This is a genomic window from Arthrobacter sp. TMN-49 (genome assembly GCF_054511095.1).
In genome coordinates this window covers 1-55408 of the sequence record NZ_JBTNDH010000014.1, presented here as the reverse complement: position 1 = coordinate 55408, position 55408 = coordinate 1, and the positions used below count along the sequence as shown (strand labels likewise).

Below are 55408 nucleotides of genomic sequence, written 5' to 3'. Positions count from 1 at the left end.
TGATGCCAAACACGCCCAGTGCCAACACGGCAATTAATGGCGAACTGCTGCTCTTCATTCGTGCCTTTCCGCTGCCGGAATGCAGCAACCTGTTTTCAATTCGTTAAATCTAATAATGTAGATGCGTTTGGCTAAATTGCCACACTTTTCGTTGCCGCAGGCGCTTAGAGTTCTTCGCTCACAAAGTCGACAAATTCTCGGATGGCCTTTTCGTTGCGACGGTAGTACGTCCACTTGCCAATCCGTTCCGATTCCAGGAGTCCGGCCCGCTGCATGCCCTGCAGGTAGCTCGAAACGACAGACTGGGCCAGGCCAGTCTTGGCTCCAATGTCACTGACACACACGCCGGAAGAGAACTCAAGGCCCCTTCGCTGATACTCGCGCTCGTCGAAGTGCTCGCCGGGATTCTTGAGCCACCGAAGAACCTGCCGTCTCGTCGCATTCGCCAGCGCCTTGTAGACCAGTTCCGGCTCCATGGCAGATCCCTTCCACCTTCATCGGCCGCGGCACGTCCGCCCCGCAACATCCTATGAATCTATATTCATAGATTTGTAGACTCATGTCAAAGTACCACCCCTTGGTGACCCCGCACCTGGCTTTCACCGCACCGGCGTCGAACCCGGCAGAAACCACACAACGTGAAGAATCGAGACTAGAGCTGGGAGCTGACTGGGCGTAAGCTGACAGTACTTACCCAAGGAATATCCAGCGTATTCCCAGCCAATAGTCGGAGACTGTAATGGTGAAGAAGACCGGACCTGAAGCCAAGTTGCTCGTTGTTGACGACGAGCCCAATATTCGTGAACTCCTCTCCACCTCCCTGCGTTTCGCCGGGTTTGAGGTGATCGCGGCAGCAAATGGCCGCGAGGCCCTTGCTGCTGCTGAGGAGCACAACCCCGACCTTGCCGTGCTGGACGTGATGCTTCCAGACATGGACGGATTCACCGTGACGCGCCGCCTGCGGGCTGCCGGACGGCATTTCCCCGTCCTGTTTCTCACGGCCCGGGACGACACCGAGGATAAGGTCACTGGCCTGACGGTTGGCGGGGATGACTACGTCACCAAGCCGTTCAGCCTCGATGAGGTGGTGGCCCGCATCCGTGCCGTACTGCGCCGCACCCAGCCCGCGGAGGACGACGACGCGGTTTTGCGTGTTGCCGATCTGGAGCTCGACGACGACGCCCACGAGGTGCGCCGCGCCGGCAAGACGGTGGAGCTCTCCCCCACCGAGTTCAAGCTGCTGCGCTACTTGATGCTCAACCCGAACCGGGTGCTGTCCAAGGCCCAGATCCTTGACCATGTCTGGGAATACGACTTTAACGGCGATGCCTCCATTGTGGAGTCTTACATCTCTTACCTGCGCCGCAAGGTGGACACCGACGCCTCGCTGCCCGCCCTAATCCAGACCAAGCGCGGCGTGGGCTACGTGCTGCGGACGGCCGACAAGCGCTAGCGCCCCCGCCAAAACATTGATTACGTTGTGGAAGAACGCCTCCCTGCGCTCACAGCTGGTGGCCATCATCAGTGCCCTGTTGAGTGTGTCCTTGTTGGCGCTGGGAGCCACCACATTCCTCTTGCTGCACTCCTTTCTGGAAGACCAGATGGACACGCAGCTGACAACGTTTCAAAAATCCATTATTGAGAACGGCACAGTCGACTCCAAGAACGCTGGAAAAACGCCATTTAGCTTTGACTACTATGTTGGCTTCCACTTCTACAACGGCAGCCTGGCCGACCAAAACCGGTCGGGCAAGGACAAGCCCGACTACCCCGAGTACACCATGGAGCAGGCCAAGGCGATGAACGGCAAGACGTTCACCGTACCCAGCAGTGACAGCGGTGCGCCCTGGCGGATCACCGTCATTGCACCGCAACGCTTCGAGCTCACTGACCCGAGCGGAGTCAAGGACATTCACAATGGATACGTGGTGGTGGGCCTGCCCTACGAGAGCCTGAACATCACCATGGAGCGGCTGGCCGTGGTGATTGCCGGCGTTGCCATCCTGACCATCACCTTGGGCACCATGATTGCCTACTGGACTGTCACCAGATCCTTCAGACCGTTGAGCCGGGTGGAGAAGACTGCTGCAGCCATTGCCACCGGTGACCTGTCCCGGCGCGTGGAAATTGAGAATCCCGCCACGGAAGTTGGCCGGCTGTCAGGCTCCCTGAACACCATGCTGGCCCATATTGAGCATGCTTTTGCCGCCCGCACGGCGTCCGAGACGCGCATGCGGCGCTTCGTGGCCGACGCCTCCCACGAGCTGCGCACCCCGCTTGTCACCATCCGCGGATTCTCCGAGCTTTACCGTCATGGTGCCCTGCAAACTCCCGACGACGTGGGCACGGCCATGGGCCGGATTGAAAGCGAAGCTAAACGCATGGGTGAGCTGGTCGAGGACCTGCTCATGCTGGCCCGGATCGATGAGCAAAGGCCCCTGCAGCGCAAACCTGTTGACCTGCTGATCATCGGCCATGACGCCGTGCTCGACGCCCGGGCCGCAGCGCGTGAGCGGACCTTTGCCGTGGTCGGGCTCGACGGTGGCCCCGGCACTCCGGCACCCACCACCGGTGATGAGGCCAAACTGCGCCAAGTGGTGGCCAACCTCATGGGCAATGCGCTGCGGTACACCCCCGAGGGCTCCCCCGTGGAGATCATGGTGGGCACACGCGACGACGGCGCTCAGAGGTTCTCCGTCATCAAGGTTCGTGACCACGGCCCCGGCATCTCCGACGACGAGGCCCCCCGCGTCTTCGAGCGCTTCTACCGCGCCGATTCCTCCCGCGACAGGAACACCGGCGGCAGCGGCCTTGGCCTGGCAATCGTGTCAGCCATTGTGGCATCCCATGCCGGCACTGTGCGGCTGGAGCAGACCCCCGATGGTGGCGCAACCCTGGTGATAGAGCTGCCCTTCGCCAACCCTGAAGTCGAGGCTGAGGCCGCGTTCGACGACGTCGAGCTGGCAGCCGATGACGCCTTGCCCCCGGCCGCTGGTTCGCCTCCCACGCAGTTGCCGGAACGATAGCTGGCAGGTGCCTGCCGGTGGTCGTAGTCATCCACAGGCGGAGCTAGTCTCCGGATTGCCCACAGTTGCCGTGGCGCCCCTATCGCGGCCGGTTGCCGGCTTCTAATCTGGGAACTGTCAGGGATCATCGGGCAGCTTTACCTCCCAGAGAAGGCAACAGTCATGGCACAGTTCAACGTCAATAGCGACGACCTCGCGGTTAAGAGCACGGCGGTCAGGGGCTCAGTGGACAGGATTCGCATGGAAGTTGATGCCATGAAGCGCAACCTTCTGGATCTGCAGGCCACCTGGACAGGAACGGCCGCCAATAACTTTCAGTTGCTGCTCCAAGAATGGCACGCCACCGAACTCAAGGTGGAGGCCTCGTTGGAAAGCATCAACGCCGCCCTCTCCATGGCAGCCACCCAATACGCCCAGGCCGAAGACGCCAACACTCGAATGTTTACTATGCGCTAGTCCCCACGTCCTCCCTAACCTCGCTTCGCTCGGCCAGGGAACCCCCGGACGCGTGGGCCCAACCACGCCTCCAAACACCACCCCACCCAGCCAAGGAACCCCCGGACGCGTGGGCCCAACCACGCCTCCAAACACCACCCCACCCAGCCAAGGAACCCGCGGACGCGTGAGCCCAACCATTAGAAGGTTTCTCTGATATAACTATGGAAACTAAGTTCTTTCTGAGATATAATTACGATATGGGCATCTCGAATTGGCCCGGATCTTCAGAGGAATCCAACCTTTCCGGACCGTCAATTCACGGACAAAACCTCGACGCAGCATTCGAGGAGCATCTCCACGCATCCGCCGATCAACCAGAAGATCCCTTCTCCATCGACCCTGAATCCGGTGAACCGAGCATGGCCGGTCAGTCCGCACTCCCCTCCTGGGCGGAACTGCTAGCTCAGTCGGACGACGAAGCCTCACTTCGCCGCTCCGATGACGACTCCGATTCCGACGAGTCAGCACTCTTTGACCAGCTTGCCGCCGAAGCGCACCAGCAGCTCGACGAGCACACCCCCGAGGGTGCCGTCACCGCCAACTACCCTCCGGTTTCCGCCGCAGTCGAGCGGACGCAGAGAATGAGTGTCTTGCGGGCGGCTGAGCCATTGACCTTGCCCGAACCGATCCAGATCAAGGTTTACGGCGGAGTCAGGCGAGTCGAGCGGCTACTTCCGGTGATGACCGCCCGGGAACAAGCTGACTACCGGCCATGGACACCCCTACGCGGCGCGGACGCCCTGGCTAAAATCGATCCATGCACTCTCGGTGATGACGATCTCCTGAGCTACATTCAGGCCACTGAACGTCAATCGTCGTGGGCCATGGCACGGCAGGCTGTAGCAATCGCCGAGTTTTCCACCCGCCGCCCTCCGGTTCTCGGAGAGGAACCACCCGTCAATCACCCGGACAGGTCTCGCTACGCAGCAGCTGAGCTCATGGCCCTCTTCGCCATCGGCGTTGGCGCTGCCGAACGCCTCATTTGCGAGGCGGAGCTGCTGACGAAATACTTGCCGGATACCTTTGAACAGTTCGACGACGGGTCGTTGGACATGCGCCGAGTCAGGGCCATTGTGCAAGGAACGCACAACACTCCCCCGGAACTGCTGCACGAAATTGAACCACAGTTCCTGCGGTTCGCCATGAATGCCAACCCCAACGCACTGCTTCGCAAAGTCAGGGCGGCAGCGGAAAAACACAATCCGGAACCCCTCCAAGCACGGCACGAACGGGCAAGGACGGAGCGCGACGTTTGGCTGACCCCACTAGACGACGGCATGGCGTATCTGGCAGCCCGCCTACCAGCAGTGGAAGCCACACTCTTCTTCAATTCAATCGACGACTGGGCCCGGAACGCAAAAAGTTGCGGCGAGGACAGCCATGGCACCACCCCCACCGGGCGGCCCGCCCGGTCGCTTAACGAGTACCGCGCCGACGCCCTCATGGACCTCCTCCACGAAGCACTTTTCCACCTCCCGGGGTCCGAAAATTGCGGCCACGTCGAAGGCCACGTCATCCAGAACAGCGGCAGCAACGTTGGCACGCCGGACAGACCATTCTTTAGGAACCGCATACCAACGGTGCTCAACGTGAGCGTCTCCGGCCAAACACTACAGGGCCACTCCACCGACCCCGCCATTTTGGCAGGGTACGGCCCCATCCCACCTCGCCAAGCACAGGAGCTAGCAGCCACGGCCATCTTCTGGCGAAAATTCCTCACCGACCCCGAAACCGGCGGCATTGTCAGTATTGGGCGCAAGTCCCGCAAAGCACCTAAGTCCATGGCAAGGGAGGTGCGGCTACGGGACCCTGTCTGCACCGGAATAGGTTGCGACCGGCCTGCCCGATCCTGCGAACTGGACCACACCACGCCATATAACAGGCCAAGTTACCGGGCAGATGGCACTCTATTGCCCAAGGGCGAAACCAGCCTAGAGAACCTGCGGCCTCGCTGCCCGTATTGCCACCACGCCAAGGATGACCCGAACACCGGCTGGACTGTGGAGAACATGGGCCCGGGAGTCACAAAGACCACCACCCCCACGGGACGAGTTTATGTGCAGACGCAGGGTGACATTGAGGCCCCGTTCTAGCTTTCCGGGGTGCCTTGGTGGAACCGCAAACGCCACTGCCCGTCCTCGCGCTGCCACAGGGAACTGCGCAACACACTGCCGCGCTGATCGCTGCTCCTGTAGCTCAGCAACGCCGCATCAGCACCCACCGCGGCCAACGCCAGCACCTGAAGCGATGTTACCGAGGGAAGGTCACTACGCATGGAGGTAATCGTCTCATCGCGGCTCCACACTGTTCCGGATGCGCCGATCTCCTCGAAATCAGGATGAAGCAATAGTCCTAAGCGGGTAGCGTCGGCCCGAACCACAGGGTCAAGCAATTCCTTTTCGAAGCTCACTATTTGTTCCAGCCCAGCATCAGCTGCCGGGGTGTACGCGGGATCGGGCACATCCTGAGCGGTTTCGTCAGCCCAGGCATCAAAGAGGTCAAGTTGCTCGGGCTCGGGCGCTGCGACAGTGCCCCGAAGCGGCGCAGCAGGCGTCACGTCGTCGTCGGTGGCGTTGGCGGTCGCCTTGGCGCCGGGAAATCCTGGGCCAGCGTTCGGCGCACGCTTGGCTTGATATGCGGTGGCGGCGGCGCGGGCCCGGTCATCGGCCGCCTCGTTCAGGTCGTGACCGGCATGGCCCTTGACCCATTCGAAAGTGTATTTGCGTCCCACCAGCGCCGCGTCAATCTCCCTGAGCAATTCAAGGTTCAGCACCGGCTTGCCATCTGATTTCTTCCAGCCTTTGCGCTTCCATCCCGGCATCCATTTGGTCACCGAGTTGATGACGTACTGGCTGTCGCACAGAATATGCAGCGGCTCCTCTGGCATATGGGCTGTTGAAACGAACAGGTCAAGGACTGCCATGAGCTCACCCATATTGTTGGTGCCGTGGGGCCAGCCACCGGCCCGCCAGCAGTCATCGTCCACGTACCAAGCCCAGCCAGCAGGCCCCGGATTTCCTAAAGCCGAACCATCGGCTGCAGCAACAATTGTCATAACTCCATACTTTCAGACTCCGCTGACATCTAATTGCCAAAAAGGGCGGCAGCTCTGGCCACCATCTGGGCAAGCAAAAGGCGCCATTGCCTGTAGCGGGGATGGATTTCGCATGCTTTTCGCGAAATCTTACTGCCCGCGGGGCAATGGCGCCTTTTGTTAGAAGACTACGGTGGGGTTAGAAACCGCCCATGCCGCCCATGTCGTCTCCGCCGCCGCCAGCCGGTGCAGCCTTTTCGGGCTTGTCGGCTACAACAGCTTCGGTGGTGAGGAACAAGCCAGCAATGGAAGCCGCGTTCTGCAGTGCGGAACGGGTCACCTTTACCGGGTCGTTGACTCCGGCAGCCAGCAGGTCTTCGTAAACGCCGGTTGCAGCGTTCAGGCCGTGGCCAACGGGCAGGCCGCGAACCTTGTCAACAACTACGCCGGGCTCCATGCCTGCGTTGAAGGCAATCTGCTTCAACGGTGCATCGATGGCGACCTTGACGATGTTGGCGCCAGTTGCCTCGTCGCCGGTCAGCTTCAAGCCCGCGAAAGCCTTGACGCCGGCCTGGATCAGGGCAACGCCACCGCCGGGGACGATGCCCTCTTCAACAGCAGCCTTTGCGTTACGCACTGCGTCTTCGATGCGGTGCTTGCGTTCCTTGAGCTCAACTTCGGTTGCGGCACCGGCCTTGATGACTGCAACGCCGCCGGCCAGCTTGGCCAGACGTTCCTGCAGCTTCTCGCGGTCGTAGTCCGAATCGGAGTTTTCGATCTCGGCACGGATCTGAGCAACACGGCCAGCAATGGCTTCGGCGTCGCCGGCACCATCAACAATGGTTGTCTCGTCCTTGGTGACAACAACCTTGCGAGCCTTACCCAGCAGGTCAAGGGTGGTGTTTTCCAGCTTCAAACCGACTTCTTCAGCAATGACCTGGCCACCGGTGAGGATGGCGATGTCGGCGAGCTGAGCCTTGCGGCGGTCGCCGAAGCCCGGAGCCTTGACGGCAACGGACTTGAACAGGCCGCGGATCTTGTTCACGATCAACGTGGCAAGAGCTTCGCCTTCAATGTCTTCGGCGATGATCAGCAACGGCTTGTTGGAGGCCATGACCTTTTCCAGAACGGCCACAAGATCCTTGACGCTGGAGATCTTGGAGTTCACGATCAGGATGTACGGGTCTTCAAGAACCGTTTCCTGACGCTCGGTGTCGGTCACGAAGTAAGCGGAAATGTAACCCTTGTCGAAGCGCATGCCTTCGGTGAGTTCAAGTTCCAGGCCGAAGGTGTTGGACTCCTCGACGGTGATAACACCTTCCTTGCCAACCTTGTCCAGGGCCTCAGCAATGAGGGCGCCAATTTCGGGATCGCCGGCGGAGATGGACGCAGTTGCTGCGATCTCTTCCTTGGTCTCGATTTCCTTGGCGGAAGCCAACAGCTGCTCGATGACGGCTGCAACAGCCTTCTCGATGCCGCGCTTCAAGGACAGCGGGTCGGCGCCGGCAGCTACGTTGCGCAGGCCTTCCTTGACCAGAGCCTGAGCCAACACGGTTGCCGTGGTGGTGCCGTCACCGGCAATATCATCAGTCTTCTTGGCGACTTCCTTGACCAGCTCAGCGCCGATCTTCTCGTAAGGATCGTCAAGTTCGATTTCCTTGGCGATGGAGACACCATCGTTAGTGATTGTGGGTGCGCCCCACTTCTTCTCGAGAACAACGTTGCGACCGCGCGGGCCCAAGGTGACCTTGACGGCGTCGGCGAGGATGTTCAACCCACGCTCAAGACCGCGGCGTGCCTCTTCATCAAATGCAATGAGCTTGGCCATGGAGGCTTCAGTCCTTTCGGGACAGTCATTTCGGATACAAAATTCTCATTACGGTGCCCGCGACGGACGGACGCGCAGCCATTGATCTCTTTACAGCGGCCGCGAACCCTCACCCAATGAGGAAAGTTCACTACTCCGACGGCGGCTTAACAGCTAGTAATTAGCAGTCACCACCTCAGAGTGCTAACTCAACAATTAGCACTCGGCACCCCAGAGTGCAAGCGGAGCATGCCCTCTGTGCTTCGGGCGAACGGGAACGGGTGCTTACCCGCGGGCAATCCGGCCCGACAAAAAAGCGACACAATCGCCACCACACACGGGCGGCTCTTCCAGCCTCGGCGGCAACAGACTAGCGTGGAGCCTGTAAGTATTCCGATTCGCGCATCCGCAGGGGTCATCTACCGCCTCCCGGCAGGGCCTAACGCCGCAGCACTAGCACCAGGAGACATCATGAGTGAAAATTCAAAGCCCGAACAACCCGGAACCCCGACTAACGTTCCCGCCGGCTATGACAAGCCCGCCACGCCCACCTATCAGACACCCGAAGCCCCGATCGAGCAGCAGCCCGAGGCCCCTACCTACCCGCAAGCCGCACAGGCGCCAACATACCCGCAGCCCGGCGCACCGACATACCCGCAGCCCGGCGCTCAGCAGGGTTACGATCAGCAGAACGTTCAGGCGGGCTACCCGCAGCCGGGCATGCAGCAGGGCTACGGCCAGCAGCCTGCCTATGGCATGGCTTACGGCACCGAGCAGAAGTCCAAGATTGTTGCCGGCATCTTGGGCATCCTGCTCGGATCCTTGGGTATCCACAACTTCTACTTGGGCAAGACCAAGATTGCCTTGATTCAGCTCCTGGTTTCCGTCTTGAGTCTCGGCTTTTTGGCCCCGTTTATGGGAATTTGGGGCTTGGTCGAAGGCATCCTGATCTTGGTCGGCAATGAAGGCTACCGTACCGACGCCAAGGGCATTCCCCTGAAAGACTAGTCCTTCCCACCCGGAAGGCCTGGGCGCAACAGGCTCCGGCAATAGTATGCGGCGCCACCTGCTGGCGCTGAGCAGATAGTTATGGCGAGCAAACCACTTAGGTTTGCTCGCCATAACTGTTTTTGTTGCTGTCTTGCGTGTCGTTAGTTGAGCAACGAGCCCGGGGAGCTTGTTGGCTAGGCGCCGGGCCCCAGCACCACGGCCAACGGGATGCCCAGCTCGGCGGTATCCACCATGCCGGGAATGTTCAGGGCCTTTGACAAGGATTCGGCGTTGGCTTTTTGCTCAATGCCACTGTAGAAAATGACTGACGTCGCCTGCGGCTGCCCAGCCCAGTTGGCCGACTGCGACACCGTCCAGCCCTCGGCTACGACCAGGCCGGAATACCTGCTGGCCAGACCGGAAACACCTGCAGAGTTGAAAATCGCCACCGGAACACTCTTGTCAACCACGGAGTCAGGCTTTGGGGTCGGCTTTGGGGTGGGCGACGGCGATGGCACGGGCGCTTTGGTGGGCGCCTTGGTGGTGGGGGCCGAAGTGGCCGAAGTGGGCGCCGTGGTTGCCGGCGCGCTGCTGCTCTTGACCACTGCGGGCTGGTTCGGCGTGGTGTTGTTGAGCATCTTGGGCATGATGAAAAACGCCAACAACCCTATGCACAACGCCACCACACCAAAAATCATCAAGGGCATCAGCGAACGCCTCTGGAATTCCATGGACGTGCGGTGAACGCCGTGGCGCGCCGATTTCTCATCGATCGCGTCGAATTCATCCCGCGGGTAATTGCTCATAGTGCAGTGGTGTCCTTGTGGGTATTCGTGGTGGACGGGCGCGTCAATTGCCGAGCCGACGTGCGGATCGGGCCTGTTGGCGTGACAACCGTAGTCTACGCAACCGTTTGACCAGCATCGGGTCATGCGCCAACGCAGCCTCCGTGTCGATCAGCGCGTTGAGCACCTGATAGTAGTGGGTTGCTGAAAGCTCAAACATGTCGCGAATGGCCTGTTCCTTGGCACCGGCGTACTTCCACCACTGCCGTTCCAGGCCCAGCATTTGTTCTTCACGTTCGGTGAGCGCGTGCTCGCCCACGCCGTTCCGGGGCGCTGCGGCGTCTTCGGCGGGGGGCTGCCCGTGCTGGCCTGCTTCGACCACAACAGCCCTCCGTTTCCTTTTCTTGCGTTCTCAAGCATGATCCATGCTCTGCTCTGTCCATAATAGGGGCCAATGACAGCCCTGTCATTTGGAAAACTGTGAAAAACTCCCCCGCCGGGCGCTCCTGTGCACTCAAGAGGCGATTGCCCACCATGGCTCACAATGGAGACTATGGACAGCACACCGAGCCTCTTTGACCTGCCGGCACCGGCACCGTGGGACCAGCAGCAATTGCAGGCCTTGGACACCCTGCAAACGGCACCGCTAAGCCAAATGGCTCCCGATTGGGCCGCCGCACTGGCGCCCCAAGACGCCACGCTGCGCGCGTTGGGGGCCATGTTGGCCAAGGAGTACGACGCCGGAACCCGCTTCCTGCCTCATCCCACTTTGGTTTTGCGCGCCTTGGGCACACCCATGGCCGAGGTCAAGGTCCTGATCGTTGGCCAAGACCCGTACCCCACGCCCGGGCATTCGGTGGGTCTGGCGTTCTCAGTGGATAAGAGAACACGGCCACTGCCGCGCAGCTTGAACAACATCTACAAGGAATTGGCTGCCGATCTGGGGATTCCTGCGGCCTTCCACGGGGACCTGAGCGCCTGGGCCAGCCAGGGCGTCCTCCTGCTCAACCGGGTACTTACCGTGGCCCCGGGGGCGGCAGGCTCGCACCGGCGTCGTGGTTGGGAGGAAGTGACTGAAGCCATCATCACGGCATTGGCGGCCCGGAAGCGGCCACTGGTCAGCGTGTTGTGGGGCAACGACGCCCAGCGCGCGGCGCCCCTGCTGGCCGGCACAGCCGTGATCGAGTCGGCCCACCCCAGCCCCTTGTCAGCATCCAGGGGCTTCTTCGGCTCCAAACCGTTTAGCCGCGTCAATGAGCTGTTGATTGCCCAGGGGGCCAACTCAATCGACTGGGCGCTGCCGGTGACCTAGACTAGTTAGGAGAACCTAACTAGGGAATTTTTAGCCCCACCCCTGCGGGTCTGCGCCCGCAACGAGGAGATTATTGTGACATCAGCGCCCGCCTCAGCCGCCACAGTCGTGGCCCCGGCCGTCAAACCGCGCGCCCAGTTCACCTTGCGGGTGCTCCGGCGCGAACAGCTCAGCCCGCACATGGTGCGGATTGTTGCCGGCGGCCCGGGGCTGGCCGATTTCACGGCCAAGGACGCCACCGACATGTACGTGAAGATTCATTTTCTGGCGCCCGGGGTTGACTACGCCGAACCCGTGGACGTCTTTGCGCTGCGCGAGTCCATGCCGCGGGAACACTGGCCCGTGACACGCACCTACACGCTGCGTTGGGTCGATCTGGCCGCCCAGGAAGTGGCGATCGACTTTGTCATCCACGGCGATTCCGGTGTGGCAGGGCCCTGGGCGAATGCCGCAGTGCCCGGGGACCGGATCATCTTCTCCGGCCCCGGCGGCGCCTACAAGCCCAACGCCGACGCCGACTGGTACCTCTTCGCCGGTGACGAGTCGGCCTTGCCGGCCATTGCCGCAGCGATGGCTTCCCTGCCGGCACATGCGCACGGTCACGCCTACGTTGAGGTGGATACGGCCGCCGACATCCAGCCGGTCACCAAGCCCGACGGCGTTGACCTCACCTGGGTTTTCCGCGAAGGCGCCACCCCCGATCGCTGCACAGCACTGTTGGACGCTGTGGTCGCCGGCCCATGGCCGGCCGGCACTGTTGACGCCTTTGTGCACGGTGAACGCGAATACATGAAGGCACTGCGCGACCTGCTGTTCAAGCAGCGCGGCCTGGAACGCTCACAGGTGTCCCTTTCGGGGTACTGGGCCTACGGCCGCACCGAGGACTACTTCCAGGCCGAGAAGAAGCAGCCCATCGGCAAAATCGTGTAACTGCCGCGCTCAACGATCAGCGGCGACGGTTTCGTCGTCGGTCCTTTTGGCCGTTGCTTCGGGTGAAGGGTCGGGCGGCGTTGTCGCCCAGCACCACGCCCGCGGCAACGGCAAGGATGATCACCAGGGCGTTAAAGATGCCCACCGCCCCTGTCACCGAGTCCTCCGGGGTGAGTGTCATGACGATCATTGCCCGGAAGATGGAAAGACCCACCAGCAAGAAAATGATGGACGGGACGGCAACCACCAGCTGCGGCGCCCCCAACCTCAGGGCAATAACGCGCGCCAGCATGCCAACAATCACGGCGGCCACGGCCGGGGAAAAACGCGCGCCCAGGCCAAACTCGATGCCGTAGTAGTAGACAAGGTAACCGATCACGGCAACAGCCATGGTGGGTAGCAGCAGCTTGACAGTTGTTTGCTCGGCAATGCAGATGGCGATGGTGGCCACTGCCACCAGCCCCAGCGCCCCATACAGGGGTACGGCCCCGGTGAGGGTCTCGGCAACGTTGAGCCTGTCGGCGCCAAATGCGGTGCTGATCACCAGGGCCACGGCAATGCCTGCAACTATGGCGCCAAACGTCAAAAAGGCCGAAAGGAACCGGCCGGAGGCGGTTACGGGGAAGCCGTTGATCGCATCCTGCACGGCCGAGACCAGCCTGCCCGAGGGCAGCATGAGCAAGATCCCGCCTGCCACCACCACTGACGGGCTGAGTGGCACGTGCATCATGAAACACACCACAGCCACCATGGTGACAATGAAGGAGCTGATGGCTGTGACGAAGAAGTCCGGCACACGCCACCTGCCCAAGACCCGGGCAACCTGGCTGGCCAGCAGAATGGTCACAAACGACACCAGCATGCCAAAGCCCGTGCCCCCAATGACCCCAACAACCGCCGCGGCAAACACTGCCTCGGCCATCGAAACCATCCAGCGCGGGAAAGGCTTGGGCTTTTTGATGATGACGTCCAGGCGCCTGTGGGCCTCGTCTCGGGTGACTCCCCCGCTGGCAATCTCAGTGACCAGTGCGTGAACCTCAACCAGGCCCGCGTAGTTATTGGTCCAGGACCGCACCACGCGCAGCAGCGTGATGGGCACGGCATCGCGCGTGGCGTAGTTGATGATGACCGACTGGTTGGTGATGTCGACCTCAATGTTGCGCAAACCAAGTGCCGCCGTAACGGCGATGATGCTGGTTTCCACCTCGAGAGCGCCTGCGCCGTACCTGAACATGGTCTCGGCCAGGCGCAAGGCAAAGTCAATGGTCTTGCGGGCTGACTCCTCCGCCTTGCCCACCTGGATGGTGAAATTGGCGTACGGGGTGCCCGCCAGCCTGTCAACAATGTTCATGGGGGCCGTGGGCGGAGATTCACCCTGCACCAGCTTGCGCAGCACAGTTCGCGCGGCCTTGTTGGGCCGTGCGGGCGACACGACAGGGATCATGCCCGCCGTCGGTGCCGGGCCGCTGCTGCCCCTGGGTGCCTGAACGCTTTTGGAGCTTCTGGCCGGCACTTTTATCGGCAGAACTCTCCTGCCCGGAGCATTTACCGGCGGAGCCTTCTCGGCAGGCGCTTGTACCGGCAGAGCTCTCCTGGCCGGCGCATTGACCGGCGGAATTTTCTCGGCCGGCGCCCGTACCGGCGGAATTCTCTCGGCCGGCGCCCGGACCGGCAGAACTTTCGCGGTCGGAGCTTTTACCGGCGGAGCTTTCTCGGCCGGCGCATTCTCAGGCTGAGCCCTGTCAGCCTTGTCCTGGTCCCGGCTGTTGGGATTGGTGGTCATGCTTACTCCCTATGGCCGTGGCCCTCCCAGCGGCAGGTTCCGCCCCCGCTGTGAGGTCATAAAGACGATTTAGTAGAACTGTTTTCCGGTGCGGCGGGTGTAGAGCTGCCTGAACACTCTTTCACCGGCCACTGACCATAATTTATATCGCAACGGGCTGAGTACCAGGTCATAGCAACCTACGAAATCGGTGACAGTCTTGGAAAAGCTGGTCTTGAACAAACCCAGGCCGTGGTGCGGGTGGGTGGGGTCCTTGAGCCTGTCCGACGGCGGTGTGCCGCAGAAATCGTACTGCACGGCACCCAATTTCTTCATGTCATTGATGGCCACCCACTGGACCAGATGCGAGTCACCGTACTGGGTGCGTTTTTGCAGCGAGCCACCATCCTTGTAGGTGGCCTTGGTGCCGTAGTTGATCACGAAAGCCCCCACCGAGGCAACGCCGTCTTCAAACACGAAGTAGAAACGGCCCTGGCCGCGCTGACAGAATTCGCTCCAGAACTGCTTGTAGTAGTCAAAGTCACGGGCCTGGCTGTTGGATTTGGCCGTGATGGTGCCCACCATGAGCTCGTACATGGTGCGCATGGTCGCTTCGGTGGGTTCCATGGGCACCACCTGGACCTCTTCACGGATGGCCCGGCGGACAGCGTTTCGGCCGCGTGAATGCAGCTTGCGCAGCAGTTCATTGGGTTCCGGGGAGATATCCAACAAGGCTGTGCTGTCATTGGGTTGCAGATTCGCGACCTTCACCAGACCCGCGCCGCTGAGAACTGCGTGAGCCTGTTCCGAGGCAATCACGTCGGGCTCGATTTTGGCGGCGAAGACGTTCAGCTTGGCGCGTTTCACAAACGCTCGCAAGGCATCCAGCATGGGCGGGATCGCGGAAACGTCAGGCACATCGGGTCCCTTGATGAGGTACCAGAGCTTGCCCAGAAGGGGGAACGACTTTTGCAGCACCAGGTTGTAGCTGGTGTAGCCGGGCCCTTCAAAGGCTATGAATTGGGTGTCCCAGCCGTAGTTCTTCTTGACAGCGGCAAACGCTTGCGACTGCAGTAAATTACCACCGTTGGGGTTCGCTGTGACCAGCGAATCCCACTGTGCAATCTCGGCGGCGGTGGCAAAGCGGGCGGTGAATTCTGGCAAGTGTCCCTCAATTACGTTGGCAGGTGTTTGCTGTATTTAGTCTAGCGGGGAAGAATCTCACAACCCATTCACAGCACCCACAGCTGCGCGCCCCGCACCCAGTGGTTAGCGATGTCTGCGCAGCGGCGGTGCTTACTTGCGCCGCGCGGAAGCCTCCGCCGACGCCGCGCCGGAAGGAACGGCGTCGTGCTTCACATCGGCCTCAAAATCGGCCATCGTCCCGGCGCTGATGTCCACCACAATCTCGCGGTCAGCCTTGGTTTCCAAAGGGACTTCCTTCACAAAGCACAGCACAAATGCCGCGAGCACGGCCAGCGGCACCATCCACAGGAAAACCGGGATCAGGGCCTCGTTGTAGGACTCAATCACCAGCACCTTGATCTGCGGCGGCAGGCTGTTGACCAGGTGCGGAGTGAACGAGTTGGCCCCGCCACCGCCGGTACCGACCGGGAGTTTCTCCGCAACCAGTTCGTGGAGCCGGGTGGCGAAAACTGAACCAACCACGGCCGAGCCCAGGGTGGCACCGACCTGGCGGAAGTAGTTCTGCCCGGCAGTTGCCGTGCCCACAAGCTTCAGCGGGAACGAGTTTTGCGCCACAAGCGTCAGGATCTGCATGCTGGCACCCAGGCCAATACCCATGATGCCCAGGTAGATGCAGATTACATAGATGGGGGTGCCCACGGTGATGGTGGCCATCAACGCCAGCGCAACGGCCAGGATGAGCGAGCCAACAATGGGCGAGATCTTGTACCGGCCTGAGTTGGAGACGCGGCGCCCAACAACCACTGAGACAACCAGGAGGCAGGCCATCATGGGGATCATCAGCAGCCCGGCTTCGGTGGCCGAGTAACCGGTGGCCATTTGCAGGTAGGTGGGCATGTAGCCGATGGCCCCGAACATGGCGACACCTGTGAGCAACCCGGCGATGGTGGTCAGGTTGAAGTTGCGGTTCTTGAACAAGCTCATGGGCATCACGGGCTCGGAAACGCGTAGTTCCACGATGACAAAGAGCACGCCCGTGACAACTGCCGCGATGGCCAGGCCGATGATTTCCGGGGAATTCCAGTCGTACTGCGAGCCACCCCAGGTGCCCACCAGCACAATTGCCGTGGTGGTCAGGGCAATGAGCATCATGCCCGGGTAATCAATCTTGGGGCGGCTTGCGTGGACCTTGCGCGGCACATGAAGCAGGAAGACCGTGGCAAGAATGGCCAACACGGCCAGCGGAACGTTCATCCAGAACGTCCAGCGCCAGCCGGGTCCCTCTGTGAGCCCGCCACCGATGAGCGGTCCGGCCACGGAGGAGAACGCGAAGACGCCGCCCATGATGCCCATGTATTTGCCGCGTTCGCGGGCCGGGACAACGTCGGCAATGGTGGCCTGGGAGAGGATCATCAAGCCACCCCCACCCAGACCTTGGACCACGCGGGCCACAATCAAGGTGGTCATGTCCGGAGCCAGCGCACCAATCACCGAGCCCACCATGAAGATGGAAATCGCGAACAGCAGCATGGGCTTGCGGCCCAACAGGTCGCCCAGCTTGCCGTAGACGGGCATCATGATGGTGGAGGCCAGAATGAAGGCCGTAATGATCCATGCCATATGTTCGACGCCGGAGAGCTCACCAACAATGGTGGGCAAAGCGCTGGAGAGCACTGTCTGGTTCAGGGAGGCCAGCAACATGGTGACCATCAGGCCGGCAAAGAGCAACACTATCCTGCGCTGCGCATGTGGATCACCGGGCTCGGCGGCTGCTGGAGCGGCGGCGTGAGCGGCTGCCTGGGTGGTGGAAAGTGGTTTCTTGGAACTCATAGGGTTGCCTTGATGGTCTCTCTGAAGGTTTCAATGGCCTCACCAATGGCCGGGCTTTGTGCGTTGGTGGTGGCGCCGGGGTCCTTGGAGAAGGCGAACCTGATTACGGTTCCGGCCATCATCAACAAGGCCAGTGCCGAGTCACGCCCGGGCGGCAGTCCGGACCACGAATTCTCCGGCAGGCCGTCCTGGTACCTCTCCAACAAGGCAGCTTCCACCAGTTCCTCCGAGACCCGCATGTGGGCAAAAATGCGTTTCCCCAGCTCCGGGTACTCGGCCTTGAGCTGTTTGCGGCGCTCACTCAGCGAGGCTTCGGGGAACATGGAGCGAATCACCGTGGCCATCAGGTGCACCGTTCGGCCAAACAAATCCTGATCCCCACCCTCACGGAAGGCCGCAATGGTCTCCTCGGACAGCGTGGGGGCCTGGATGCCAAGAATGGCGTCTTCCTTGGAGGCGAAATAGTTGAAGAACGTGCGCTTGGAAACACCCGCAGCATCGGCGATGGCTTCCACGGTGGTCTTGGTCAGACCGTCTTGGCAGGCCATGAGCGATGCCTTGTCATGGATCAACGCCCACGTCTCAAGACGATTGCGCTCACGCAACGGCACAGTGTTTTTTTCCATACTCTAAGAATATGCACCTGCGCATATATTGCACAAGTGCAAAGTTTACATCTGTGCATGTTTTGACTCACAGTGGCGAGGCTTAGCCCGCGTTCCGCCTCCGCCTTAACCTGTTCCACAACCTCACAGCCCTGGAAATGGTCGGCATGACGATGATCGTGGTCACGCATGAGATGGGTTTTGCCCGCAGGGTGGCCGATCGGGTCGTGTTTGTTGACGACAATGCCAGCCCGTGTGTCAGGGACTTCCGCAACAAGGTGCTCTAGGCTCTGGCCTATCCTGACCCGGTTCGACGGCGTGCCAGCCTGGCACGCCGTCGGCGGGCGGCCCGCTAAACCGGGCGCACCCACGTGAAACGCGGTGTTTCCTTGGCCAGAAACGCTGCGATCCCAATTTCGGCGTCGGCACTGCGCACCATTTCCTGTTGCCAGCGTTCATACAGTCCGGACACTTCAGCTGCGCTGGCGCCGAGAACGTTGACCAACTCCTTGTGTGCCTGGTGGGAGAACTGCGAGCGCGCAGCAAGATGGTGCGCAAAATCGCTGATCTCATCCCAAAACGCCGTCCCCGCGAGAACCTTGGTCACCAGCCCTAGGCGCAGCGCCTCCGGTGCCGAAACAAAATCGCCACTCAGCAATAAGTACTTGGCGGTTGCCGGACCGGCCAAATCCACCAGCCGCTGAATCCCCGACAAGGGGTACACGATGCCGATTTTGGCTGGCGTGACACCAAAAACGGCCTCCGTGCTGGCCAGCCGCAGATCGCACGCACCGGCAATTTGCCAGCCACCACCCACACAGTAGCCATCGATGGCGGCGATGGTCGGCTTGGGGAATGCCGCGAGCGCGTCCTCGGCAGCCGTGATGTCCAGGCCGCCGTGATGGCCGGTGGCCGGATCGTGCAGGATGGCCTTGAGCGAAGCAATGTCAGCGCCTGCCGAGAAGTGCTCCCCCGCCCCGCGCACCACCAGCACCTTCACGCCGTCGTCCGCAGCCAAGTCCTGCAGCAGGGCCATGAATTGTTGCCACATGGCGTGGGTGACGGCGTTGCGCATGGCGGGGTTGTCGATGATCAGCACGGCCACCTCGCCGTGGCGTTCCACGCGCAACTCAGCCATGGGCGGTCACCGGCGGCGCGGTGGCCACCACCCCGGCTGCCACCAGGCCGGCGATCTGTTCGGCGCTGAGCCCCAGCCCGTTCAGAATGGCCACCGTGTCCTCGCCTAGGGCGGGGGGCGCCTTGCGTACGGCGGGCGCTTGCCCGTTGACTGACACCGGGCCACGCAACAACGGCAGCTCGGAGCCGTCGCTGCGGGTCACTGTCTGCACCATGTTCAGGTACTGGACTTGCGGGTCGGCAAAAGCTTGGGCGTAGTTGTAGATGGGCCCGGCCGGGATGCCGGCGGCCCGCAGCTCGCGCAGCCAATCGGCGGCATTTTGGCGCGCCAGCAGGCCGTCGATAAGTTCCTTGAGTTCGTCCCGGTGGGCAGTCCGCAGGCGGCTGGAGGCGTAGTCCGGGTGCCCGGCCAGCTCCGGCTGCCCCAGCAACTCACACAGCTGAACCCACTGTTTCTCGCTACCCACGGCAATGATGAGGGGAATGTCCGCACTCTTGAACACCCCATACGGGGAAAGGACCGGGTGGTTGTTGCCGCGCGGCACAGGCACCTCGCCGGTGCTCAGATACTGCTGGCCCTGAAACGCGGAGAGCGAAAGTCCCGTTTCCAACAACGACGCCGACACTGAGCTCCCAGCCCCACCCTCCTTGCGCCCGGCCAGGGCTGCGGCAATGCCAAACGCCGTGTAGATCCCGGTGACAAGATCCACTATGGGCACGCCCACCCGGTACATGTGGTCAACGTCCAGGCCAGTCACCGACATCAGCCCGGACATGCCCTGCGCCACCTGATCCAGGCCGGCCGCCTGGCTCAGGGGCCCGCTGGGCCCAAACCCTGTTACCGAGGCAATGATCAGCTTCGGGCTTGCTTCCCGCAACAGCTCCGGAGCCAGGCCTGTGGCCGCCAGCACGCCGGGACGGAAGTTTTCAATGAGCACATCACTGGCCAACGCCAAATCCCACAACAAGGATTTGCCGGCGTCGGAGTAAAAGTCCACGGCGACTGATTGTTTGTTCCGGTTGGCGGAGTCAAAGTACAGCGAATGCGCGCCGTCAAAGGGCGCCCAGGCGCGGGACGAATCGCCGCCCTGGACGCTTTCGACCTTGATGACCTCGGCCCCCATGTCGCTGAGCAGTGCTGCGCAGTAGGGCCCGGCGAGCGCACGGGAAATGTCCATGATCTTCACCCCGGCCAGCGGCAGTGTGGCAGCGGCTGCGCTACTGTCCGGCGTCGGGGCTCCCACGGTTGCGGTTTCCTCAGCCACGGGCACCGCCCCCGCGCAACTTCACGTTGATTTGTTTAGTCTGGGTGAATCCTTCGAGCATGCCTTCGAGGGAGACTTCCCTGCCCGTGCCGCTTTGTTTGTACCCGCCGTACGACTGCCCCACCATTTGCCCGCCACCCTGATTGACTTGCACCCAGCCGGCATCAATCCTGTGCGCCGTGTTCAGGGCGTCGTCAAGGTTGTGGCTCCACACGTAGGCGGCCAGGCCGTAGTGGGTGTCGTTGGCCATGCGCACCACGTCGTCCACATCACGCCAGGGAATCGCCACCAGCACCGGGCCGAAGATCTCCTCCCGCGCAATGTGGAACTCATTCTTTCCACCGGTAAACAAGGTGGGCACGTGGTAGTAGCCATCCATCAGCGGACCGGACTGCGGCGCCTCCCCGCCCAGAACGGCCTGCATGCCCGCAGTGGACCTGCCCTCCGCCAGGAATTCGCTGATGTGGGCGTGTTGTTTGGCGTTGATGATGGCACCCATGTCGGTGGCCTCGTCCAGCGGGTCGCCAACCGTCAACGCATCCAGCTTGGCAGCCAGCCCCGACACCACCTCCTCAAAAATGTCTTCATGCAGGTACAGCCTGGAACCGGCCGTGCAGCTTTGCCCTTGGCGGGTGAAGCGGGAGGCCAGGAGCAGGCCGTCCATAAGTTCGACGTCGGACTGCCCGCCGCCGTCGAGAGCGTCCGGGAACACGATGGAGGGGTTTTTGCCGCCCAGTTCCAGCGACATGTGTGCCAGCCGGCCACCGGCCTGCGCCCCCACCTGGCGCCCCACCTCTGTTGAGCCGGTGAAGGAGACCTTGTCCACGCCGGGGTGGGTGGCCAGTGCCTCCCCCACCACGGAGCCGCGGCCGGTGAGCGCGTTGAGCACACCTGCGGGCAAGTGCTTGTTGCACACCTCGGCCAGCAGCAAGATGGTCAGCGGAGCGTCGTCGGCGGCTTTGAGGATCACCGTGTTGCCCGCGGCGAGCGCGGCAGGCACCTTGAACGCGGCAATCAGGAGCGGGGAATTCCACGGCAGGATGGCGGCCACCACGCCCAGGGGTTCCAGTCGAGTGTATTGCAGCTGGTCGTCCCCGGCGGGCAGGGTGGTGCCCTTGACCTCGCCGGCGATGCCGGCAAAGTAGCGGAACATGGCCACCATGCTGGTGGATTCGGGCCGCGCCTGGGTGCGCAGGGCGTTGCCGGTATCCAGTGCCGTCAGCCGGGAAAACTCCTCGGCCCGCCGTTCAAGTTCATCGGCGATGGCCCACAGCGCCTTGGCCCGTGCGGTGAAATGCTGCGCACGCCAGGCGGGAAACGCGGCACGGGCTGCCGTCACCGCGCGGTTGGCATCGTCCACCGTGCCGGCCGGGACACGGGCAATGACAGTTTCGCGGCGAGCCGGGTTGTGAACATCACGCCATGCCCCGCTGCCGGAGGGAACGGGCGCGCCGTCAATCCACATGGGGTGATCCAGTACGGTCCACACGGTGCTCGAACTGATGGGTATGTCAGTTGTCATGTCTAAAGCCCCTTTGCTTTATCAATGTTGGCGGCTATTGGTGTGTGCCGCCCATGACCACTGTCACACTTGGGCATCGCTGGTGCAAGCAACGCGCCCTATCCCAGCGTTTTGCTTGTCCCCGCGCCCTGGCTAAAGCTGTCAGCCAAACAGCCCCTTCAGCCAGGCTACCCACGCCGCCGCTTCGGCGCCGGCGTCGGCACCGGCGTCGGCACCCTCGGCAAAGAGGTGAATGGTCATGCCCACCACTGAGCCGAAGGCGTTGCGGCCAAAGAACCTGTACATGGCGTCCTGCGTGCGCAGTCCCACGAAGTTCTCGGCAAGGTAGTCCACCTCGGCGTCAACCTGCCCAACACCATCGATGGCGACGCTGACGCTGTGCCCGGCTTCGACATCGAAAATCCCCAATGCGTTCTTGACCCGCCGGAAGGCATCAGCTGCACCCGAACCCTCCGGGCCCTGGACCTCCGCGAAACTGGCCTGCCGGCCCGGGAAGTACTTCACCACCTGGGCCAAGGTGTGCTGGTAGAAGGCCGTGTGCTGTTGGGCGGCTTCGTACTGGTTTTCTTCGTCCTCAAAGATGACACCGCTGTGCACGTAACGCAGCCATGATTTCCCGTCCGGACGCCCGGAGATCTCAAACTCTAGGGTGTTGTAAAAACCGTTCTCGCCGTCCATGTGGTTCGCGTAGCGATGCGGCGGATCCCACGCCGTAACGCTGCTGCCAAAGGGGCCCGCGCCGCCAAGCTTCAACTCGATGTCCACCGGCCACAACCAACCCGCACTGCCCACTGTGGCTGCGGCAAACACCTGCTCGGGTGAGCCATCAATCTGTTGCTCATGGACGATCTTGAATTCCTTGGTCATCTGCTGCTCCTCATCATGACTCTCCGGCGTTGGGCGGTTTGCGCGCCGCTTCACCTAACAGCAATTATGCTCCCGTGGTGTGACATTGTCGCTCGGAGTACGGCGGCGGTTGGGGTACAGCGGCGGTTGGGGTACAGCGGCGGTTGTCCAGACCGGTGATCGCCACGGTCTTGCCGTGGCGGCGGTATTTGGAGGCCACGGCGTCGAGCGTTGCAACAGAGGAGGCGTCCCACAGGTGCGACGCGCTGAGGCTATTTGCACATTCCTTGCTGAGCGACGCCAGCGATACCGTAACTTCCGCACTCCCCTTTCGCTGGCGGCGTTTACCGGGTGTCTTGTGGCCGCGCATTGAACGCACTGCTGATCCCCCACCGGCCCTCTCTACCGAGAGGAGTTGGTGGCACGGTTTGGAAAGTATTTGGTGGTTGAACGGTCCTCGCGCCCGACCACGGTGGTGAATTATTTGAACCAGGTACGGCCTTTCCCGCGCTGGTGGGCCGAGAAGACCGGGAATGTCTGGCGAACAGTCTCGAGCTCTGAGGCCATGGATTTTTTGGTGTTTCGAGGTGCTGAGGAATCAGCGGGCTCGATCCGGGTCGCAGCGAAGGCACTCCGGGTATTTCTCCGGTGGCTGTTATTGGACGGTGTGATTAGTAGGCCTGCCGCCGAGGGCATCGGACCGGTAGCTTATTTACCGTACGCGGGTCTTCCTAAATTCTTGACGACCGGCCAAGTCGCAGGGTGCTCTCCAACGAGGACCTCGACGCACTGCGGATGCTCGGCAATGTGTCAATGGATACGGAGTCACATTTCGCGTTGCTGCACATCGGCCAACCCACCCTGCACAGACGGTTGAAGCTGGCGGCCCTGGACCAGCGCGTTGGGACCCGGTTCACCATCGGAAGGGTCGCACCTAGAAGAAATCACCAACTACATCAAGGGACATCTCGGATTCGCCGGCCGATGAGACCCGATCTTCGCCGGGGACGCAACACAGGTCATCCACCAAGCATCCCGCGGCTACTCGCGCACCGTGAACAACCTCGCCCTCGCCGCACTCATGGCCACCTGCCTGGCCAAAAGTGCGATCGTGGACCAAACCGCAACACAATCAGCGGTGACCGAATTCGGCGAATAACCCGCCCGGCACCGCTGACGATCACGCCACCACCTTGACAACCAACACCCCGCCAGGAACATCCCGGCGGGGCGTTTCCATACCCGGCTCGTCGACAAACCAGGTGGCGGATTCATCGTCAAATAATGCGACGGTCAACAACAGCAGGCGAATCAAAGTCCCGCTGAGTACACGGCTAGCAACCGTCCTGCCTGGTGCTAGAGCTCTGTGTTGTCGGTATTGGTCGTCCGTCTGACTACGCCACCGTCTTCCTGACCGACCACCGTGCGGCGACTGGACATCGAACGCCGTCTGCGGAACGTGAAAATCAGACCCAGTACGAAGACGACGATGCCCGCGCCCATGAGGATGTTCCCGACGAGCAGCAAATCGATCCAGTCCACTTGAACTGTGAGTGCAAATCTAAGAATTGCACCAACAACAAACAGCAGAACTCCAGCACCAATACTCATGACCCTTTCCTTTCCTCGGCAGCCGCCTCATTGCGGACTGAATGACTCAGACTGGTTATGCGTTGTCCGGCCCTTGGCTGTGCCGGCCGCGCCCACCCGCGTTTGGTTCGTCGTCGGGAGTGGAGTTTGAGCCGTCACTTACGCCCTCCATGGGCGTTCCTTCCTGGTCCGATGCCCGCCCCGCGGAAGTAGCACGGGATGTCCCGGCGCCCCCATCCTCTGGCGTGCCTGTATTTCCTGACACATCGACGTCCGGATCAATGACCGCTGCTTCATGGAGCTGCTCCTTCGAACGGGAATCATTTTCGGCGGCGGCCGAGTGCTGTCGTTCCGCCTCGATCCTCAACCGGTCGGCAGCCACCGCAGCTTGTTCCGCGTCAGCCGCTGTCCGTGCCGCCGCTGCCTGATTCTCCCGGGCTGTCAGGCCAGATTCGGTTGCGTCCTCGCGCAATCTGGTCGCCTGTTGGCGGGCCTTTTCCTTCAGTTCCTCAGACTGACGTATTCGCCGCTCCCGACTAAGTCTCAACAGAATAACTACAACCAGCAACACCACGATGATGGCAATGACAATCCAAATCCAAATCCACGCCGTTGCGTCCATGGCGAATCATCTCCGTCCTATACTGCCGCGGTAGCGTCGCCACCTGCCCCTAGACTATGCAGAGCAAATCACGTGCACCCTCATGGCATCATCATGCACCTTCAGACCGGTTTTGCCCACCCCCAGGAGCAAAATCCACAGTTCCGGGCCAACGCCGTCGCGTTCACTGGTCAACGTCAATACGCCTGTGACAGTCTTGACGACATGACCCTGTTTCATCAGAGAAGGCCGGGCCGCACCGCCATTTCAGGCGCTTCATTCGCTTACCTAGGACGAACAGTGACCTGCAACCCCTTTGCGTGATGTACTGCTAGTAGGCCGGTGTTTCTTCCTAGGAAACGGCCGGGCCGCAAGCCACATGCCACCTGCAAACGACGCAGAAGATTGGTTCTGATCAGCAGGCGCGTGTAGCCATTCAGTTTCTCCGAGATCTTGAAAGGAACACACACCAATGACCGACCTATCAGCTATCGCCATCGTCTGTAGTCTCACCCCGTCTCCGGAACCTTCAAGTAGTGAACTCTTGGCACGCCATGTTTTGGACGAACTGGAAAAACACGGCGTCACCACAGCTTCGCTGCGCGTCGTCGACCACGAGATAATACCCGGGGTAAAGATCGACATGGGGGACGGCGATGAATGGCCCGCCATCCGGGCAAGAATCCTCGCCGCTGACATCATTGTCCTTGCCACCCCCATCTGGATGGGGCATGCCTGCAGTCTCGCTCAGCAGGTTCTGGAAAGGCTCGACGCAGACTTGTCCGAGACTGATGATCAGGGCCGACCCATCATGTTCGGCAAGGTAGCCACCGTCGCCGTTGTAGGAAATGAGGACGGCGCCCACAAAGTTATTGCCGACATGATGCAGGGGATGAACGACGTCGGTTTCACCTTTCCAGCTCAGGGGGCGACGTATTGGGTGGGTGAAGCCATGCATACGGTGGACTACAAGGACCTCGACACTATTCCCGAGGTAGTGGCCTCTGCCACGGCGGTACTTTCCCGCAATGCCGCTCACCTAGCACGCGTCCTTCGAAACGAAAACTACCCACCCGCGTAGACCAACATTGTGTAACGGCACAAAGACTCGCGTCCACCCCACAGCAGCTTCGGAGCGATTTCACCGAACCACTCTGTCAGCTTCAGGGCACTGCTCAACGCCGATTCTGGTGGCCCGGATAGCTGTAAAGTCGACAACTAATCCTCGGCCGAGAAAGCCTGACTTGTCCTTGTCAGTGAAGGAACAATGCAAGTAAGGTTGCGAGATGTCCGGGGCTTGCTCTGCCAGATCGACGGCGCAGCGTGACGGCAAAGAAGTCATGGCTGTCCTGTAGTGCGTGAAAGTCGGCTGTTTGGGAGGGGTACTCGGTCCCTATACCTTGATCAACACTCCCGGCTTAGGTGCTCAACAGAACTGGCTCATCCATCTGATGAAGGAGCCGCCCGAACCCAGCAGCACCACGGACACAGCCGACGGCGATTTTGGCACGGACGCCGCCGTCCCCCAGGCTGGGGCGTCGCTTACTGGCGGGGGCCGGGCCATCCCGGCGGCATGGGATGGCAACTGTGAGCAATTGCCCGCCCCGATGCAGTGTGGGTCACGCCAAAGCTCGTAGCTGAAGTCCGGTACACCGAGATCACGAAGGACGGCCGACTCCGCCATGCAAGGCGACGTGAAGCAACCCAATAGTCATAGGCAGATCATCCATAACAACCTTCAACATGAATACCTCTGAGACTGCGCAGGAGGACTGCACCCTGGGAAATTCTTATCTTTGGCTACATCCGGTGGGCACGTCGGCCGTTACACGGGGTTCCTTACGTGCCAGTCGGTGGAGGTCCCTGACGGCGCAGCGAGGAGGGGAGGCTGCCAGCTTCCCCTCCTCGCTGCGCCTTGGCGTGGGCCTCACTCGGCGCGCGTGGTTGACGCCCCACCCTCAGTGTCGTCCGTGTGGAGGTCAGCTGCGTCCTCCTTCAAATGGGCCTTGATGTCCGCCACCTTGTCCTTCGCGGTGCCCTTGGCGTGTTCGATCTTGCCTTCCACGACCATGGAGTTGTCATCGGTGGCCTTGCCAACGCTTTCTTTGATCTTCCCTGTGACCTTGTCCTTAGCTGCATCAAACTTGTCGCCGATACCCATTGCATTCCTCCTGGTGTGATTGCTTGTTCTTCTTCACCGGGAGCAGTCCACTGACTGCTCCCAGACGATGTGTCATTCCTTGGCAGGGCCCGTGTCTTCGACGTAAGTCTTTCCCTCGTCATTAGTAAAAACTACGAGATCGGGGTCGGGTTGGTTCTCTAGAGCTTCCATTGCGCGGCGGGTGGGTGGCTCGTCAATGGCTGACCGCTCCGCATCGCCGAACACGGCACCGAGTCCCTTGGAATCATCAGTTGCTTCACCGCGGGGAATGGCTTCGCCATGGCCCCGCGAATTATCCGCCTCCTCCACGGTGCCCTGGCCCATGTCGGCGAAAGTGTGCACGCCGGCGTGCCGCCAGCTGACCTTGACATTCGCGGAGCCGTCTTCCGGAGTTTCGACGGATGTCTCGATTTCGTTCTCGGAGGCGCCCATCTCGCGCAGTTTCTGTTGATAGGAGGCCAGCAATTCGGCAAGTGTCTCCTGAGTCCATTCCCCTGGACGCATTCGTGTGGATATCTCCACCGGTTCATTGGTGCTGTCGTTCATGTCATCCTCCTGATTGACCGCAAATGGCGGCTGCGTACGGGTGGTGGTTGGATCAGCTCGTCCTTGCGCTTGCGTGAATATCCACTGAGCACAATTTCCTTGGCCTTTTCCTTAAGTTCCGGAACAGTCCAGTCCTCATAGTCTTTGGACGTGCCACCTTTCCGTCCCACAGCGGAACGGCCCCTTTTCGCGGCTGCGTTGGAAATCCTGGCCGCCTTTTGCTCAGACGCACCGTCGTCCCGAAGCGCCTGATACTCCTCTGGAGCCTTCAAGCCGGGATTTTGTTTCGTAGGCATGTTCCCGTCCTTCCATGTTGAGCAGCGACAAATCTGGCGGCTAAATGCTTCCCGGGGGAAGATAGGGCGGCGCACTAACGGAAGGCTCCGGCGCTGTGCCTGGATCCTCTTGGGACGTGGCATCCGCGCGGGAGATTGCATCGGACGCCACCATGATCTTCTCTATGGCAGCCTTTTCCTGCATCAGGTTTTGATTCAGCAGTTCAGCGATCCCGGCAGCACCCCTGGCCTTGGCTTGAAAGATGAGGGCTTCATAGACGGCCATCTCATAGTGTTCAGTCTCCAACGCCCCTGCAAGCACGACGGCGTCCACGAGCGAGTTGTCAGTCTTGGCCATGAGGGCTTTAGATTCTTTGGCCAATCCCTTGGTAGCGGGAGATGGCCCCTGATGAGCTTCAGCCCCCAACAGGGCAAAGCACTGCTGCAGGTTTTCAATTTGCTGGCGTGTTTCATGCGCGTGCTCGTGAAACAGTTCCCTGAGATCGCTGCGCATGGCGCCCTTTTCCATGTCCCCAAGCATTTCCAAGGAATCGTATTCCATGGTCAGAGCCGAACCCAGTTTGTAATGGAAGATTTCATCAACAGTAGTGAAGTGTTCAAACATGGTTTGTCCTCCGCATTCGCGTTGGTAAACGTAGTAAAACATTCGGTCGCTTCGATGAAGCCCCTTGACATCTCCAACACCAGCACTCAAAGTGCAACTCGCGGCGATGCCTGCTTCATCCACCACTTCGACTGTAGCGAGGACCCGCGAAAATATCCATGCCCCGTGAAGTGTCCGACGTGCCCAAAGCTGTAGACGAGCATTGGACGGCTCGCTAGCATGGAAATCGTCCACTCATCAACACGATGGTGGTCAGCACACCGAGTTCTTTCCATATCTGGCCGCGAATATGAGACATCGACGAGAGGCAACAGAGATGAATGAGCACCAGCCCACCGAGCCGCAACCCTTGGCTCAGGAACCGTTCCCGGGCAATCCCCATCCCGATTCCCCGACGGATCCCACCGAACCCTCTGACCCTCACCAGCCGGATGATCCAAAGGAACCTGTTCCCCCGGTTCCCGAACCTACCTCACCCACACATCCTGACCCGTTCTTCCCTGCAGCACCGCCGGTGATCTAACCCGTCCGGGACCCTTTGCTACCTCCGGGCGACGCCGCCCGGCAGATAGTGGAGCGGCAGCCGTCATTCCTGCGGCCGCGCCAAGCTTGGTGCTGAGCGGCGTCCGAGCGGGGTCGAATATTCTATACTTCGCCGGGGTACTGCTCCAGGCGGAGCGTGGCCTTCCGTCCCAAGCGTTGGGTCACCACGTGGATGACGGCACCTGACGCGGCGGTGATCAGTGCAAACACTAGGACACCCGGCAAGGAATTTTGTAGGTCCCCCGCATCTTTCGGCGGTTCATTCCCGGTGCTCTTTCTCCATCCTGCCCCTAGTGCCTTGCGCGCTGCCGCGCCGGCGGCCAAGCTTGCGACGATACCCAAAAGTTTAATCAGGACTTTCATTGCATTGTCTCCAGATTCTCGTGGAAAATGAATTGCTTCTCCTCACACTGTTCCCAACTCCGTGGGGTTTCGCAAGTAACGGCTTGTAGTTACAGTGAGAGAGACAGGCCCAACACCTGGTCTTTCGCACTGACAGTTCCGCAGGTCAGGACCAGACACGCTGTCCTGTGGCGTCGTCCATCGTGGAATGGCCCTCTGGAAATACGTCCATCGCAGTAGCTACTAAGGGAGAGCGCCATGAACAGCAACGACTCCGCCAACACAGAACGCAGCCAGGAACCGGTCGAAGCCGGCTACGGTTCTCCAACCCCTGAAGATGAAATGCCAGAGGGAGCGGCCACAAATCCGGGCTCCCCTGATCCCACGCTGCGCGGTCAGGAAAGCGATGAGCAATCGCTCGACGACGACGCAAGCTTGGGCGCACCGGATCGAAACTTTTTTGAAAACGAAGACTCCGGCAGCGACGGTGAACCAGGAGCAGGGAGGCTCGGTGGCACGGACGACCAGCTCCGCGAGGAGCTTTCCCGTTCAGATGCGGATGCGGGTGCAGTGAGTGTGAACCCGGATGACGCGGCAGGCGGTGCATAGTTCAACCCACGGCCGGTTCTGCTAACGCACCCCAGACCTCGATGGTCGTTTGCACCCGACGACCGGGAACCCGTATTCACGATCTTCTTCAGGCTCCATGTGGGGCACCTAGACCGTTCCGGCAATAGCACGTGGTCGCAACCACGAGTGCCAGTCACTGACAGCCCGCACAACTAAAGTGCCCACGGACGCGGGGAAACTAGTGGTTTCACGTCTGATGGCCGGCAGCGGAGTCATCGGAAATAGGGTTTAGGATGAAACGCTGGTTGAGTTTTCTCGGATTGGCGGAGCAAGAAGGCACGCGGAAGGCGCCGTTTTTAGGAACCTTCGGCTCGATACCGATAGCTCTCGCACCGGTGGAAGCCATCGCAGAAGCTCCTGAGTTAGCTCCCCGTCTCAGCCCTTCAGCCGCGATCCCGGATTGTGGAAGCTGATTGCCGCGAGGAGCTCGGCGGGATGCAGTGCTTGGGCGATTGGGTGTCAGGGACCGCGAATGACGCAACCGGACCGTTCGCGTCCGCCGGGGTCGCTGCTGAAGGCTTGCAAGACCGGTTAGCACCATGGCGCTTATCGGGGCCATGGATGCGTCTGAGGCAACACACGGTCCAGGACAGGAGAACGAATTCTCATGCGACATCATTTCTGGCGGGCGTCGCGCAAGGTGCGCGGAAGCGACGAAAAAATGTTGGAAATGACGCTGCTATTCCCGTTTCCCGGACTTTACGCATGGCGCACCCCAACTGCTAGCATATCGAACAGCAAGCAGTGAGACTTTCCGTGACCGAAATGAAGAGTTTTCGTTGGGTAATTCGATAATTCTGGCTCGAACGCCGGTTACCCGCTCCGGGTTCTTGGCACCCTCGGCTTTCCCGGGCGCAATTGAATGTCCACAGCAAAGCAAGCGAACTGACACACTAAAACGTATGACAGCCAAGGACAGCACGTACAGCCCCGGCCTGGTTCCGGAACTACTGGTGAATTCCCTCGAAGACAGCCTGAACTTCTGGTGCCGTTTGTGCGGCTTCGAGACGTTGTTCGATCGCCCTGAGGAAGGGTTCGCCTACATCACGCGCGGCAACGTGCACGTCATGATCGAGCAAGCCGGCGTCGGCCGAAACTGGACTCCTGCAGCATTGGACCGGCCACTGGGCCGAGGCGTCAATTTCCAGATTTCCGTTGATTCAATTGACCCGCTGATTACTGCGCTTCAAGTCGCTGACTGGCCGCTTTTCATGGAGCCGGAAACAAAATGGTACAGAACCGGGATAGTCGAGGCAGGAGTGGCCCAGTTTCTTGTTCAGGACCCGGACGGGTATTTGCTTCGCTTCCAATCCTCGCTGGGCCGGAGAGTTGCAGATCCTATAAATCCGGGATCAAACAATCATCCGTCAACGGTTCCGAAAGCGGGGCAATTGCACTCATGACAGCCATGGAGAGTCGCCAAACTACCCCTCGCTAACTTCCTCGGCGTCTGGTAGTTGCCGATGTCCCACGGCGCAAAGATGTCTCCGGCGATGCCGGCTTCCTCCTCAAATTTCCGCACGGCCGCCTCGGCGCGGACTGTACAGGGTGGAGGTGGTGTCTGGTGGAGCCGCCACAGGGGTGCACAGTGGCGGCGGAAGCGGGGCAGGGGAAAAAGTCTGGCATCCTTGAGGGACTATGGAAATGGTGCCTGTTACCTCGAACTTAGACCCGGTAGTCCTTGAATGGGGGCAACTATTTGTTGGCTCCGGTTTTGAGCTGTCCCCGGCGGGCCTGCCCGCGCGCCGCCACTACCTCTGGAAGGTTCCCCCTGGCCTTGCCTTCACCACCAACAGGATCTTGGCGGCCCATGGGCACCTCCTGCGCAGCGTGAGCTCACGCTGGCTGGGTCCGGATGCCGGTCAGGGACGTCACCTACTAGGAACGCCAAAGGTTTGCATGCTCGGCTGGGACAAGAAGACACCGGCGGTTGCGCCGTGAGGGCTGTAAACGGGGCCGTGTACTCCACACCTACCCGCTTGCTGGCTGTCATCGCATGGGCGTTTTGCCTCTTCTTCGCCGTAAACTTGATACTCACAGGAACCGGGACATCCATTTGGCACTTCCTGCCATGGCTGCTGATCGTTGCTTGGGGCCTATTCCTGTTTTTGTGGCGCCCGCGGCTGGAGATTGGCCCCGAAGGGCTCACCGTGGTGAACATCCTGCGCGAGCACACCATCCCTTTCGCAGCACTCACGGCCTTCCGGGTGGCCCAAAACGTCAGCTTTGACACGACGGCGGGGCGGATCGCCAGCTGGGGCGCGCCAGGGGCCGGTAAGTTGGGCCCGCGCATTGGGTCGGCTCCCCGCAAAAGTTCAGAAAGTCCCGGCGGAAGGACCAGCATTACCATCCCTGTAGCCCAGGAACAGATACAAAGCACGTGGGATGTGTGGGAGCGGACTCAGGAAGATCAGGTCAGGGAAGGTCTCTCTGTTAGTCCCCCCGTGCCCCCGCGTGAGGTGACAAGCCGGTGGAACCGCAGGGCCGTCGTCGTCAGTGTGGTGCTTTCGATAGTGGCTGTGGCAAGCGCCTTGAGCTGAGAGCTGCATCTGTGGTTCACGCACAAGGCTCTGGCCCCGCTCATATAGAGCGGGGCCAGAGCCTTGTGCGTGAATCGGTTAGGACGTGAAGCCCACAGTGGTCCAGTCAATGGACTGGAATTGTGCCGCGCCGTAGTTGACCAGACCCGTCTTCACACCAAGCGTGTTCGGGGTCGGGGTTAGCGGGATGACAGGCGAGTAGGCAAAGATCGTCTTGTCGATTTCGTTGGCAAGCTCAACGCGCTTCTCGGGATCGAGCTCCGCATTGGCCGCGGCCCACATGTCCCCGAGCTTGTCGTTGGTGAGCCCGGTGAAGTTCTGACCGGCATCCGCGGGGTAGAAGATCGACTCCGACGAGGCAACCGGGTACGCGGTGCCGGACCAGGCGAATCCGGTCATGTCGAAGTTGGACTTGAGCACGTAGTCGGAGAAGAACTTGTCGGCCGGAACGGTGTCGTTCTTGAGGGTGATGCCAACAACTTTCAGATTTGCCTGGAGCTGCTTGAAGATCTGCTCTGCCACTGGGTTGTTGGCATCGAGGGTGTACGTGATTTCAAGCTTTGCGCCGTCCTTTTCCTGGGTGCCGTCGGCGGCCTTGGTGTAACCGGCTTCCTTGAGCAGTTCCTCGGACTTGGCGGTGTCAAAGCCGATAACTGACGTGGCGTTGTCTGTGTAGCCCTTCTGGCCGGGCATGTAGATGTAGCTATTCTGGCTGGACACCGGCGCACCGATGGGGCTCAAGCGGCTGGCGGAAATGGTGTCGCGGTCAATGGCGCGGGCCACCGCCTGGCGGATCTTCGGATCGGCCAGCGGACCCTTGGAGCCGTTGATGGTGACGTGGTTCCAGGTCAGGCCGCCGGACTGCTGGATGGCACCGTCGGCGCGCTTCTTGGCGGTGTCGTAGTTGTTCTTGTTGGTGCCGATGCTAAACGCGTCGAGTTCCTTGTTGGCGTAAGCCTGGGCAAGGGCGTCACGGGAAACCACCTTCATGATGATCTTGTCCAGCTTCGGCTTCTGGCCCCACCACTTGTCGTTGGGGACAAGGGTGATGACCTGTCCGGCGGTGTCAACCTTGGAGACCTTGAACGCACCGCTGGAGGGAAGCGGCTTGGACTTATGGCCCTCATTGAAGGCCTTAACATCAGCAGCAACGGCTGCAGGCAGGATGGCCGTTTGGACCGCGCCGGCCGTGCTGCCGCCGAGGATGGAGGGCCAATCCGCGTTCTTGTTTTTGAAGGTCATCTTGAAGTTGTAGTCAGTGTCCGAGCGGGTGACCGATTCGATGTCCTTGTAGACGTTGTCCCCCACAATCTGGTAATCCTTGTTGCTGCCGTTGTTCGCCTTGATCGTGGCGTCGTAGTCCTTGTAGGTGATGGGAGTGCCATCCTCCCAGACGGCTTTGGGGTTGAGCTTAATCTCAACAACCTGCGGATCTTCGCTGACGAGTTTCACATCTGTCGCATAGTCGGGGTTGAGTTCCCAACCACCGTCGACGGTGTTGCGGACAGGTCCACCCGTGGTGGGATCGAGGATTTCACTACCTGCCTTGACATTCCCGTCAACCTGCATCGTATTCCAGTTGTCAGGCATCTGGTCAACGGCAAGGGTTAACGTCCCCCCTTGAGTTACCTTGTCATAGCTGGCGACTTCCCAGGCTGTTGTGGGTAGCGTTGCCGAGTTAGCAGCTCCCTTGCTTTTTTCCACGGCGGAATTGCCGCCGCCGCCAGCACTGCAGCTGGTGACCGTGAGGGCCAGAGCTAAGACTCCGGCTCCGACCATCTTGTTAATGTGTTTCATTATTTCCTCCCATTGAGTGTTCCCGGCGGGCCATCGCTCGCGTCCCGACGGGTTGGTGGTCGCGGTGGGTCTTGTGCGGTGGTTACTAGGTGGCCATAAGGTCAATGTGCTCGGCGTGATGGCAGGCCACGAGGCTGCCATTGACCGGGCGTCCTTGCGGGTCATCGCTGCGGCACAGTTGCTGACCGGGCTCATCCATCAACCGGTAGAGCGGGCAGCGAGTACGGAAGTTGCAGCCGCTGATGTCTTCGGTAGGACTGGGCAGGTCCCCGTCAAGGATGATCCGCATCCTGGTGCGTTCCACCACCGGGTCCGGCACGGGGACCGCGGAGAGCAGTGCCAGGGTGTAGGGATGCTGCGGGTTGTCGAAGATCTGTTCCGTGAGTCCGCTTTCCACAATCCTGCCCAGGTACATGACGGCAACGGTGTCGGCAATCTGCCGCACCACGGCCAAGTCATGGGCCACGAACAAGTAGGACAACCCCAGTTTTTCCTGCAGGTCCTGCAACAGGTTGATGACGCCGGCTTGGATGGAAACGTCCAACGCGGAAACGGGCTCGTCCAACACCACGATCTTGGGATCGGTGACAAGTGCCCGAGCAATGCCGATGCGCTGGCGCTGCCCGCCCGAGAATTCGTGCGGATACCGTGACGCCATCGACGGATCCAGGCCCACGACCTCCAGAACATCCGCAACCTTTTTTAGCCTCTGCTTGGGCGCAATGCCGTGGACCGTCAGCGGCTCCGCCACAATGTCCTGAACGGGAAGCCGCGGATCCAGGGACGCCATGGGGTCCTGGAACACCACTTGGATGTCCCGGCGCAGCGCTCGGCGTTCCTTGGCGGACAGCGTTGCCACGTCCCGCCCGTTGATGATGACCTGGCCGGCCTGGGGTTTGGTCAATTCCAGAATCTCCATGATGGTGGTGGACTTGCCACAGCCGGATTCGCCCACCAAGCCCAGCGTCTGGCCAGCCCTAATTTCAAAACTGACACCATCCACGGCCCGCACCTTGCCGATGGTGTGTTTGAATACCGAGCCTTTGGTCAGCGGGAAGTGCCGCTTGAGTGCGGCAACTTCCAACACGCTTTCCGGGGCAACCACTGCGCGCTCGGCCGCTGCAAGGGGCGCCGGTACGGGGTATAGTCCAGCGCGCTTGAGCCCGCCACTGGCGATTTCGGAAACCCGCAGGCAGGCCGAGGAATTCAGCGGGTCATCGCCAATCATTGTCAGCGGCGGTTCGCTGGTCCGGCAGGCGTCGATCGCCACGGGGCAGCGCGGCGCAAAAGGACAACCAGGTGCCAGATTGCTCAGCTGCGGCGGTCGTCCTTCCAGCGGCACCAACCGGGTATGGCCGGCGGTGGCCAGATTCGGCATGGAACGCAAAAGACCAATGGTGTACGGCATCGAAGGCGCACTGAACACCTGGTCGACTGTTCCGGTCTCCACGATCCGCCCCGCATACATGACGGCGAGCCTGTCAGCATTGCCGGCCACCACACCCAAATCGTGAGTGATCAGTACCACCGCGGCGCCTGTCAGCTCCTTCGCCTTCTGCAACACCTCCAGGATCTGCGCCTGGATGGTGACGTCCAACGCCGTCGTGGGTTCATCGGCGATAATCAGGCGAGGGTTGTTGGCAATGGCGATGGCAATCATGGCGCGCTGGCGCATGCCGCCGGAGAATTCATGCGGGAAGGCCTGGGCGCGGCGTTCCGGGTTGGGGATCCCCACCACCTTCAGCAATTCCACGGCGCGCACGTTGGCCGCCAGCTTGGACAGCTTGCTGTCGTGCAGTCGCAGCGCTTCGGCGATCTGGGCACCGATCGTATACACGGGGGTCAGCGCGGACAGCGGGTCCTGGAAAATGATCGAAATACCGTCGCCGCGCAGCTTGGACATGTCCCTGTCGCTTCGGCCCAACAGCGATTTGCCTTCAAAGAGGATGTCGCCGGTGACCTTCGCCGAGGAGGGTAGCAACCCCATCACCGCCAGCGAGGTGACAGACTTTCCCGAGCCTGACTCGCCCACAATGCCCAGGAACTCGCCCTGGTCCACGTGGTAGTTGACGCCGCGCACAGCTGTGACGGCACCGCCTGGCTGAGGGAAGGTGACGGTGAGGTCACGTACTTCCAGCAGGTGCTGTGCGGGGTTCGACGGCGTGTTCAGCTTGGGTGCCTCGGTGGCTTCTATGCTCAGGTTCTCAATCACGGTTTACTCCGGAGGTTGGATCGACGGCGTCGCGCAGGGCATCGCCGACAAGACTGGCGGAGAGCACAGTAAATACGAGGATGGCGGCGGGGAAGATGAAGAGCCAGGGGCGGGTTGCGGCGGCACCCTGGCCTGCGGACAGCAGCGTGCCGAGGGAGACGTCCGGCGCCTGGATGCCGAAGCCGAAGAAGCTCAGCGTGGTCTCGCTCAGGATGGCACCGCCCACGCCTAACGTTGCGTCGATGATCAGCAAGGAGGACACATTGGGCAGCACGTGCCGGCGAATGATGGTCCAGGTGTCCACGCCCATAAAGCGGGCCGCCTTGATGAAGTCACGATCCCGCAGCGACTTGGTCTGTGCGCGGATCACGCGGGCCATGATCATCCAGCCAAAGCCTGATAGCAGGAAGATCAACGCCACCCAGGACAACGATTTGAAGATGGGGCTGAGCAGGATGAACAGGAACAGGCTCGGAAGTACTAGCAACAGATCGATGACCCAGACGATGGCTCGATCCCACCAGCCGCCGAGGTAACCGGCAATGGCGCCCACAATGCCTGCAATGATGGCAGCTAGGGGGCCCACGAGGAGGCCGATGATCAGGGATTTGCGCAGGCCAACAATTGTTTGGGCGTAAATGTCCTCGCCGATGTCGCTGGTGCCAAACCAGTGTAGGGCCGTAGGGCTTGAGCCCATGTTGTACACGTCAAGATCGGTGGCGTTCCACGCATTCGGGATAAGGCCAAAAATAGCCCACAGACAGATGCTGCCCAGGCCAATGATGCCCACCCAGAAGCGCGGTGTGCTGCGCAAACGGGAGAGGATAAGACGGGAGCGGGAGACCGGCTTCTTGGACTGAATAATTTCGGTGTCACTGGCGGTGACGTCGGCGATGGTAACTTCTTCAAGAATCGACATGCTTATACCCTCACTCTCGGGTCAAGGGCTGCGTACACAATGTCCGCCAGGGTTCCGGCGATGAGGATCAAGATGGCGTTGAACAAGATGGCCCCGGTAAAGGCGTTGATGTCACTTTGGCTGATCGCCTGGACCAGCATCTCGCCCATGCCATGCCAACTGAAGACAAGTTCGGTGACGGCCGCACCAGCCAGGACGGTGGCGAAGGAGTAGGCAAAATACGTTGACATGGGAATGAGGGCCACCCGGACTCCGTGCCGCACAAGGGCTGATTGGCGGGTGCGGCCCTTGGAACGCGCGGTGCGGATGTAGTCCGCCGCCAACACGTCAAGCATGGCGCTGCGCTGGTACCGGGAGTATCCGGCGGCTCCCATGAGTGCCAGCGAAATGGTCGGGAGCAACAAGTGAGCGGCACGGTCCCAGAAATGTGTCCACCAGCCTCCCTCAAGCCCGGCCGTGTATTCACCGGTGAAGTTGATCAACTGCAGGCCCAGGAAGTCATTGAGCGAAGTTGCCAAGATCATCAACAGGATGCCGATCACAAAGGCCGGCATGGCCAGGACGGTAAAGGATGCATAGGAAATGACTTGGTCGCTGGCCTTGTACTGCCGCACAGCGCCCCAGACGCCCAAGGCAACGCCGACGAATGCGGCGATAAAGGTGCCCAAGATGAGCAGGCGAAGGCTGGTGCCAGCTCGGGCCATCATTTCGGTGATGACGCTGGTGTTGTGGATGGTGTCGCCGAGGGAACCCTCCGTCACCAACCTCATAATCCATGCCCACAACCGCTCAATCACCGGGGTGGTGGGGTTGACGCCCAAGCCGTCGAGGATCGCGTTGATGGTTTCATCGGAGGGCCGAGGATTGCGGCCAAGATACCGGCTGGCGGGATTCAGAATCACACTCGCCAAGACGTAAGCGCTGAGGGTCGCAATGGCTGAAAGAATCGCGTAATTGATGAACCTCTTGACGATGAAGCCGATCATCGGATCAACATCTGTCGAGCACTACCCGAGGGCTTCGTGAATCGACGGGCTACGCGCTGACGTGGAAAGTGCAGTGGCAAGAAATCATCCTCATAGCTTGTCTGTGGAAAGGGGCCATGGTTGACGGCCTGAATGCCACGGATGGGTTGTTAACCCAGGGACAGCAGAAGAAAGGTGATTCCCCCATTGCCTTTACCTGTATGTGGCAAATGTACTCTGGGTCACAGTCAGCCCAGCACCCATTTACCTCCGGGACCCCCCGTTACTGACCGATCGGTAGTTTATTTGCCCGTCACCCAAGACGAAAGTACCGAGAACATGCGGCGGACCGGTGACAGCCCGGCACAGGAACGTAATGAAAGCGTTACCTCCACTTTCCGCATTTAGGTGTTTTGGATAACATCTGGCGGTAATTAAAGGCCATTCGACCCGAGGTGCCGGGCCCGTGGCCGGAACTGATGTGTCTCCGTCGGCGAGGTGAGGGGACCCGTGTGTTTCGTCAAGTTAAAGTAGGCCATTTCAGCGCTAAGAATCAGGCCACCGCGGCACGTTTTGTGCCATTTCAGCGGTCTGCTTACTTCATCGACGCATTTCTGACTCGGTAGGACTCACCACGGAACTTCAAGAGTCGCCCGTGGTGTACCAGCCGGTCGATGACGGCTGCGGCCATATAGTCGGCGCCGATGACTTGGAATAACAGCCTGGTCCCTTCCATTTCATTCGGAGGGTAGCCCAGTTCATCAACCTATGCCGATATCGACATACATTGATGGCGGTGGACTTTTGCCCATGGGAACCGACGCTGCAGGGGTATTCTTCCGGATCGTGCATGCCGCCTGCGAGAAATGCTCCATTGCGATTTCCCGTTATCTCCAATGGATCTAGGCAGGTCTCACTAATGATCCGGGGGTGTTGCCACCGAGATTGGGATGAAAGCGAGGTGATTGCTGATTAGGGGCGTGAGCTCAAACTGTCGGCGTCGCTAGCCTTGCGGAGGGCCACATGTTGGGGTCTCCACCACGCTACGCATCAGTCGAATTGTTTTGCAACGAGTTCAGCATTTGCCTGATCCCAATGCTCGACCATGGTGGAGCCGCCATGGCCGTCACCCTCGTCGATTATGAGGCTTGACCCTGGCCAGTGACGGTGCAGTTCCCAGGCGGTGATCGCGGGCCCGGAAATGTCACGTCTTCCCTGGATGAGCGTTCCCGGTATGTGTTGTATAGGTTCCATGTTCTCGATTAGAGGTTGGTCATTAAAGCCGACGTGGGTCCAATAGTGTGTGGTGAGCCGGGCAAAGGCCACGCGAAAGGTTTTGTTCTCCCACCGGGGATCTCGAACGAAGTCACCTGCACCGATGGAAACGTGAGTATCTTCCCATAACGCCCACTCGCGAGACGCTGCGTCGCGGGTAGCCGGGTCCGTTGAGTTCAAGAGCTGTGCATATGCCGCGACTAACCGGCTCTCCCCACGCCTGTATCCGATTCCGCTTCGTTCAGCGTGTGAGGCAAATCGGTCCCAGGCTTCCGGAAAGATCGCGCCGACTCCTTCAGTGATCCAGTCAACTTCTTGCCTGTTCGTGGTTGTGACGGCAAAGAGGACAATGCCGCTAACACGGCCCGGGTGAGCTTGGGCGTACGCGAGGGCAAGGGTCGATCCCCAAGAGACACCGTTGATGATCCAGGCTTCTACACCCCGTGCTTTGCGAAGTGCCTCTATATCGCCAATGAGATGTGCAGTGGTGTTGGCATGTAGCGAATTTCCTGGGTCTGACGCATGAGGGAGGGAACGCCCGCAGCCTCGTTGCTCGAATCCGATGACGCGGGTTCGTGCCAAGTCAAAGCGTCGACGATACCCGCTTGAGCCGAGTGTGCCGCCGGGGCCGCCGTGCAGGTAGAGCGCTGGTACACCATCAGGTGATCCCCACTCCTCCCAGTAGATGCTCTGACCATCCTCGACATTGAGCATGCCCTGCAATCGTGGAGCCTCATTCATTCTTGTCACGCTGCTTTCAATCGATTGGGACCGGTACACATTTTCGTCCTATCCGGGCCTGTTCTATCCGGTCTGTCCTATCCGTGCCTTAGCTGCCCATCCCAGCTCACCCAGTCAGTCAGGTCAAGGCTCCCCGAGTACATCGAAGGGATGCACGGAGTAGTACTTAAATTTGCCGAGCGACTTCTCCTCCTGTTCTACGTGAACATCACTTGCGCCATCCGAGATACGATACCGAAGAGCGGGATCCAAGACGACGGTGAATCAGATGTGTTCGATCTCGTCGTCCCCGTCATCATCGGCAATTTCGGGCCGGCCCTGAAGCATCGTGTACATGATGGTTCTCTTGCTACCGGCCGGTGGCACCTGGTGCGGTTGGCAGATGGATCTCAAGGCGGAGCCCGCCAGAGGGGCGCGGGGCAATAGTGAGCGTTCCGTCGTGTGCGTGGGCAATACTTTCGACGATTGTCAGGCCGAGGCCGACGCCGGGATGGTCGCTGGTACGGGCGCGTTCAGTGCCGCGCTGAAATCGTTCGGTGAGTGTGGAAGCCAGTTCCTCGGTGAGTTGCTCACCAGTGTTCTCGACGATGAGCGTGACGGATTCGGGGCTGGCCATCGTTCTCATCCAGACTGTCCCCTGCTGCGGGAGGTTGTGGACAATCGCATTGTGCAGGAGGTTCGTAACCATCTGTAGCAGGAGTGAATATGAACCAATTGTTGGGGCGAAGTCGTTGGAAGTGTCAATGGTGACTCCGCGCTTTTCTGCAAGAGCGAGCAGCGTTTCGGTGGCTTCTTCCACGAACAGGGAAAGGTCCACTTGTTCTCGCGTGAAGGTTCTTTGGTCGGCCCGTGTGAGCAACAGTAGCGCTTCGGTGAGGTCGATGGCGCGAGTGTTGACGGTGCCCAGGCGAGCGAGGAGTTCATTCGTGTCACGGTTTGGGTCGTTTCGTGCCACGTTGAGAAGTGTCTGTGTTATTGCCAGCGGGGTGCGAAGTTCGTGGGAGGCGTTGGCGGCGAATCTCTGTTGTTCGGCAACCTGCACTTCGAGCCGTTCTAGCATCGTGTCGAAGGAATCGGCGAGTTCGCGGAACTCGTCTTTGCGGCCCTCCAAGCGGATTCGGTGGGAAAGGGATCCTGTCGCTGCGATGCGGGTTGCCTCGGTGATTCGGGACAGTGGCGAGAGCATGCGACCGGCGAGGAGCCAGCCGCCGAGCAGCCCGAATATCAGCAGGAACGCCAGCACTGTGGCGGCCGCTGGTCCGAAGGCGCGCTGGAGGTCGGAGCGGTTGGGAACGAAGCCACTGCTGCTGGCGATCGCACCGTCAGGGACATATCGCAAGAGGAAGACCCACACGACGGCGAGTAGCAAGGCTCCCGCGATCATGAGGAACCCGACGTAACTGAGGGTGAGTTTGAGCCGTACGCTCATCCCTGGCGCTCTATGCACGTCCATGTCCTTCGCTCCCGGCGACGAGTTCTGTTTCGATGCGGTATCCAACGCCTGGCACAGTAGCGATGACCCAAGGTTCGCCGAGGCGTTTGCGCAGTGCTGAGACGGTGATCCGTACGGCGTTGGTGAAGGGGTCGGCATTCTCGTCCCAGGCACGTTCTAAGAGTTCTTCGGCGCTGACAACACCACCTTCGGCGGCGACGAGTACTTCCAGGACAGCGAACTGCTTCCTGGTTAGCCCAACGTAACGGCCCTCTCTGTAGACTTCGCGGCGGAACGGGTCCAGTCGGAGTCCGGCAATTTCTCGCACGGGCGGTCTGTGGTGTGCTCGACGGCGGTCGAGGGCACGGAGCCTGAGCACCAGTTCTTGGAGTTCGAAAGGTTTCGTGAGGTAGTCATCGGCTCCGAGTCCGAACCCGGATGCCTTTTCATCGAGACGGTCCGCGGCGGTAAGCATGAGAATTGGCGTACCGCTGCCTGAAGCCACAATCCCTCTGGCGACCTCGTCACCTGATGGCCCGGGGATATCGCGGTCAAGGATGGCGATGTCGTAGGTGTTGACGCTCAGCAGTTCCAGGGCAGTATCTCCATCGCCGGCGATGTCTGCTGCGATCGCTTCCAGGCGTAGACCATCGCGGATAGCTTCTGCCATATAGGGCTCGTCTTCGACGATCAACACGCGCATACTCCCCATGCTACGAGGTGAGACATATCGTTGGCGTATCGAAAACCTCATACGTGCTGGCAACACCGCGCGGTCTTGACTGGAAGCATGACCTACAACGAACCAGTACGAACGCCCCGCCGACGGAAGTCATCGACAATCGTCATCGTTCTGACGGCCGTCTTGGCATTGGTGGCCATCCTCTCTGTCGTCATCGCGGGAGTGTTTCTCGGTGCTCGCGACACCTATCCAGTGTCATCCTCGGGTGATTCGCCCGCCTCCGTCGCCGAGAAACCTCACGGGGAACACCGTGGGAAGCAATCCGGCGGGACTGGTGTAGCTGGCGGTGAGGTCCCGAAAGACACGACAGTCGTCTCTGATGTTCCGGCGGTTGTTAACCTGGACCCGGCTCTGCGCGCCGCCTTGGGCCGGGCCTCCAGCGACGCATCCAAGACGGGGATCAAGCTTTACGTCAATAGCGGGTGGCGTTCGGCAGAATTCCAGCAACAACTTCTCCAGGAAGCTGTCACTACCTACGGTTCGAAAGAGGAAGCCTCCCGCTGGGTGGCAACAGCAAAGACGTCAGCTCATGTGTCCGGGGACGCGGTAGACATTGGGTCCTGGGACGCCAGCACGTGGCTGGCCACGAATGGCGCGAAATGCGGAATGTGCCAAATCTACGACAACGAAGCGTGGCACTTCGAGCTGCGGCCCGAGGCTATAGACAACGGGTGCCCCGCCAAGTATTTCGATCCAACCTTCGACCCGAGGATGAAGCAGTGACCAGCGTTCTCGGCAGCGCCCAGTCCACAGCCATTGAGCTCTGTCCCCCTACACTGCAGACGATCCCCGAGTCGATTGCGAGGAACATCGCCGTCGTACGAACCCGATCTCGCGCACAGATCATGGCGGTGGTAAAAGCAGACGGGTACGGGCATGGAGCCCTTACCGTGGCTCGTGCCGCGGTCGCCGCCGGAGCGCAGTCTCTTGGCACCACAGACTTCAACGAAGCCATTTACCTGCGTGAGGAGGGCTTGCGGGTGCCGATTCTGGCTTGGTTGAACCCCTCAGGTTTCGATGCTGCGGCCGCTGCGGCAAGCAAGATCGACATCTCGGTCGGCTCGGTCGAGGAATTGCAGACAATTCTCCGGCAATCTTCCTCTCCAGCTGTCCGTGTTCACTTGCACATGGACACTGGCATGTCTCGCGAAGGCGCACCCAGCTCTGAGTGGGACATCCTTCTCCTTCTCGCCCTCGACGGACAACGCCGAGGCAAGATCCTCGTCGTCGGTCTCATGGGGCACCTACCGCTAGCTGACCAGGCAGACCCAAAAGCAAACGAAGAAGCCGTTTCACTGATGCGTGCAGCCCAAACCAAGATCGCGGCTGCGGGGTTCAATGCTCCGCTCACCCACTTGGCGGCTACAGCAGGGGCACTGACGGACCCTGCCACCCATTTCGGAATGATCCGTCTCGGGGCTGGTCTTGTCGGCATCGACCCGAGCGGAACCACCGAACTGGCCGGCGCGTCCCGCCTGACCGCGCCTATCGTGCACAACGCCATCGTGAGGACAGGAACAGCTGTCGGCTACGGCGGTACGTACATCACCGACCGGACAACTCGGCTGAGCACACTGCCAGTGGGCTACGCCGACGGAATCCCTCGCGAGATCTCCCCGGACGCCTCGGTGGAGATTCACGGCTGCCGATACCCGGTGGTTGGACGCGTCTCGATGGATCAGATCGTTATCGACACCGGATCTACCTACTACCCGCGTGGCACAACGGCGACCCTGTTTGGCCCACGGGGCGGGGTCACACCAACCATCCAGGACTGGGCCCGGTGGGCCGGGACCATTCCCCACACCATCGTCACCAACATCGGATCACGAGTAAGAAGGACTACTGCATGACACAGCACATCCTAGTTATCGGCGGCGGCCAGAACGCCGAACACGACGTCTCGCTGGCAACCGCCGAAGCCATCAGCAAGGCACTTCGCAGAAACAGATTCGTGGTCACCGAGGTCACCATTGGCCGTGACGGTATATGGACGCACGCCCGGCGACCACTAGGAACGAGCGCCACCACCTCACTGGCAGGGGCACTGTTCTTCTTCAGGCAGGCAGACGTGGTTTTCCCCGCCCTGCACGGCCCCTTGGGCGAGGACGGGACGCTAGCAGCGTTGTGCGCACTTGCCCAGAAACCTGTAGTCGGCTCAGGGCTGCGGGCCGGGGCGCTCGGTATGGACAAATGGGCAACCAAACTTGTTGCCGAAGCCACCGGGATACGCACCGCACCAGGAAGGCTGGTCCACACAAGTGACATGGAATATATCAACTTCGAGACAGCCGTTGTTGTGAAACCAGCCTCCTCCGGTTCCAGCTACGGCGTCGGCTTGGCACAGGACGCGAACCAACTGCGTGAGGCGCTGCGCACGGCAGCCCGCTACGACGACCGGATCCTCATCGAGCACCTCGTTCACGGACGGGAGATCGACGTTGCCGTCATCCGCGAGGCCGACGGAAGTTGCTGGGCTCCGCCGCCGCTTGAGATCCACACCAACGGCTTGTTCGACACAACCACGAAGTACGACGGCTCGGCGCGGTTTAGCGTTCCTGCGGACCTCTGCAGCGCCGAGCGCGACTCAATCACCCTGGCGGCACTGGAAATGTTCAACGCGCTCGGTTGTGCCGGTGTAGCGCGCATGGATTTCTTCCTCACCGACGAAGGGCCCATCCTCAACGAGGTCAACACAATGCCCGGAATGACAGCCGAATCTCAAGTGCCCAGGATGTTTGCGGCTGGAGGACTCCCGTATGAAGAACTAGTCGTCCGGTTGGTGAAAGCTGCGACAGCGCCAACAACCAGCTCCCCTGCGGCGGGACAACCGGAAACATTGGGCCTAGGTCACGCGCTACCGCGATAAGCCTGAATAGTCAGCCGGCCCGGTATCAACAACGCGGTGATCGCGCCACCCTACGCCTCGTCAACCTACAGCTTTTAGGGCCTTGGACTTCGTGTCTTGATCGATCGAGTGATGCTGGGGCTGTGGGGTTGCGTCTCCCCTGGTGCGTTCTTCACGGAGCTTTCGCTGTCTCCTGGCATTGACTGGCTTTAGAGCCCGTATCAACACATCGATTCCTTACATGCCTGTCTCTTCGGGCCCCTTCCGCTACCTCGAAACTGGTGAAATTCGTGCGCTCAATATCTGTGGTTCTCCTTTGGTGTCTGCTGGGCACGCTCTTTGGTGCAGCGTGTGTGTTTGCCCGTGCCAGTGAATCTGTTTTTTGGGTGAATGCAGCAGATTCTTGGGTGCTCTGGGCGCTGCTGCTCACCGCAGCCGCGCTTGCGACTCGGAGCATGTGGACTAACGTCTTGACAATCGCAACAGCCGGGCTCAGTGCGTTGGGTGTCTACTACGTCCTAAAAGCTCATCTGGCGCTTGGCTTCTCGCGTCAGGTGGACCGGGGCTTTGAGGTCTACCTGCAGCAGGACAATTTGCTCAATTGGTTCATGGTGGTGCTGGCCGCAGCTGTGCCGGCAGGGCTAGTAGGGGCAAAGATACACCGCCTGCTTCATTCTTGCGGACCACGGCGACAACGTCGCGGTGGGACTCGGCAGGGAAAGGCTTCGGCACGATCAACATCCTTGCAGCAAAGAGTAAATCCTCATATGTCAGGAGTTAGCCAAACCGGAGGCAGACCCACGCGAGGAGCTCTCTAAACTAACCCGTACCGTTGAGAGCTGCAGAAGTACCTGCCCGCGTTTTCATATCCATATTCGGCGGAGGTGGACTGCTGGACTGTCATGGGGTCAGCGTCACTTGCGGTTGTCGAGTTGTTCACGGACTGTCTCGGCCATGCGGGAGAGCGCAATTCCGAGGTTGCGTTGCTGCGTGGTGCTCAGCGGGTCGAACACGAGCTCGCGCACGCGGTTCACATGACCAGGGGCACTCGTGACGACTTTCTTCATTCCGGTTTCGGTCAGCGTGGCGCGCGTGTATCGCCCGTTGTCCGGATCAGGGCTACGGGTAACCCAGCCGCGTTGCTCGAAGCGGACCATGACCTTTGATAGTCGGGGCTGGCTGCTGTCGCATTGAGTAGCCAGGTCGCTGAGGCGCAGGGTGAGGTCTGGGGCCATGGACAGGCGGGCGAGAACGCTGTATTCGTAGTTCGTCGTCTCGGCGTCGCGTTCCAGCTGCCGATCGAGCAGGGTCGGCAGTGCGATCACGACGGTGAGCAGGTCCTGCCACACAGCCTGCTGGTGCTCGTCGAGCCATCCGGGCGAAACAGTCATGACACGAAACTATACCCGAAACTGGGCGCGCTTGACTTGCCTAGGCAAGTCAGGCAGAGTCTCCCTTAGTTGCCCAGGCAAGTTCCGGCGCGGCGTCCGGTCCTCGTCACCGTAGGACCGCTAACCACAATCACAGCCACAATCAGGAGAGTCCAGTGAAAGCAATTCGCTACCACCAGTTCGGAGGCACAGAGGTTCTGCGTGTAGAGGAGGTGGAACTCCCCGTGCCCGGCCCCGGCCAAGTGCTGATGAGAGTTGCCGCGACATCGTTCAACCCGGTGGACGACCACATCCGTCAGGGCGTGCTCGCGGAAGCCATCCCGACCCCGCTGCCGATCACGCCGGGCCTAGATGTTGCCGGCACGATCGTCGAACTGGGTGAGGGCGTCACCGGGCTACGGATCGATGACTTAGTCATCGGGATGTTCCCGTTGAACGAGCACGGCGGCGCCGCGGAGTACGCGGTCATCGCAGCCGAGTTCGTCGCCATTGCTCCCCGCACTCTGCCACTTACCGATGCTGCGGCGCTGCCGCTGACCGGGCTGGCAGCCCGGCAGGCCGCCATCGAACTGGCCGATATCAAGGCCGGACAGAGCGTGCTGGTCAACGGCGCGGGTGGGGCAGTAGGCAGCATCGTCGTGCAACTCGCCGCCGACGCCGGCGCGGCGGTGACCGCCGTCGACGGGCCTCAGCATGCCGATCGTCTCCTCGAGCACGGCGCCTCCAAGGTCGTCGGCCCGCTGGATCTCGACGCGGGCCCATTGGCCGTGGGTGGGCCATTCGACGTCGTGATCAATCATGTCCGCCTCGCCCCGGAGGGTCTGGCAAAACTGACGGCCTACGTCGCTGACGGCGGAATTGCTGTCAGCTCCGCTGGAGCTGTGCCAGCCGACGGCGAGCGCACAGTGCGGACAGCGAGCGTATGGGTGACGCCAAACGGTGCACACTTGGCCGACTTGGTGTCGCGACTGGATCAGGGCCGGATCAAACTCAACATCGTAGACCGCCGGCCGCTGCAGGAACTGCGCGCCGTTCACGAAGACGCGGAAAATGGCAAGCTACTCGGCAAGACCGTCCTGACGGTCAGCTAACGGCTGCGGAGGATGACCTTGCGGAACACGCAGCGTCATCCTCCGATTCAGTAGGCTCCAGCGTTCGACGTCGACGGGACCAATAGCCTAGACATGCTTACATGGACCTGAAAATCACGAAGAGCCATACGATCCCGAAAATAGTGTCAATGACACCTAGGATTTTCCCTCCGGGCGCAGGGACGCCGTGAGCTTCGGCCTTGCCAGCAGCTGAAATAGCTAGGGGCCCTAGGATGATTCCAAAAACGAACAATCCGATAATGCCCATGGCAAACGCCGACGAGCGATGACTACGCCCAGTCCGCAACAAAAAGTCCTGGTAAATGGCACCTTGCATATCGTTCGGGCTGGCTCCAGATACTCCCGCCGAAAATTGTCCAGCTGGCAGCAGGACCTTAGCCCTACTGCCACGCCCGGCCATCACCACAGCCAGTATGATCCCGACAAGTACCAACAGGATGATCATTATCGCCCAGGGGCTTTCCAAAAGTCGTCCCACAGATACGTCACTTTCGCTCAAGCGCATGTCCCGAAGAATCATGCGCACTGGAACGGTGATATCCACCATTCATATCGAGCGTCACTTTAACGCGAGGGGTCTGACATTCTTCTATCAAGTCAACACCACAGCCCGCTGGACTTCATGGGAGCTCGAGCCTATCTTTGGTCGCAGAAGTTGAACCGTTTTACGATGGAAAGGGTCTAGCTACTACGCACCACCAATGACAATCGAACGACTCGGATCAGCATCGACGGGAGCTCTCCAATGCGCATGAACCGCAGCCTTGCCGAGTCCACCCGCCGCCAAACGGAGGCGGAACCTGAAGACTGGGAAGCCACCTACGAGCTCATCGCCAGCGGGCTGAACAGCGACCGCGGCCGCCACACGATCCGCCTGCTCAACGATGTCTCTCTGGCCGCAACAAATGAGGACGTCAGGAACCTATTTGTAAGGATCGCTGGTGGATTCTTACAAATAGGCGTATAAATGTAATAAAGGTCGTCCGATTCTGACAGTTAGGTCCCCATGCAGCAACCTCCGCACGCGGACGACAATCTCGACCCAAATGCCCTACGAAAATCCGCACTCGCTCACGAACCAACACATGTCTTTCCTGAAGGGTGTTACGAGACACTGACGTGGGAAGGGAAAGCCGATGCCTTTCGCCAGAGCATGGCGCTGGGGAGCCTCTCCGGCGAGCACTATGATGCCTTCGTCCCGCCGATGATCGCCGACATCAGGTTCCAGCCTTCAGGACATGCTCTCGCCTTGGCAGAAGAATCGGCCATAGCTATCGCCCGGTTCGACGAGCGCTACGGCCAGCACGTGGCACCTTTTGCCACACTGCTCCTCCGTAGCGAATCTGCCGCATCGTCGCGAATCGAAAACCTTACGTCCAGTGCCCGCAGTCTCGGGGAAGCGGAGCTGGGATCCACCGAAAAGGTCAACGCAACGCTCGTCGTTCGCAATGTGCGGGCCATGGAGGCGGCTCTTGCCACTGCAGATGAAATGGACACGGCCAGTGTCCTGCGCATGCACGAAACACTCATGGCAGGAACCCCCGATCAGGACGTAGCGGGCCAATGGCGGAAGCAGCAGGTCTGGATCGGCACCAGTGTAGTTTCCCCAGTCGGAGCAACCTTCGTCCCGGCGAAGTTCGAACGCGTCCCCGAACTCATGGACGACGTCATGTCCTATGCACGCCGACCCGACCTCCCTGTCATGGTCCAGGCCGCTATCGCCCACGCCCAATTCGAGACCATCCACCCGTTCACCGATGGAAACGGCCGAACGGGACGGGCGCTCTTTCACTCGATGCTCAAGCACCGTCGCATAGCTTCGCGCGTCACCGTCCCTGTGTCCGCCGGTCTGTTGGCCAACGTCACGGGTTATCATCAGGCACTGACGCTCTACCGGGAAGGTGATCCGGATACGATCATCGAACAATGCGCAGAAGCCGCTTTTCTTGCCATCGACAACGGCACCACCTTGGCTAGCGAAGTTTCGCAGATCACCAGTTCCTGGCGCGAGAAGATCACTGCCCGCAGTGATGCAGCCGTATGGAAAGTCTTGGACTTGTTGGCCAGACAACCAGTGGTCAATGCAGCCACGGTCCAGGGCCGGCTGGGGTTGGACTACATGCGCAGCAAGCGCGCCATGGACTCGCTGGAAGCCGCCGGGATCGTCGTCGGCGTCGACAAATTCAAGCAGGGCCGGTTCTGGCGGGCCCCGGAGATGATCGATGCGCTGGACGCCTTCGCAGAACGGGCCGGACGCAGGACTAAACCCTAGGCGCCAGCACACCGATGAACGTTGGGCAAAGACAAGGACAGAGAACCGAGGGCGTCTTCAAAGTCGTTTAGCTGGTAGATAGGCCGGCGATTTTGAGGGCGCGGCATGGATAGTTGCGTGCGCCGCGGGTGGCTTTGGCAAGGTTGGTTTCTCCATCGAGGCGCAGGATCGTGTGGCGATATTCCGCAGGGAGACCATAACACGGGGTGCGTTGCCCCCGCCGTACCTGGCTGGCATCTTCGCACCAGGTCACGTCCCGGCGCCAGCGGAGGCCGTTTTCAATGCCACAGTGTCCACAGATCAAGGAGCCTATGAGTTCCGGTTTCCCTTGTGCCAGCGTCAGTGATGTGATGATGTAGACGTTCTCGGTTGACCACTCCAGGGTCCCGAGGTGCCGGGATTTGCGGGTGATCTGGGCGGCGTCAGGGAATTTGATCCCAGCCGCCACACTGACGTACTTGACGGTCCGTTCAATCTCGCGGCCGTTGGCAGTTTCGCGGGTCTTGTTCCTGGCACGGACCCGCTTCCACGGCAGGGCGCGGACCTAGTCATGAAGTTTGGGCTGATTTGTCTAACGGTGAGCACGTAGTGGGCTCCCCGAGAGTGTAGATACTCGTCATACTCCCGCTGCGTATGCAGTGCATCGGCGGATATAACAGCGTCCTTGAGATCCTTGACACCTTCCAGCAGGAGCTTGAAGTAGGTGATCTCATCGTGTTTCTGGGAAACGTTCGCCTGCACGAGCACGGGTGCCATTCCGCGCTCTCAAGGGCCATGCTGACGAAGCGTGGAAATCGTCTGGTGCTTACGTCGTACTCCGGGAATGGCCAACAGACATCCAGCTCACGGAGTTCAACCCCGCGTACGAGTACAAGGACCGCAGTTCTATGCTCCCGCTCGAAGAGTTGCAGGCTGCCTGGGACCTCGCTAAGCCTGTCCTCTACATCGGCAAGGCCGGCAGCCTGAATCGAGGAGTAAACCTCAAGAAACGGCGCAGCCTGTACAAGCGGTACGGAGTCGGGACGACACCCAACCACGCCGGCGGAAGGGCCATCTGGCAGGTGCCCAACGCAGCCGACGACCTTCTCGTTAGTTGGACGGCGACGCCGAATGTTTGCCCTGTCTGCATCGACGAGAAATTGCTGCGGCGATTCATAGCCGACTTCGGCATGCTGCCGATGGCTAACAGAAAAAACGAGCCCCCTGCAAACACCCAGCGCCTTGCCGTTGGGAGCCGGCAGGCTACTAAAGACCATCTCCGCGCGCCAACGCGATCTGCAGAGATGCTTCTGCTGGTCACTACCCCTCCTACACGCGCCTTCTCAATCTCCTCTTTCACCTGCGCTACAACATCATCGATTCGATAGCCTGGGTGGACCGCGATGAGGACGCACCCAGCAGCCCATCTGCGCCGGCGTGCTGGCGCTTAGGCAGCTGCCGGCCGCCTAGTCGCCGGTCATAGTGGTGGCTTTTCCGCCGATTTTTCCCTTGATGTCTTTGATGCTGGCTTCATTGCCGCCGACGACGTACCAGTCCTTGCCGTCCAAGATGTGGGTCACTATGACTCCAGCCTGCATTTCGCCATAGAAGTCGATGGCTTTCTGCTTATCCTCGGGCGAATCAAACATGTACATGACGTAGGAGTCGTTGCAGGTCTTTCCCTGGCCGCCACCAGTGATCGCCTCCGAACCTGTGTCGTCTGAGCTGCAATCGACCCCGGCGGATTCAATCGCAGCCTGCAGCTCGTCAAGAGAGCTATAGTTGCCGCCGGATGATGAGCAACCGCTCAAGACCCCGGCGAGCAAAAATGTGAGTGCGATTGCTCGGAATGACTTCTTCATGATGGTCCCCATTTTGATCGTGACGTGGCTGTTCGCCATCGAAATTCTAAGGTATCGGGGAGGACCGACATTCCGGATTCGACGATGTCTACCGCCGCTCCCCTCTCCGCACACATGAGCGTCACGTAACTGACAACGACCGGGTTTGCGTGACAGAGATAGAGCGACGCCTTTTGGAACACACTTCGCCCATTTCAGCCCATCCGGCGCCCCTGTCATATTAACGAACGTATAAATGACAAGAGGTTCAATCCATGCTAATTGGCTACATGCGGGTATCAAAAGCCGACAGATCACAAAGCACCGATCTTCAACGCGACGCTCTTCTCTCCGCCGTGGTCGACGCCTCGAACCTCTTCGAGGACCATGCCTCGGGCAAGAAGAATGACCGTCCCCAATTGGCCGCCTGAATGAAACGGATGCGCACTGGGGACACCTTGCTGGTGTGGAAGTTGGACCGGCTCGGCCGGGACCTGCGCCACCTAGTCAACACCGTCCACAACCTCACCGACCGTGGCATCGGATTGAAAGTGCTCACCGGCGAGGGCGCTGCCATCGACACAACCACAGCCTCCGGCAAACTCGTCTTCGGGATCTTCGCTGCTCTGGCCGAATTCGAACGAGCCCTCATCTCCGAACGTACCATCGCCGGACTCGCTGCCGCACGGGCCAGCGGACGAAAAGGCGGACGCCCCTATATGATGACGGCGGCAAAGGTCCGCCTGGCAATGGCCGCTATGGGTCAACCCGAAACCAAGACTAGTGATCTCAGCTCAGAACTTGGCATCACCCGCCAAACCCCCTACCGCCATGTCTCACCCACGGGCGAACTCGGCCCTGATGGGACAAAGCTCCTGAACCTAGAATAATGGCCGCGCAGCTGACTTCTGATATTCGGCGCAGCCTCCTTCAGAAAATTACAGTTGCAAATGGCGGGGTCTCCCCAGCGGTAGATGTCACCCGTCCCCCAGCGCGCGGTAAGCGGGGTAAGCGCGGTATTAGTTATAGTCAGCGGTGATGGTGCGGGCTATGCCGTCAAGGCGGATGATACTGCCGTGAGGGATGATCCACTGTGGTCGAGTGTGGCCAAACGGGACTCCAACGCAGACCACGACATCGGAGCTATACCGAGCGATCTGCTCGACGACGGCCTCGCGCTGAGCGGCCCGCAGTTGCGCACGCTCACCCGCACCGGGGAGAGGCGAGTGCATTTCGCTGACTGGTGGACGGGCGACGATCACGCCGGCGACGACTTCCAGAACTCCTCGCTCGCCGAGGGCGCGCACCCACCGTCTCACGTCGGCTGCGGAGGGAGTCTCTTCACTGGTCTCGAGTAGGAGAATTGCACCAGTAAGATCTTCCGTGGACGGCATCCGATCAGCCAGCGCTATCTGATCGATGACCTCGATGCACCCGCCCCACGTTCGACCTTCGGCGATCGCTTCCGGGCCAGCCCAGGTCCACGGCTCGCTCGGTTCGCGTATACCGAATTCGCTCAGCGCGCGGGGGTCTGCCCAAGGGACACCGAAATCTTCCGACTCACCGGGTTCTGTTAGCTCGAGAACGCCACCTTCCAGGAGAGCTGCGCACAGCGAAATCCGATGTACCTCGTCTAGGTGCGGGCCAGGGCCGATGTGAACCTGTGTAGATCCCCCGTAAAAGCTGGGGACTCCGAGGTTCCAGAGCATGTTGTGCAGATTGGTGTTGTCGCTGTAGCCAAGGAAAGGCTTCGGGTTCGCTGCAAGTACCGTGCTGTCGATGTGCCGGACGACTGTGATTTGGTCGTCGCCGCCGATGGTCGCCAAGACCGCCCGAATCGTCGGGTCGGCAAAAGCCGCGGTGATGTCCTTCGCGCGCGCCTCGGCACTGGCTCCCAGCAGTCGTGTCGTCGGATACTCAACGGGTATGAGTCCCGTCAACTCCGTCAGGCGTTGCATTGCTTGTTCATGCACCGCCTCCGACACGGCAGGCGCCGCGAAAGCCGGTGATAGAACTGCTACGCGATCGCCCGGTCTGGCCTTCGGGACTTTGATGAATGGCTGCGACGTCATTAGACCATTGAACCAGACAACCGCTTCGCCGCTGGAGCCTGCGGTAGAAGCCTCTATATCGGCCAACAGGGCAGGTTGTTTGCAGCTTTCGTAACGAGTAGGGCAGTCGAATCCATCAGAATCCGTGATCGTCTAGGTCGCAGCTGAGGTTCGTCATACGGGGTGCGAAATCGTCGACACCCCTTTCATTCTTGTTGTGCCAGTCGAGGCTTTTTAGTTACCAGGGAGACAATCTTGTTGCCGCATCTAGTGGCCCACGGCCGGCAAACCACGCCATGAGTGACCGACGGTCGCCGGATGATTCAAGCCTTTCCGGGACAGTAGCGAGTAGTACTGGGAGATCCCAAGCCACGTACTCTTCTGGCCAGTCCAGCGGGGTGTAGCCAAGTCCTAGATCGACATGGTGCATTTCCACTTCGCGGAGTCTGTGCGCAGGACAGCCAGCTACTCCGTAGCGTCCCCCACCCAGAAAATGGCCATTGGGCCACCCATCAACGGTGCATCGGGTGAAGATCTCCTCGAGACGCGACATGCTGACGTTGAGGTCGGCGATGATCTCGGCTGCCGAGCGTGTGGAACCGTCCTCTATCTCGTTTTGGCGCTGCTCTTGGCCGCTCTCGTATTTCGGCACGTCTCGCCCCTCTAGGGACCCTAGCAGGCGGCGTGCATGGGCATCGGCGTTACGGGCCAAGTGAGTCAGTACATGGCCAACGTTCCAGCCGGGAAGGTTACTTGCCGATTCGATGTCCTTGTCGGCCAACTGAGCCACACGTTGCGCCAAACGCGCCTGCGCTTCGCGGCACAATCGGGACGCGTGCTCGGGCTCATTCTCAAGATTCACGCGCAATCCAACCTCTTCGTAGTCTTTCGTTCCATGAACAATCCTAGCCAAGCAGCAGAGTCGATGTTCCTGTCGGGACCATATCCTGAGCTGGAGTCATCAGCACCTAAGAAGGCGGAAGAATCGCGAACAGCCCTAGAAATGATTCAACAAGCGCGGCGTATTGCCCAGCGAAGGTTTCTCAAACGGATCTGCCGGTAAGGCCCCGGTCCCCTCATGCCTAGTGTCAGTTGGGGTTCCCCGCAAGTTGTGGACACGTGTTCTGCATCACGCGGCTTGCGTGAGTGCTTCTTCTTTCATTGCATGCGGCTCTTTTTGAGCGCGTAGGCCCTGCTCATGCTCCACTGGCGGCACCATCCCAAGCTTCGAGTGAAGGCGTTGACGGTTGTAGAACTCTTCAATCCAGCACGCGACTGCGGTCTTTGCCTCGGCCCGTGTCAGCCAGGTCTTACGGTCATAGAATTCAGTTTTCAACGTGGACCAGAATGACTCCTGCATCGCGTTATCCCAGCACACCCCCGTGCGTCCGACAGATTGCAGGATCCCTAATTCCTTTGAGGCTTCCCATAGCTGTGTCGAGGTGAATTGCGCGCCGCGGTCTGCGTGGAACACCACGTCTGC

58 protein-coding genes and 2 pseudogenes (1 of these 60 cut by a window edge) are annotated in these 55408 nt (G+C 60.4%); 24 read left to right on the top strand and 36 right to left on the bottom strand.

Features of this window, described 5'->3' with window-relative positions; genetic code table 11:
- A protein-coding gene (locus ACX80E_RS08385; RefSeq protein ID WP_459301469.1) for an MFS transporter crosses the window boundary here: on the bottom strand, positions 1-58 show its beginning. The gene continues 1118 nt to the left of window position 1, outside the view; 58 of the gene's 1176 nt are visible here — the first part of the coding sequence; its start codon is at positions 56-58; the stop codon falls past the left edge of the window.
- 106 nt (positions 59-164) lie between these two features.
- Positions 165-476 (bottom strand): ArsR/SmtB family transcription factor, encoded by a 312-nt coding sequence (locus tag ACX80E_RS08380; RefSeq protein ID WP_459301468.1) that lies wholly within the window; start codon positions 474-476, stop codon positions 165-167.
- Between the two features lie 266 nt (positions 477-742).
- On the opposite strand from ACX80E_RS08380, the gene ACX80E_RS08375 reads away from it, so the two are divergent.
- The 4 genes from ACX80E_RS08375 (at position 743) to ACX80E_RS08360 (ending at position 5617) form a co-directional block, all read left to right on the top strand.
- The gene (locus ACX80E_RS08375) at positions 743-1453 is read left to right on the top strand and encodes a response regulator transcription factor (RefSeq protein ID WP_459301512.1); all 711 of its coding nucleotides are present in this window, start codon (positions 743-745) and stop codon (positions 1451-1453) included.
- A gap of 16 nt (positions 1454-1469) precedes the next feature.
- Positions 1470-3026 (top strand): sensor histidine kinase, encoded by a 1557-nt coding sequence (locus ACX80E_RS08370; protein WP_459301467.1) that lies wholly within the window; start codon positions 1470-1472, stop codon positions 3024-3026.
- 162 nt (positions 3027-3188) lie between these two features.
- On the top strand, positions 3189-3482 hold the full coding sequence (locus tag ACX80E_RS08365; protein ID WP_459301466.1) for a WXG100 family type VII secretion target: 294 nt from the start codon (positions 3189-3191) through the stop codon (positions 3480-3482).
- 239 nt (positions 3483-3721) lie between these two features.
- Positions 3722-5617 (top strand): HNH endonuclease, encoded by a 1896-nt coding sequence (locus ACX80E_RS08360; protein ID WP_459301465.1) that lies wholly within the window; start codon positions 3722-3724, stop codon positions 5615-5617.
- Here ACX80E_RS08360 and ACX80E_RS08355 read toward each other — a convergent pair.
- Positions 5614-6579: an RNase H family protein gene (locus tag ACX80E_RS08355; RefSeq protein ID WP_459301464.1), complete on the bottom strand. Its 966-nt coding sequence runs from the start codon at positions 6577-6579 to the stop codon at positions 5614-5616. The genes ACX80E_RS08360 and ACX80E_RS08355 overlap by 4 nt on opposite strands.
- 178 nt (positions 6580-6757) lie before the next feature.
- Positions 6758-8386 carry a chaperonin GroEL gene (groL, locus tag ACX80E_RS08350; RefSeq protein WP_459301463.1) on the bottom strand — a complete coding sequence of 543 codons (1629 nt, stop codon included), beginning with the start codon at positions 8384-8386 and terminating at the stop codon, positions 6758-6760.
- A 450-nt stretch (positions 8387-8836) separates the two neighbouring features.
- Here groL and ACX80E_RS08345 point away from each other — a divergent pair, with 450 nt between their 5' ends.
- Positions 8837-9373 (top strand): TM2 domain-containing protein, encoded by a 537-nt coding sequence (locus tag ACX80E_RS08345; RefSeq protein WP_459301462.1) that lies wholly within the window; start codon positions 8837-8839, stop codon positions 9371-9373.
- Between the two features lie 176 nt (positions 9374-9549).
- Here ACX80E_RS08345 and ACX80E_RS08340 read toward each other — a convergent pair whose 3' ends face one another.
- Positions 9550-9825, bottom strand: a complete 276-nt coding sequence (locus ACX80E_RS08340) for a LytR C-terminal domain-containing protein (RefSeq protein ID WP_459301461.1) — start codon at positions 9823-9825, stop codon at positions 9550-9552.
- Between ACX80E_RS08340 and ACX80E_RS08335 the strand changes: the two genes are divergently transcribed.
- Positions 9815-10099, top strand: a complete 285-nt coding sequence (locus tag ACX80E_RS08335) for a hypothetical protein (RefSeq protein ID WP_459301460.1) — start codon at positions 9815-9817, stop codon at positions 10097-10099. The genes ACX80E_RS08340 and ACX80E_RS08335 overlap by 11 nt on opposite strands.
- 105 nt (positions 10100-10204) lie before the next feature.
- Here ACX80E_RS08335 and ACX80E_RS08330 read toward each other — a convergent pair whose 3' ends face one another.
- Positions 10205-10459: a DUF3263 domain-containing protein gene (locus ACX80E_RS08330; protein WP_459301511.1), complete on the bottom strand. Its 255-nt coding sequence runs from the start codon at positions 10457-10459 to the stop codon at positions 10205-10207.
- 234 nt (positions 10460-10693) lie between these two features.
- Here ACX80E_RS08330 and ACX80E_RS08325 point away from each other — a divergent pair, with 234 nt between their 5' ends.
- Together ACX80E_RS08325 and ACX80E_RS08320 are read left to right on the top strand one after the other, a co-directional pair.
- A complete protein-coding gene (locus ACX80E_RS08325; protein WP_459301459.1) occupies positions 10694-11452 on the top strand; it encodes a uracil-DNA glycosylase in 759 nt (252 codons plus the stop codon).
- Between the two features lie 75 nt (positions 11453-11527).
- The gene (locus ACX80E_RS08320; protein ID WP_459301458.1) at positions 11528-12382 is read left to right on the top strand and encodes a siderophore-interacting protein; all 855 of its coding nucleotides are present in this window, start codon (positions 11528-11530) and stop codon (positions 12380-12382) included.
- 16 nt (positions 12383-12398) lie between these two features.
- Here ACX80E_RS08320 and ACX80E_RS08315 read toward each other — a convergent pair whose 3' ends face one another.
- The 4 genes from ACX80E_RS08315 to ACX80E_RS08300 all read right to left on the bottom strand — a co-directional run bounded on the left by ACX80E_RS08315 (position 12399) and on the right by ACX80E_RS08300 (position 17746).
- Complete coding sequence (locus ACX80E_RS08315) at positions 12399-13826, bottom strand: threonine/serine exporter family protein (protein WP_459301510.1); 1428 nt, start codon at positions 13824-13826, stop codon at positions 12399-12401.
- Between the two features lie 408 nt (positions 13827-14234).
- Positions 14235-15308 (bottom strand): lipid II:glycine glycyltransferase FemX, encoded by a 1074-nt coding sequence (locus ACX80E_RS08310; protein ID WP_459301457.1) that lies wholly within the window; start codon positions 15306-15308, stop codon positions 14235-14237.
- A 132-nt stretch (positions 15309-15440) separates the two neighbouring features.
- On the bottom strand, positions 15441-17120 hold the full coding sequence (locus tag ACX80E_RS08305) for an MDR family MFS transporter (RefSeq protein WP_459301456.1): 1680 nt from the start codon (positions 17118-17120) through the stop codon (positions 15441-15443).
- Positions 17117-17746 (bottom strand): TetR/AcrR family transcriptional regulator, encoded by a 630-nt coding sequence (locus ACX80E_RS08300; protein WP_459301455.1) that lies wholly within the window; start codon positions 17744-17746, stop codon positions 17117-17119. Before ACX80E_RS08300 ends, ACX80E_RS08305 begins: the two co-directional genes overlap by 4 nt.
- 131 nt (positions 17747-17877) lie before the next feature.
- Here ACX80E_RS08300 and ACX80E_RS08295 point away from each other — a divergent pair.
- A pseudogene (locus ACX80E_RS08295) lies at positions 17878-18012 on the top strand (amino acid ABC transporter ATP-binding protein); the annotation flags it as partial.
- Between the two features lie 65 nt (positions 18013-18077).
- On the opposite strand, the gene ACX80E_RS08290 reads toward ACX80E_RS08295, so the two are convergent.
- From ACX80E_RS08290 to ACX80E_RS08275, 4 genes are all read right to left on the bottom strand, one after another.
- The gene (locus ACX80E_RS08290; protein ID WP_459301454.1) at positions 18078-18863 is read right to left on the bottom strand and encodes an enoyl-CoA hydratase/isomerase family protein; all 786 of its coding nucleotides are present in this window, start codon (positions 18861-18863) and stop codon (positions 18078-18080) included.
- The gene (locus tag ACX80E_RS08285) at positions 18856-20127 is read right to left on the bottom strand and encodes a CaiB/BaiF CoA transferase family protein (RefSeq protein ID WP_459301453.1); all 1272 of its coding nucleotides are present in this window, start codon (positions 20125-20127) and stop codon (positions 18856-18858) included. The genes ACX80E_RS08290 and ACX80E_RS08285 overlap by 8 nt, the downstream gene beginning before the upstream one ends.
- On the bottom strand, positions 20120-21649 hold the full coding sequence (locus ACX80E_RS08280) for an aldehyde dehydrogenase family protein (RefSeq protein ID WP_459301452.1): 1530 nt from the start codon (positions 21647-21649) through the stop codon (positions 20120-20122). The genes ACX80E_RS08285 and ACX80E_RS08280 overlap by 8 nt, the downstream gene beginning before the upstream one ends.
- A gap of 141 nt (positions 21650-21790) precedes the next feature.
- Positions 21791-22516, bottom strand: coding sequence for an SRPBCC family protein (locus ACX80E_RS08275; RefSeq protein ID WP_459301451.1), 726 nt, complete (start codon positions 22514-22516; stop codon positions 21791-21793).
- Positions 22517-22913: 397 nt separating this feature from the next.
- Here ACX80E_RS08275 and ACX80E_RS08270 point away from each other — a divergent pair, with 397 nt between their 5' ends.
- Positions 22914-23372, top strand: coding sequence for a site-specific integrase (locus ACX80E_RS08270; protein WP_459301450.1), 459 nt, complete (start codon positions 22914-22916; stop codon positions 23370-23372).
- Positions 23373-23851: 479 nt separating this feature from the next.
- Here ACX80E_RS08270 and ACX80E_RS08265 read toward each other — a convergent pair whose 3' ends face one another.
- The 3 genes from ACX80E_RS08265 to ACX80E_RS08255 are packed head-to-tail and all read right to left on the bottom strand — an operon-like array spanning position 23852 to position 24926.
- Entirely contained in the window at positions 23852-24106 is a 255-nt protein-coding gene (locus ACX80E_RS08265; protein ID WP_459301449.1) for a DUF6458 family protein, read from the bottom strand.
- A gap of 55 nt (positions 24107-24161) precedes the next feature.
- Positions 24162-24707 carry a hypothetical protein gene (locus ACX80E_RS08260; RefSeq protein ID WP_459301448.1) on the bottom strand — a complete coding sequence of 182 codons (546 nt, stop codon included), beginning with the start codon at positions 24705-24707 and terminating at the stop codon, positions 24162-24164.
- A 54-nt stretch (positions 24708-24761) separates the two neighbouring features.
- Positions 24762-24926: a hypothetical protein gene (locus ACX80E_RS08255; RefSeq protein WP_459301447.1), complete on the bottom strand. Its 165-nt coding sequence runs from the start codon at positions 24924-24926 to the stop codon at positions 24762-24764.
- 232 nt (positions 24927-25158) lie between these two features.
- Here ACX80E_RS08255 and ACX80E_RS08250 point away from each other — a divergent pair, with 232 nt between their 5' ends.
- The gene (locus ACX80E_RS08250; protein WP_459301446.1) at positions 25159-25767 is read left to right on the top strand and encodes a flavodoxin family protein; all 609 of its coding nucleotides are present in this window, start codon (positions 25159-25161) and stop codon (positions 25765-25767) included.
- Positions 25768-26298: 531 nt separating this feature from the next.
- A complete protein-coding gene (locus ACX80E_RS08245) occupies positions 26299-26397 on the top strand; it encodes an ATP dependent DNA ligase (RefSeq protein WP_459301445.1) in 99 nt (32 codons plus the stop codon).
- A gap of 216 nt (positions 26398-26613) precedes the next feature.
- On the opposite strand, the gene ACX80E_RS08240 is transcribed toward ACX80E_RS08245, so the two are convergent.
- From ACX80E_RS08240 to ACX80E_RS08225, 4 genes are all read right to left on the bottom strand, one after another.
- The gene (locus tag ACX80E_RS08240) at positions 26614-26847 is read right to left on the bottom strand and encodes a CsbD family protein (protein ID WP_459301444.1); all 234 of its coding nucleotides are present in this window, start codon (positions 26845-26847) and stop codon (positions 26614-26616) included.
- A 72-nt stretch (positions 26848-26919) separates the two neighbouring features.
- Positions 26920-27393: a hypothetical protein gene (locus ACX80E_RS08235; protein WP_459301443.1), complete on the bottom strand. Its 474-nt coding sequence runs from the start codon at positions 27391-27393 to the stop codon at positions 26920-26922.
- The gene (locus tag ACX80E_RS08230) at positions 27390-27689 is read right to left on the bottom strand and encodes a DUF7218 family protein (RefSeq protein ID WP_459301442.1); all 300 of its coding nucleotides are present in this window, start codon (positions 27687-27689) and stop codon (positions 27390-27392) included. Before ACX80E_RS08230 ends, ACX80E_RS08235 begins: the two co-directional genes overlap by 4 nt.
- Positions 27690-27729: 40 nt before the next feature.
- The gene (locus ACX80E_RS08225) at positions 27730-28416 is read right to left on the bottom strand and encodes a YciE/YciF ferroxidase family protein (RefSeq protein ID WP_459301441.1); all 687 of its coding nucleotides are present in this window, start codon (positions 28414-28416) and stop codon (positions 27730-27732) included.
- A 193-nt stretch (positions 28417-28609) separates the two neighbouring features.
- Here ACX80E_RS08225 and ACX80E_RS08220 point away from each other — a divergent pair, with 193 nt between their 5' ends.
- Positions 28610-28816, top strand: a complete 207-nt coding sequence (locus ACX80E_RS08220) for a hypothetical protein (RefSeq protein WP_459301440.1) — start codon at positions 28610-28612, stop codon at positions 28814-28816.
- 122 nt (positions 28817-28938) lie between these two features.
- On the opposite strand, the gene ACX80E_RS08215 is transcribed toward ACX80E_RS08220, so the two are convergent.
- Positions 28939-29199 carry a DUF4235 domain-containing protein gene (locus ACX80E_RS08215; RefSeq protein WP_459301439.1) on the bottom strand — a complete coding sequence of 87 codons (261 nt, stop codon included), beginning with the start codon at positions 29197-29199 and terminating at the stop codon, positions 28939-28941.
- Between the two features lie 237 nt (positions 29200-29436).
- Here ACX80E_RS08215 and ACX80E_RS08210 point away from each other — a divergent pair, with 237 nt between their 5' ends.
- From ACX80E_RS08210 to ACX80E_RS08195, 4 genes are all read left to right on the top strand, one after another.
- Positions 29437-29787, top strand: a complete 351-nt coding sequence (locus ACX80E_RS08210) for a hypothetical protein (protein ID WP_459301438.1) — start codon at positions 29437-29439, stop codon at positions 29785-29787.
- A 923-nt stretch (positions 29788-30710) separates the two neighbouring features.
- Complete coding sequence (locus tag ACX80E_RS08205) at positions 30711-31211, top strand: bleomycin resistance protein (protein WP_459301437.1); 501 nt, start codon at positions 30711-30713, stop codon at positions 31209-31211.
- Between the two features lie 241 nt (positions 31212-31452).
- Positions 31453-31749, top strand: coding sequence for a hypothetical protein (locus tag ACX80E_RS08200; protein WP_459301436.1), 297 nt, complete (start codon positions 31453-31455; stop codon positions 31747-31749).
- A gap of 17 nt (positions 31750-31766) precedes the next feature.
- Positions 31767-32348 carry a PH domain-containing protein gene (locus tag ACX80E_RS08195; RefSeq protein ID WP_459301435.1) on the top strand — a complete coding sequence of 194 codons (582 nt, stop codon included), beginning with the start codon at positions 31767-31769 and terminating at the stop codon, positions 32346-32348.
- A 78-nt stretch (positions 32349-32426) separates the two neighbouring features.
- Here the strand turns inward: ACX80E_RS08195 and ACX80E_RS08190 are convergent, their stop codons facing one another.
- The 8 genes from ACX80E_RS08190 to ACX80E_RS08155 all read right to left on the bottom strand — a co-directional run bounded on the left by ACX80E_RS08190 (position 32427) and on the right by ACX80E_RS08155 (position 42392).
- Complete coding sequence (locus ACX80E_RS08190; RefSeq protein WP_459301434.1) at positions 32427-34145, bottom strand: ABC transporter family substrate-binding protein; 1719 nt, start codon at positions 34143-34145, stop codon at positions 32427-32429.
- Between the two features lie 85 nt (positions 34146-34230).
- Positions 34231-36357, bottom strand: coding sequence for an ABC transporter ATP-binding protein (locus ACX80E_RS08185; RefSeq protein ID WP_459301433.1), 2127 nt, complete (start codon positions 36355-36357; stop codon positions 34231-34233).
- Positions 36350-37276 carry an ABC transporter permease gene (locus ACX80E_RS08180; protein WP_459301432.1) on the bottom strand — a complete coding sequence of 309 codons (927 nt, stop codon included), beginning with the start codon at positions 37274-37276 and terminating at the stop codon, positions 36350-36352. Before ACX80E_RS08180 ends, ACX80E_RS08185 begins: the two co-directional genes overlap by 8 nt.
- A gap of 2 nt (positions 37277-37278) precedes the next feature.
- Complete coding sequence (locus tag ACX80E_RS08175) at positions 37279-38262, bottom strand: ABC transporter permease (RefSeq protein WP_459301431.1); 984 nt, start codon at positions 38260-38262, stop codon at positions 37279-37281.
- A gap of 574 nt (positions 38263-38836) precedes the next feature.
- Positions 38837-38977 (bottom strand): ATP-binding protein, encoded by a 141-nt coding sequence (locus ACX80E_RS08170; protein WP_459301430.1) that lies wholly within the window; start codon positions 38975-38977, stop codon positions 38837-38839.
- 314 nt (positions 38978-39291) lie between these two features.
- Entirely contained in the window at positions 39292-40257 is a 966-nt protein-coding gene (locus ACX80E_RS08165; RefSeq protein ID WP_459301429.1) for an alpha/beta fold hydrolase, read from the bottom strand.
- Positions 40258-40606: 349 nt separating this feature from the next.
- Positions 40607-41686, bottom strand: a complete 1080-nt coding sequence (locus ACX80E_RS08160; RefSeq protein WP_459301428.1) for a sensor histidine kinase — start codon at positions 41684-41686, stop codon at positions 40607-40609.
- A gap of 10 nt (positions 41687-41696) precedes the next feature.
- Positions 41697-42392 (bottom strand): response regulator transcription factor, encoded by a 696-nt coding sequence (locus tag ACX80E_RS08155; protein ID WP_459301427.1) that lies wholly within the window; start codon positions 42390-42392, stop codon positions 41697-41699.
- Between the two features lie 87 nt (positions 42393-42479).
- On the opposite strand from ACX80E_RS08155, the gene ACX80E_RS08150 reads away from it, so the two are divergent.
- Genes ACX80E_RS08150 through ACX80E_RS08140 form a run of 3 tightly spaced genes read left to right on the top strand, consistent with a single transcriptional unit; the run spans position 42480 to position 45300 of the window.
- Positions 42480-43154: a M15 family metallopeptidase gene (locus tag ACX80E_RS08150; RefSeq protein ID WP_459301426.1), complete on the top strand. Its 675-nt coding sequence runs from the start codon at positions 42480-42482 to the stop codon at positions 43152-43154.
- On the top strand, positions 43151-44284 hold the full coding sequence (gene alr / locus ACX80E_RS08145) for an alanine racemase (protein WP_459301425.1): 1134 nt from the start codon (positions 43151-43153) through the stop codon (positions 44282-44284). The genes ACX80E_RS08150 and alr overlap by 4 nt, the downstream gene beginning before the upstream one ends.
- Positions 44281-45300, top strand: coding sequence for a D-alanine--D-alanine ligase family protein (locus ACX80E_RS08140; protein WP_459301424.1), 1020 nt, complete (start codon positions 44281-44283; stop codon positions 45298-45300). The genes alr and ACX80E_RS08140 overlap by 4 nt, the downstream gene beginning before the upstream one ends.
- An 893-nt stretch (positions 45301-46193) precedes the next feature.
- Here the strand turns inward: ACX80E_RS08140 and ACX80E_RS08135 are convergent.
- Positions 46194-46670, bottom strand: a complete 477-nt coding sequence (locus ACX80E_RS08135; RefSeq protein ID WP_459301423.1) for a MarR family winged helix-turn-helix transcriptional regulator — start codon at positions 46668-46670, stop codon at positions 46194-46196.
- A gap of 155 nt (positions 46671-46825) precedes the next feature.
- Here ACX80E_RS08135 and ACX80E_RS08130 point away from each other — a divergent pair, with 155 nt between their 5' ends.
- Positions 46826-47761 (top strand): NADP-dependent oxidoreductase, encoded by a 936-nt coding sequence (locus ACX80E_RS08130; RefSeq protein WP_459301422.1) that lies wholly within the window; start codon positions 46826-46828, stop codon positions 47759-47761.
- Positions 47762-47858: 97 nt separating this feature from the next.
- On the opposite strand, the gene ACX80E_RS08125 is transcribed toward ACX80E_RS08130, so the two are convergent.
- The gene (locus tag ACX80E_RS08125) at positions 47859-48329 is read right to left on the bottom strand and encodes a hypothetical protein (protein ID WP_459301421.1); all 471 of its coding nucleotides are present in this window, start codon (positions 48327-48329) and stop codon (positions 47859-47861) included.
- A 204-nt stretch (positions 48330-48533) separates the two neighbouring features.
- Between ACX80E_RS08125 and ACX80E_RS08120 the strand changes: the two genes are divergently transcribed.
- Positions 48534-48749, top strand: a complete 216-nt coding sequence (locus ACX80E_RS08120; RefSeq protein WP_459301420.1) for a hypothetical protein — start codon at positions 48534-48536, stop codon at positions 48747-48749.
- A 186-nt stretch (positions 48750-48935) separates the two neighbouring features.
- On the top strand, positions 48936-50054 hold the full coding sequence (locus ACX80E_RS08115; protein ID WP_459301419.1) for a Fic family protein: 1119 nt from the start codon (positions 48936-48938) through the stop codon (positions 50052-50054).
- Positions 50055-51499: 1445 nt separating this feature from the next.
- Here ACX80E_RS08115 and ACX80E_RS08110 read toward each other — a convergent pair.
- The gene (locus tag ACX80E_RS08110) at positions 51500-51934 is read right to left on the bottom strand and encodes a hypothetical protein (protein WP_459301418.1); all 435 of its coding nucleotides are present in this window, start codon (positions 51932-51934) and stop codon (positions 51500-51502) included.
- Positions 51935-52149: 215 nt separating this feature from the next.
- On the opposite strand from ACX80E_RS08110, the pseudogene ACX80E_RS08105 reads away from it, so the two are divergent.
- Positions 52150-52764 (top strand): annotated as a pseudogene (locus tag ACX80E_RS08105) (recombinase family protein).
- Between the two features lie 129 nt (positions 52765-52893).
- Here the strand turns inward: ACX80E_RS08105 and ACX80E_RS08100 are convergent.
- The 3 genes from ACX80E_RS08100 to ACX80E_RS08090 all read right to left on the bottom strand — a co-directional run.
- Positions 52894-53946 carry a S66 family peptidase gene (locus ACX80E_RS08100; RefSeq protein WP_459301417.1) on the bottom strand — a complete coding sequence of 351 codons (1053 nt, stop codon included), beginning with the start codon at positions 53944-53946 and terminating at the stop codon, positions 52894-52896.
- 217 nt (positions 53947-54163) lie between these two features.
- A complete protein-coding gene (locus tag ACX80E_RS08095) occupies positions 54164-54787 on the bottom strand; it encodes a maleylpyruvate isomerase family mycothiol-dependent enzyme (RefSeq protein WP_459301416.1) in 624 nt (207 codons plus the stop codon).
- A gap of 267 nt (positions 54788-55054) precedes the next feature.
- On the bottom strand, positions 55055-55408 hold a 354-nt coding region (locus tag ACX80E_RS08090; protein ID WP_459301415.1), incomplete at its 5' end, for a transposase.

What these genes read in the sequence shown, in the direction of transcription:
- ACX80E_RS08380 (WP_459301468.1), bottom strand. Translation starts at nt 476, where the DNA reads ATGGAGCCGGAACTGGTCTACAAGGCGCTGGCGAATGCGACGAGACGG.
- ACX80E_RS08365 (WP_459301466.1), top strand. Translation starts at nt 3,189, where the DNA reads ATGGCACAGTTCAACGTCAATAGCGACGACCTCGCGGTTAAGAGCACG.
- ACX80E_RS08360 (WP_459301465.1), top strand. Translation starts at nt 3,722, where the DNA reads ATGGGCATCTCGAATTGGCCCGGATCTTCAGAGGAATCCAACCTTTCC.
- ACX80E_RS08355 (WP_459301464.1), bottom strand. Translation starts at nt 6,579, where the DNA reads ATGACAATTGTTGCTGCAGCCGATGGTTCGGCTTTAGGAAATCCGGGG.
- groL (WP_459301463.1), bottom strand. Translation starts at nt 8,386, where the DNA reads ATGGCCAAGCTCATTGCATTTGATGAAGAGGCACGCCGCGGTCTTGAG.
- ACX80E_RS08345 (WP_459301462.1), top strand. Translation starts at nt 8,837, where the DNA reads ATGAGTGAAAATTCAAAGCCCGAACAACCCGGAACCCCGACTAACGTT.
- ACX80E_RS08325 (WP_459301459.1), top strand. Translation starts at nt 10,694, where the DNA reads ATGGACAGCACACCGAGCCTCTTTGACCTGCCGGCACCGGCACCGTGG.
- ACX80E_RS08315 (WP_459301510.1), bottom strand. Translation starts at nt 13,826, where the DNA reads ATGATCCCTGTCGTGTCGCCCGCACGGCCCAACAAGGCCGCGCGAACT.
- ACX80E_RS08305 (WP_459301456.1), bottom strand. Translation starts at nt 17,120, where the DNA reads ATGAGTTCCAAGAAACCACTTTCCACCACCCAGGCAGCCGCTCACGCC.
- ACX80E_RS08300 (WP_459301455.1), bottom strand. Translation starts at nt 17,746, where the DNA reads ATGGAAAAAAACACTGTGCCGTTGCGTGAGCGCAATCGTCTTGAGACG.
- ACX80E_RS08290 (WP_459301454.1), bottom strand. Translation starts at nt 18,863, where the DNA reads ATGGCTGAGTTGCGCGTGGAACGCCACGGCGAGGTGGCCGTGCTGATC.
- ACX80E_RS08280 (WP_459301452.1), bottom strand. Translation starts at nt 21,649, where the DNA reads ATGACAACTGACATACCCATCAGTTCGAGCACCGTGTGGACCGTACTG.
- ACX80E_RS08275 (WP_459301451.1), bottom strand. Translation starts at nt 22,516, where the DNA reads ATGACCAAGGAATTCAAGATCGTCCATGAGCAACAGATTGATGGCTCA.
- ACX80E_RS08265 (WP_459301449.1), bottom strand. Translation starts at nt 24,106, where the DNA reads ATGAGTATTGGTGCTGGAGTTCTGCTGTTTGTTGTTGGTGCAATTCTT.
- ACX80E_RS08260 (WP_459301448.1), bottom strand. Translation starts at nt 24,707, where the DNA reads ATGGACGCAACGGCGTGGATTTGGATTTGGATTGTCATTGCCATCATC.
- ACX80E_RS08255 (WP_459301447.1), bottom strand. Translation starts at nt 24,926, where the DNA reads ATGAAACAGGGTCATGTCGTCAAGACTGTCACAGGCGTATTGACGTTG.
- ACX80E_RS08250 (WP_459301446.1), top strand. Translation starts at nt 25,159, where the DNA reads ATGACCGACCTATCAGCTATCGCCATCGTCTGTAGTCTCACCCCGTCT.
- ACX80E_RS08240 (WP_459301444.1), bottom strand. Translation starts at nt 26,847, where the DNA reads ATGGGTATCGGCGACAAGTTTGATGCAGCTAAGGACAAGGTCACAGGG.
- ACX80E_RS08235 (WP_459301443.1), bottom strand. Translation starts at nt 27,393, where the DNA reads ATGAACGACAGCACCAATGAACCGGTGGAGATATCCACACGAATGCGT.
- ACX80E_RS08230 (WP_459301442.1), bottom strand. Translation starts at nt 27,689, where the DNA reads ATGCCTACGAAACAAAATCCCGGCTTGAAGGCTCCAGAGGAGTATCAG.
- ACX80E_RS08220 (WP_459301440.1), top strand. Translation starts at nt 28,610, where the DNA reads ATGAATGAGCACCAGCCCACCGAGCCGCAACCCTTGGCTCAGGAACCG.
- ACX80E_RS08215 (WP_459301439.1), bottom strand. Translation starts at nt 29,199, where the DNA reads ATGAAAGTCCTGATTAAACTTTTGGGTATCGTCGCAAGCTTGGCCGCC.
- ACX80E_RS08210 (WP_459301438.1), top strand. Translation starts at nt 29,437, where the DNA reads ATGAACAGCAACGACTCCGCCAACACAGAACGCAGCCAGGAACCGGTC.
- ACX80E_RS08205 (WP_459301437.1), top strand. Translation starts at nt 30,711, where the DNA reads ATGACAGCCAAGGACAGCACGTACAGCCCCGGCCTGGTTCCGGAACTA.
- ACX80E_RS08200 (WP_459301436.1), top strand. Translation starts at nt 31,453, where the DNA reads ATGGTGCCTGTTACCTCGAACTTAGACCCGGTAGTCCTTGAATGGGGG.
- ACX80E_RS08190 (WP_459301434.1), bottom strand. Translation starts at nt 34,145, where the DNA reads ATGAAACACATTAACAAGATGGTCGGAGCCGGAGTCTTAGCTCTGGCC.
- ACX80E_RS08180 (WP_459301432.1), bottom strand. Translation starts at nt 37,276, where the DNA reads ATGTCGATTCTTGAAGAAGTTACCATCGCCGACGTCACCGCCAGTGAC.
- ACX80E_RS08175 (WP_459301431.1), bottom strand. Translation starts at nt 38,262, where the DNA reads ATGATCGGCTTCATCGTCAAGAGGTTCATCAATTACGCGATTCTTTCA.
- ACX80E_RS08170 (WP_459301430.1), bottom strand. Translation starts at nt 38,977, where the DNA reads ATGGAAGGGACCAGGCTGTTATTCCAAGTCATCGGCGCCGACTATATG.
- ACX80E_RS08165 (WP_459301429.1), bottom strand. Translation starts at nt 40,257, where the DNA reads ATGAATGAGGCTCCACGATTGCAGGGCATGCTCAATGTCGAGGATGGT.
- ACX80E_RS08160 (WP_459301428.1), bottom strand. Translation starts at nt 41,686, where the DNA reads ATGAGCGTACGGCTCAAACTCACCCTCAGTTACGTCGGGTTCCTCATG.
- ACX80E_RS08155 (WP_459301427.1), bottom strand. Translation starts at nt 42,392, where the DNA reads ATGCGCGTGTTGATCGTCGAAGACGAGCCCTATATGGCAGAAGCTATC.
- ACX80E_RS08150 (WP_459301426.1), top strand. Translation starts at nt 42,480, where the DNA reads ATGACCTACAACGAACCAGTACGAACGCCCCGCCGACGGAAGTCATCG.
- ACX80E_RS08140 (WP_459301424.1), top strand. Translation starts at nt 44,281, where the DNA reads ATGACACAGCACATCCTAGTTATCGGCGGCGGCCAGAACGCCGAACAC.
- ACX80E_RS08135 (WP_459301423.1), bottom strand. Translation starts at nt 46,670, where the DNA reads ATGACTGTTTCGCCCGGATGGCTCGACGAGCACCAGCAGGCTGTGTGG.
- ACX80E_RS08125 (WP_459301421.1), bottom strand. Translation starts at nt 48,329, where the DNA reads ATGGTGGATATCACCGTTCCAGTGCGCATGATTCTTCGGGACATGCGC.
- ACX80E_RS08120 (WP_459301420.1), top strand. Translation starts at nt 48,534, where the DNA reads ATGAACCGCAGCCTTGCCGAGTCCACCCGCCGCCAAACGGAGGCGGAA.
- ACX80E_RS08115 (WP_459301419.1), top strand. Translation starts at nt 48,936, where the DNA reads ATGGCGCTGGGGAGCCTCTCCGGCGAGCACTATGATGCCTTCGTCCCG.
- ACX80E_RS08110 (WP_459301418.1), bottom strand. Translation starts at nt 51,934, where the DNA reads ATGGCGAACAGCCACGTCACGATCAAAATGGGGACCATCATGAAGAAG.
- ACX80E_RS08100 (WP_459301417.1), bottom strand. Translation starts at nt 53,946, where the DNA reads ATGACGTCGCAGCCATTCATCAAAGTCCCGAAGGCCAGACCGGGCGAT.